This is a genomic window from Chitinophaga ginsengisoli, assembly GCF_003014595.1.
In the GTDB taxonomy this organism is placed as follows: domain Bacteria; phylum Bacteroidota; class Bacteroidia; order Chitinophagales; family Chitinophagaceae; genus Chitinophaga; species Chitinophaga ginsengisoli.
This window is the reverse complement of record NZ_PYGK01000005.1, coordinates 1-57,671: the sequence shown is the minus strand read 5'-3', so window position 1 is coordinate 57,671 and position 57,671 is coordinate 1. Positions and strand designations below refer to the sequence as shown.

General features: G+C 46.8%; 33 protein-coding genes (1 of these 33 running past the window's edge). 5 read left to right on the top strand and 28 right to left on the bottom strand.

The annotated features are described in order from the left end of the window. The 15 genes from CLV42_RS13900 to CLV42_RS13830 form a co-directional block, all read right to left on the bottom strand. Positions 1-3,775, bottom strand: the 5' portion of a protein-coding gene (locus CLV42_RS13900) for an Ig-like domain-containing protein (RefSeq protein WP_106602530.1). It extends 5,159 nt beyond the left edge of the window; the window shows 3,775 of its 8,934 coding nt (coding positions 1-3,775); its start codon is at positions 3,773-3,775; its stop codon lies off the left edge, out of view. 51 nt (positions 3,776-3,826) lie between these two features. Then, positions 3,827-5,107 carry a DUF4302 domain-containing protein gene (locus CLV42_RS13895; protein WP_106602529.1) on the bottom strand — a complete coding sequence of 427 codons (1,281 nt, stop codon included), beginning with the start codon at positions 5,105-5,107 and terminating at the stop codon, positions 3,827-3,829. Positions 5,108-5,140: 33 nt separating this feature from the next. Then, entirely contained in the window at positions 5,141-6,052 is a 912-nt protein-coding gene (locus CLV42_RS13890; RefSeq protein WP_106602528.1) for a zinc-binding metallopeptidase, read from the bottom strand. A gap of 30 nt (positions 6,053-6,082) precedes the next feature. Then, positions 6,083-7,537, bottom strand: coding sequence for a RagB/SusD family nutrient uptake outer membrane protein (locus CLV42_RS13885; protein ID WP_106602527.1), 1,455 nt, complete (start codon positions 7,535-7,537; stop codon positions 6,083-6,085). A gap of 12 nt (positions 7,538-7,549) precedes the next feature. Further along, entirely contained in the window at positions 7,550-11,206 is a 3,657-nt protein-coding gene (locus tag CLV42_RS13880) for a SusC/RagA family TonB-linked outer membrane protein (RefSeq protein WP_106602526.1), read from the bottom strand. A gap of 291 nt (positions 11,207-11,497) precedes the next feature. Continuing rightward, the gene (locus CLV42_RS13875; RefSeq protein ID WP_106602525.1) at positions 11,498-12,511 is read right to left on the bottom strand and encodes a FecR family protein; all 1,014 of its coding nucleotides are present in this window, start codon (positions 12,509-12,511) and stop codon (positions 11,498-11,500) included. 203 nt (positions 12,512-12,714) lie between these two features. Continuing rightward, positions 12,715-13,299, bottom strand: a complete 585-nt coding sequence (locus CLV42_RS13870; protein WP_106602524.1) for an RNA polymerase sigma factor — start codon at positions 13,297-13,299, stop codon at positions 12,715-12,717. A gap of 292 nt (positions 13,300-13,591) precedes the next feature. Next, positions 13,592-15,670, bottom strand: coding sequence for a T9SS type A sorting domain-containing protein (locus tag CLV42_RS13865; protein ID WP_106602523.1), 2,079 nt, complete (start codon positions 15,668-15,670; stop codon positions 13,592-13,594). A 41-nt stretch (positions 15,671-15,711) separates the two neighbouring features. After that, a complete protein-coding gene (locus tag CLV42_RS13860) occupies positions 15,712-16,881 on the bottom strand; it encodes a carbohydrate-binding protein (RefSeq protein ID WP_106602522.1) in 1,170 nt (389 codons plus the stop codon). A gap of 78 nt (positions 16,882-16,959) precedes the next feature. Beyond that, on the bottom strand, positions 16,960-18,576 hold the full coding sequence (locus CLV42_RS13855; protein WP_106602521.1) for a glycosyl hydrolase family 18 protein: 1,617 nt from the start codon (positions 18,574-18,576) through the stop codon (positions 16,960-16,962). Between the two features lie 161 nt (positions 18,577-18,737). Next, positions 18,738-20,192, bottom strand: coding sequence for a T9SS type A sorting domain-containing protein (locus CLV42_RS13850; RefSeq protein ID WP_245901648.1), 1,455 nt, complete (start codon positions 20,190-20,192; stop codon positions 18,738-18,740). A 260-nt stretch (positions 20,193-20,452) separates the two neighbouring features. Next, on the bottom strand, positions 20,453-24,550 hold the full coding sequence (locus tag CLV42_RS13845) for a glycosyl hydrolase family 18 protein (protein WP_106602520.1): 4,098 nt from the start codon (positions 24,548-24,550) through the stop codon (positions 20,453-20,455). A gap of 319 nt (positions 24,551-24,869) precedes the next feature. Continuing rightward, the gene (locus CLV42_RS13840) at positions 24,870-27,182 is read right to left on the bottom strand and encodes an OmpA family protein (protein WP_106602519.1); all 2,313 of its coding nucleotides are present in this window, start codon (positions 27,180-27,182) and stop codon (positions 24,870-24,872) included. 26 nt (positions 27,183-27,208) lie between these two features. Next, positions 27,209-28,216, bottom strand: coding sequence for a PorP/SprF family type IX secretion system membrane protein (locus tag CLV42_RS13835; RefSeq protein ID WP_170117506.1), 1,008 nt, complete (start codon positions 28,214-28,216; stop codon positions 27,209-27,211). 26 nt (positions 28,217-28,242) lie between these two features. Beyond that, positions 28,243-29,976 (bottom strand): T9SS type B sorting domain-containing protein, encoded by a 1,734-nt coding sequence (locus CLV42_RS13830; protein ID WP_170117505.1) that lies wholly within the window; start codon positions 29,974-29,976, stop codon positions 28,243-28,245. A gap of 1,232 nt (positions 29,977-31,208) precedes the next feature. On the opposite strand from CLV42_RS13830, the gene CLV42_RS13825 reads away from it, so the two are divergent. Together CLV42_RS13825 and CLV42_RS13820 are read left to right on the top strand one after the other, a co-directional pair. Then, entirely contained in the window at positions 31,209-31,874 is a 666-nt protein-coding gene (locus CLV42_RS13825; protein WP_106602516.1) for a response regulator transcription factor, read from the top strand. Positions 31,875-32,037: 163 nt separating this feature from the next. Continuing rightward, positions 32,038-34,128, top strand: a complete 2,091-nt coding sequence (locus tag CLV42_RS13820; RefSeq protein WP_106602515.1) for a S9 family peptidase — start codon at positions 32,038-32,040, stop codon at positions 34,126-34,128. 2 nt (positions 34,129-34,130) lie between these two features. Here the strand turns inward: CLV42_RS13820 and CLV42_RS13815 are convergent, their stop codons facing one another. The 6 genes from CLV42_RS13815 to CLV42_RS33915 form a co-directional block, all read right to left on the bottom strand. Continuing rightward, the gene (locus tag CLV42_RS13815) at positions 34,131-34,487 is read right to left on the bottom strand and encodes a DUF4260 domain-containing protein (protein WP_106602514.1); all 357 of its coding nucleotides are present in this window, start codon (positions 34,485-34,487) and stop codon (positions 34,131-34,133) included. 231 nt (positions 34,488-34,718) lie between these two features. After that, positions 34,719-35,153, bottom strand: coding sequence for a carboxymuconolactone decarboxylase family protein (locus CLV42_RS13810; RefSeq protein WP_106602513.1), 435 nt, complete (start codon positions 35,151-35,153; stop codon positions 34,719-34,721). Between the two features lie 76 nt (positions 35,154-35,229). After that, positions 35,230-35,799: a Crp/Fnr family transcriptional regulator gene (locus tag CLV42_RS13805; RefSeq protein WP_106602512.1), complete on the bottom strand. Its 570-nt coding sequence runs from the start codon at positions 35,797-35,799 to the stop codon at positions 35,230-35,232. A 50-nt stretch (positions 35,800-35,849) separates the two neighbouring features. Continuing rightward, entirely contained in the window at positions 35,850-37,361 is a 1,512-nt protein-coding gene (locus CLV42_RS13800; protein ID WP_106602511.1) for a S10 family peptidase, read from the bottom strand. Positions 37,362-37,488: 127 nt separating this feature from the next. Continuing rightward, positions 37,489-38,973 carry an alpha-amylase gene (locus CLV42_RS13795; RefSeq protein WP_245901647.1) on the bottom strand — a complete coding sequence of 495 codons (1,485 nt, stop codon included), beginning with the start codon at positions 38,971-38,973 and terminating at the stop codon, positions 37,489-37,491. 9 nt (positions 38,974-38,982) lie between these two features. Beyond that, entirely contained in the window at positions 38,983-39,126 is a 144-nt protein-coding gene (locus tag CLV42_RS33915; RefSeq protein ID WP_170117503.1) for a hypothetical protein, read from the bottom strand. Between the two features lie 368 nt (positions 39,127-39,494). Between CLV42_RS33915 and CLV42_RS13790 the strand changes: the two genes are divergently transcribed. Further along, complete coding sequence (locus CLV42_RS13790; RefSeq protein WP_106602510.1) at positions 39,495-40,814, top strand: glycosyltransferase; 1,320 nt, start codon at positions 39,495-39,497, stop codon at positions 40,812-40,814. Positions 40,815-40,825: 11 nt separating this feature from the next. Here CLV42_RS13790 and recB read toward each other — a convergent pair whose 3' ends face one another. The 6 genes from recB to CLV42_RS13755 all read right to left on the bottom strand — a co-directional run bounded on the left by recB (position 40,826) and on the right by CLV42_RS13755 (position 53,602). After that, entirely contained in the window at positions 40,826-44,290 is a 3,465-nt protein-coding gene (gene recB, locus CLV42_RS13785) for an exodeoxyribonuclease V subunit beta (RefSeq protein WP_106602509.1), read from the bottom strand. Positions 44,291-44,304: 14 nt separating this feature from the next. Next, entirely contained in the window at positions 44,305-47,496 is a 3,192-nt protein-coding gene (recC, locus tag CLV42_RS13780; RefSeq protein ID WP_106602508.1) for an exodeoxyribonuclease V subunit gamma, read from the bottom strand. 16 nt (positions 47,497-47,512) lie between these two features. Then, positions 47,513-49,318, bottom strand: coding sequence for an exodeoxyribonuclease V subunit alpha (gene recD, locus CLV42_RS13775; RefSeq protein ID WP_106602507.1), 1,806 nt, complete (start codon positions 49,316-49,318; stop codon positions 47,513-47,515). A 481-nt stretch (positions 49,319-49,799) separates the two neighbouring features. Then, positions 49,800-51,968 carry a xanthine dehydrogenase family protein molybdopterin-binding subunit gene (locus CLV42_RS13765; protein ID WP_106602505.1) on the bottom strand — a complete coding sequence of 723 codons (2,169 nt, stop codon included), beginning with the start codon at positions 51,966-51,968 and terminating at the stop codon, positions 49,800-49,802. Between the two features lie 27 nt (positions 51,969-51,995). Continuing rightward, positions 51,996-52,979 (bottom strand): FAD binding domain-containing protein, encoded by a 984-nt coding sequence (locus tag CLV42_RS13760; protein WP_106602504.1) that lies wholly within the window; start codon positions 52,977-52,979, stop codon positions 51,996-51,998. Continuing rightward, positions 52,976-53,602: a (2Fe-2S)-binding protein gene (locus CLV42_RS13755; RefSeq protein WP_106602503.1), complete on the bottom strand. Its 627-nt coding sequence runs from the start codon at positions 53,600-53,602 to the stop codon at positions 52,976-52,978. The genes CLV42_RS13760 and CLV42_RS13755 overlap by 4 nt, the downstream gene beginning before the upstream one ends. 391 nt (positions 53,603-53,993) lie before the next feature. Between CLV42_RS13755 and CLV42_RS13750 the strand changes: the two genes are divergently transcribed. Both CLV42_RS13750 and CLV42_RS13745 read left to right on the top strand, forming a co-directional pair. Further along, positions 53,994-55,463: a sensor histidine kinase gene (locus CLV42_RS13750; protein ID WP_170117504.1), complete on the top strand. Its 1,470-nt coding sequence runs from the start codon at positions 53,994-53,996 to the stop codon at positions 55,461-55,463. 2 nt (positions 55,464-55,465) lie between these two features. Then, positions 55,466-55,888, top strand: coding sequence for a response regulator (locus CLV42_RS13745; protein WP_106602501.1), 423 nt, complete (start codon positions 55,466-55,468; stop codon positions 55,886-55,888). An 11-nt stretch (positions 55,889-55,899) separates the two neighbouring features. Here CLV42_RS13745 and CLV42_RS13740 read toward each other — a convergent pair whose 3' ends face one another. Next, entirely contained in the window at positions 55,900-57,456 is a 1,557-nt protein-coding gene (locus tag CLV42_RS13740) for a UvrD-helicase domain-containing protein (protein ID WP_106602500.1), read from the bottom strand. Positions 57,457-57,671 lie beyond the last annotated feature (215 nt).

Here is a 57,671-nt window from a genome sequence, read left to right as displayed (position 1 = left end):
CGCTGGCTTTCACGAAGTAGTTATTATTCTGATGGGAAACAGTTCCACCATTGATCTCTATTGCGTGTTTTGGGGCTGTTCCTGTACTGGTTACAGTGATATTATTGTTGGTGAATTTCACATTATCGCTAAAGTTGATATAGGCGCCTTTGGACTCCTCCCATGTCAGATCACTTCCTGCACGGTCTACAGATACCGTATTGTGAGTAATAACTATATTGGCAGTCCATGCCACATAAATACCGTAACGGCTACTAGTGCTGTTCAGGTTGTAGATGATGTTGTTCACAACGGTATCCGGCTTCATATCGTCGATGGATAGATTATCCAGTGAAATACCATAGTAAGTATAATCATTTGCCTGTGGCGTAGCATTGGCGATCTTATTACGGGCAATGGTAGCTGCGTCAGCACGTCCACCCAGCGAGATACCATATACGCTCCAGTCGTTATCCTGACGGGTCGGACGGTCGATGGTATTCTCCACTATCTGGTTGCCGGTGCTATATCTTAGTCTGATACCGGCGCTGTAGTAGTCCAGTACCTTATTGCCGGCAACTATATTGTTCTTTGTTATACCGTTGTTGATGCCTGCCAGCGCGATACCATAATATCCACCGGAAATTTTATTCTTACTGAATACGTTGGCGTCACACCAGTTGTTACCTGTTGAGTTATCTGCATCCTGATCAGAAGAACTAACGACGATACCATTGTATTGCGCATTTGTCGCATCCGCTTTTACAATGATCTCACACCTTGTAATGGTATTGCTGTCGGCATGGTTGAACAGCTGTACGCCATAACCATAAGCACCTGTACCTGTCGCATCTATCCGCAGACTGTCGAAGGTGATATGATCTGCCTTACGCAGTTTGATCACGGCTCTTTCAGCTGTATTGTCACCACTGAAATGAATGGTGTTGCCATTACCTCTGAAAGTGATCGTATTGATAGCGGAAGTACCCGGTATAGAATCCAGTACCAGCTGTTCTTCATAAGTGGAACGCCCTGCAACGACCTCAAAGATCACCGGACCGGATATACCACAAAGCATGGCCTCTTTGGCCGCATTAAAGCTCACGAAGTTGGTAGGGCTGGCCGGGGTATTTTTGTCGATCGTATAAGTATTGCCTGGCAATGCGTTATTCACTGTCAGCAACACCGGTGCCGAATAACTGGTGCTGACCCCGCAGGTCAGTGCAGCCCTGTAGTATAGCGTGCTTGTTGCCGTGATTGTACTATCCGCATATTCTGATGGCGAGCCCATGTTTGTATATGGACCAGCCGCAGTAGTAGAATATTGCCACTGGTAGGTTTGCGACATACCCATTGTGTTGCCTGACAGACTCAATATCACCTGGTTACCGGCACACACTACCGGCCTGCTCACCTGTGCGTTACCTCCCGTAGGTGGCGTTACGCACGGAGGAGGCGTGAACTCATAGGCTCCCAGGTCAGGAGCACTTACATTGCGGGATGCATTATTGATATCAATAGCTACATTCACTACCGCACCCCTGTTATTCAACATGGCGCTGGTAGCGGAATAGTTAGCACCCGGTATATCCTGGTAGAAAGGATTAACCGCAAAAGAGCTGGCGTCCTGCAGACTGCTTGCCTGCCAGTCACTGAGAGTAGGCAGGTTCTTTTCATAGTAGCCGGTATACTTGTTGGCCGCCAGCGGATTGATAAAGATGTTGTTCTTATCAGAAATGACATCACTTGTAGGATAGGCATTATCAAAGTAGATACCATACTGAGAAATATTCGAAGTACCTGTCAGTGTGATGATATTGTTGATAAACTCCACTCCTGCTGCTGAAGAACTCTGGTTATAACCTGCAATTCTTGAGGAGCTGTTGTTGGTAGTAGAAGTACCATCCATCGAGAGGGTATTGTGATAGATCCTTACATTGCTGGAGCCGTTATTGTAAATAGCGTAACGGGTACCATTACCGTTCAGACCGTAGACCAGGTTGTTGATCACCTCATTTTCCAGACCGGTTATTGCATCCACATTTTCCAGCAGTATACCATAGAAAGCAGATGTGTTGGTCAGTGCAGCCCCAAACGGGTTGCTGATACGGTTCCCATCTATGATCACTTTTGTACTCAGGTCTGAGAGGCCGATCGCTGTGAAAGTGGTTACACTGGAACGCGTTGCCCTGCTAAAGATGTTGTTCTTTATAATGGCATTAAATGCGCCGTGTACATACACTCCTCTGTTATAAAACTCACTGATCTTATTATTCAGTACCTTATTACGCTGATTGGCCACTGTGGAGCTACCTACCAGGGTAATACCGTAATATCCGCCTGTGATGGTGTTATAACTGAAAGTATTGTCATCACAACTGGCAGTTCCCCTTCCCACCGGATCGGTGTCAGAAGCGCTGACCACGATACCGGCATAAGAAGTGGAGGTAAGGGTTTGCTGTATAGGAATAATACAACTATCAATTGTATTAAAGTCTGCATCATTGATCAACTGTACACCGAAGCCCCATTGGGAAGAGGTTGTTCCTTTGGGTACTATCTTCAGGTTATTGAAACTAAAATAATCCGCACCATTCAGTTTGATCACAGCAGATTCTGACTGTTTGGTAGGAAGGTAGGTAATGGTCTGCCCCGCACCATTGAAGGTAATGGTGTTGGTAGCGGAAGCACCACTTACGGGTGTGATGATCAGTTGTTCATCATATATACCGCTGCCTGGCGCCACGTTAAATACTACAGGGCCGTCTATACCACATTTGATATAGTCATAAGCGGCATTGAATGAGGTAAAGTTACCGCCACCGGCAGGAGAATTTTTATCGATGGTAAACCAACCGTGGACGAGGGCCGGACTTACTACCTGCACAGCAGTAGAGTTATCACTGCTACTGCTACCCGTACAGGTTACCACACAACGGTAGTAAGTACTTGAAGTTTGTGTTCTGTTCAGGAAAGCAGTATTAGCACCAGGAATATCTGTCCATGTTGTATTATTTGGAGAAGATTGCCACTGATAGGTTAACCCTGTAGCAGCTGTATTTCCTGTGAGGCTCAGTGCAAAACTGTTCCCTCCGCATACAGTAGTTGCTGATGTAACAGTCGTACCTGCTTCAGGCACACCGGTACATGCAGCAGCGGGTGTATAGTTCAGTATAATGTCAGGCCGGGTAGTCATCGTGCCGGAGTTACCGGTGTTGCCGGTACCACAGAGGTTACCCAAACCATCAGACCTGAATGTATGAGAGCCATTAAAACTCAGACCTGTTGTCCATCTTATACTCGGATTCGATGTAAATCCAGAGCCACCGTTACATACTTCCACCAGCAGATTGTCTGTACCATTCCAGAAGAAGGTCGGCAATACGGCAAAACTATTTACGCCGGTAACCGGCTGGTAGTTCACCGGACCGAATACAGCGTTACCTGAAGGCTCCCATACATTGGCGTCCAGAGACGCCTTTGCTGTAGTAGCGATCTTAATGGTATATCCGTCTATAGCGCCGGTGTTGTTCACATTATTTACAGTAAACTTCACTGCGTTGATGAACCCGGGTTGCATACCTGCAGCTATCATTTCACTGGCTCGGTACAGGTATTGTGCCCTGGAACCTTCATAATAATCCTGTAATGGGCAGGGATATGACGAACTACCATTGGCCCCGCTATTGGACCCGATCGTGATATCTACCTGCGCAGAAAGCCGCAGTACAGATAACAGCAGTATGACCAGGTATAATGAAGCCTTGTATAATACAGAAACAGGCTGATTTTTCATGGCTGTTTGTTTTTAATATTTCTTTCTTGGATGAATGATAGGGTGATGATATTATTGCTGCCAGCTGATCCAGCTGCGGGCATCTTTTACATTCACCATATCATAGGAACTATTGCCTGTCTGCACAAAGTAGAATCCTTCACTTTCCTGGTATTTGGTAACGATAAGACTCATGGTAGCAGCGGCGGCATCGGGAATTTCACCCCAACCTCCGTCGGGATAAGTAAAAGTGGTAGTGCCATTGGATCTGAATGTGGGCTTAAAGGCCGGACCATAGGCATAACCCTCCGGTACAATACCGGCAAAGTCATATCCTTCACCATAATTGGGGTAATAGAACATAAAGCGGAAACCTGCAATACCAGCCACATTATAGGCATCATCTATACCATTAATGTGGAATCCTGTTGTAGAGACCCAGTAAGAACCAGTTGATGCAGCCTGGTTGTACCAGCGCTGCCCGGCAGTTACATCCACCACCATTGGCTTAATCACACCAGTAATGACAGCAGTATTCTCACCCGCTTTCACTGTCATCTTCTGTGCGGATGCATCCCACCTGATATCTGTAAATGAAGAAAAGGTAAGGGCGCCATCACGGAAGGGAGTTTCGAATGCAATACCATTACCGTCGAAAATATAATTGACTGTAATGGTCCTTACTTCATTACCATCAGGGCGTACGAAATTGATCTGGCGATACAGCTTGTCAACATACACATCGTATTTGTTGTTACCCACGGCCATCTGTTTGAAATAAGTAAGGAACCGGGAAATATTGTTGAACTCCCAGTTCCGTTTTTTATCGTAATAATCCTGTGCCTCCTTGGAGGTAGCTTTAACGAGAATGGCCTTACTGCCATTCAGACGTCCTGTAAGTTTTATGGTGTCGCCATAGATACCATCTATAGAAAATTCAAAGTCAGAGAACAATCCTTTTCCATAGTAGCCTTGATTCTTGCTGGCATCGGGATCACATAACACATGGATATAAGAATAAGTGTCAAACAACAGGCAGGGCTGCTGTAGTGATTTCAGGCGGAAACTGCTCTGTCTCACTGTAACGGAAGACAAAGAGTCGAAGTCTGAGAACATATCCACCCTGTTGGTGGTATCAAATTTGAAGTAGAATCCGAATGCCGTGTTAGGCAGGCCGGAAGGATATACAAGCGCCTTCCAGCCATAGGGAGCACCTGTCAACGCATCATTATATGCTGCCAGCGTTTCATTGATCCTGGTGTCCGGAGATTTATCAAAAACATCGTCGTACTTCCGGCAGGAAGCAATTGTAACGATCATCAGTAGAAAATATAATGATAGATTTTTTCTCATAAGGAGTTCGAAATTGATCTGGTTGATAAAGCCTTAGTACAGCAGTTGTACAATAGATTTTCTGGTGTTGTTCTGCAGGCTGTAGAAATCAATGTTGTAAGACGCTTTGAAATAGTTCACCACCATCGCTTCCTTCTGCCTCAGCCTGTCTTTGGCCTGGGCCTGGGAAGAGCCATTTGCACTGTAACCCTCCGGAATGCTGTTCACGATCCTGTCAAAACCTGCCTTTCCTTCTATCAGCATCATAGCGATCATTTCAACAAAGTCTTCACTTTCATTGGACAGGGCATAAGCGGTTACGAAGCCGTCTCTCCGGGCCTCCGCATCAGCGATGTTATTCCAGTTACCGGTGTAATACCCCGCACAGATCTTCTTAAACTCTGGAGGGTACATCTTTGTCTGGTGAAGGATGTGGCCGAATTCATGTTCGATCACATGGAAGATCTGTTTCACATTCCCAGTATCTCTTTTTGTATAGCCGGGCATCTCCTTTGTACGGAAATCATTCAGCAGGTACATCACCACTTTACGGCCGCCTTCTGCAGTACCGAGTGTGATGGTACCATTGTCATTCCAGCTGGCGCTGCCTGACAGGATAAAGAATTTAGGGCTATATTTCTTGAAGAAAACTTCACCTGCTGCATTGATGTAATTATCAATCCATACTTTTTTGATAGCCCTGATAGCAGGCACTACCACTTCTTCTCTGGGCGGCACCAGTGTCTTGGTCACATCAAACTCAAACTGGTCCCATTTGTATTTCACTTCAATATTGTAGGGAACAGTCATGGTATCGTGTAACCAGGCATCTAAAGATCCCGGAACCCAGGTATCGCCACCCAGGCCCGGGATGTCTTGCACACCACTGAGATCATCATCTTCTTTTGTGCAGGCGGCTAATACCACCATTGCAAACAGGAAGAAGAATATTTTTATGTGTTTCATATGTATGCGTTCTTTTTGTAAGGGTTGAGATTATCTGGGATTCAGGGCTATACCGGACGTAGTGGCCGATAAAGGGATCTGCAATACGCGGCGTTTGTCGTTTGCTTCCAGTACCATTCTTTCGCCTTTATCCGTAAAATGGGTGATAGGCGCTTTATAGCGCTGAATGTCAAACCAGCGGTGTCCTTCCTGCACGTACTCAGCCCGTTTGAAGTCGAGGACAGTCTGCAGCAAACCGTTCTTTACATCCTGGATGCCATAGTAATTCCTGATCTTCGTCGTGGTGATACGGTGAGTAGAAACATTATAGTTGGTGATCCGTTTGCTGGCAAAGAGATTCAGATCCGCCAGTGCTTCTGTGTTGTTGCCCAGGTAAGCATTGGCCTCTGCCCTGTTGAACAATACTTCTTCTGTTGTGAACAGCGGCACCATTACATAAGGATCTCCGATGGTCGCATTCACAGATGCCTTTACGAAGTATTCGGTCAGTTTAGGTATTAAGTAATCCCTGGTGCCATAGTAGTACAATGGGTATGCAAAATCACCACCTGTTACATTGCTGCCCAGTATCTGTTGCTCTATGTTGTAGGTCAGACCGTATCTATATATGGCTACATACCGGCCATACGATGATTGTGTTTCCACCAGCAGCAGGTTGGCTTTCTCAGAAGCTTTGGCATAAGTATCCCTGATCACTGCCGGCGTCATTGTTTTATAGGTCGTATTCCATGGGCGCATATTGCTGGCCAGGTCATTATTAGGGAAGGTCTTGTTAGCATATTCCACTACCTTCTGATAATCCTTCTTGAAGAGATAGAACCGGGTAGCGAAAGCATATGCGGCAGACTTATTGAAGTGATAGCGCGGTATAGCATAGTTATCATCACGGATCAGTGGTATACCTGCCAGCAGATCTTTTTCTATCATATCATAAGTGTAAGCCACCGTCTTACGATCATACTGTTTCATCACTACTTTCTCGGGTTCCGTTACATAAGGGATGCCCGGATCATTGGAAGCAGTTTCTGCATCGTAGAACTTAGCGAAGAAGGTCACCAGCATAAAGTGAGCATAAGCCCTGGCCACCAGCGCCTCTCCTTTCTGTGCGGAGTAACGGCTTGTATCGGCAGCAGCCTCACATGCTTTCAATGCATTATTGGCGGCGGCGATAGCGGTATAACATGCCTGCCAGTAGTACTCAGGAGAATCCTGTTCTGTGGCGGATACATCATTGAAGAAATAAGGATCGAGGTTCGTTCTGTCGATCACACCAGCGCCTTTGTCTTCCACATTATCACTCATGGCTTCTGCAAAGACGATATAGTTGGCCTGGGGATACGCTGTACCCAGCAGCTGTGCTACCTTGGTAGGCGTATCCAGTTCGGTCCAGCTGCTATCCGGAGATTTGTCGAGGTATTTGTTACATCCGGCTATGGTTATCAGACAGCCTCCAATGACTGCTACCCTTGTGAAAAATTTCGTCATAACCATCTTTATTTAGAGACCTACTTTTAGTGATAGAGTAAATTGTTTTTGTATAGGCTGCGCTACACCACCTGTGTTGAAGAACTCAGGGTCCTGACCTCTCAGTTTCTTGTCTGAATAGATCAGCCATGGGTTAATGGCGGCTCCTGTCAGTGTGATGTTGTTGAAGGCAGTTCTTTTCAACAGTGTAGCGGGCATCTGCCAGGTGAGGGATACTGTTTTCAGACGTATCATGTCACCTCTTGCCACCCTGGCGGTAGAATAGTTGTAGTTGTTGTAAGGATACGCGCCTCCCAGCATTACCTGTTCCAATCCGTCGAGAATAGATGGCGTCTGTGTTTCCTTTTCATCTCCCGGCATGATCCAGCGGTCATAGAACTCTTTCGGCATAGCGTCCAGATCAGAATAAGCTGTCTTGAAAGCTGGATACAGGCGAATCTTATTGCCCCACTGGTAGGTCACAAATACGTTCATCGAGAGACCTTTGTAGCGGAAGGTGTTAGAGATACCACCTGTTGCCGGCGGATCAACTGGGCCCTGGTATACCAGGTGAGATGTGTTCAGGTCCTGCAGGAATACATCTTTACTTACATCACCATGCTGGTTCACAAACTGCGGAGCACCTGTGTGAGGGTCAAGCCCTTTATATTCGAGAGAGAAAAGACCTCTTACGGGATAACCTTCCTTGTTACCACCTTCTGCCACCACCAGGTCGAAGATCCTCGGGATGTTCTTGGCATTGGTGATCTTGTTGGTATTGTAACCGAAGGTGACGTTAGCTTTCCAGCCCCAATCCTTTTTCTTGATCACGTCGCCGCCTACCATTACTTCCATCCCTTTTGAATCCATATCTGCATAGTTGGCAGCCTTAAAAGTTTCACCACCGATACCGGAAGTTTTGATGATGCTGATCAGGTCAAAACTCTTACGGCTGTAAACATCGATACTGAAATTCAGACGTCTGTTGAACAGCGTACCATCCAGACCTATATTGGTCGTGTACAGCTTTTCCCAGGTCAGGTCATCGTTCTGCAAATGCGCTATTTTGATCACTGATTCTACTTCATCGAGATGGGTCCTTTTGGTGTTGATGGTCTGGAATACGATGTTGGAATTGGTAGCAGGGCCCATGCTCGCAGTCAGACCGTAACTGGCCCTGAGCGTCAGGTAGTCCACCCACCCCAGGTTCTGAATAAAGTCTTCCTTGTCAGCATTCCAGGAACCAGATATACTCCAGGTGGGGAGCCAGCGGGCGGTGCTGGACCTTCCCAACCTGTTGGAACCATCATAACGGGTAGTACCTGTCAGGTTATATTTGTTGTTGTAGGCATACGTAGCAGTGGCGTAGAAAGCCGCAAAGCGGTCATAATCTTTGCTCATACCATAATAGGGAAAACTGCTCTCGATAGTTTGCTTCAGAATACGATAGTCGGTGAAAGGCACACCACCATTATTATACTGGTATCCGTAACCGGTGTTAGATGAATTCTGGCGGTCTGCATATTTTACCTGCTGTCCTATCATGGCCGTCAGGCTGTGACGATCGCCGATAGTAGCATTATAGTTTAAGCTGTTGCGGAAGTCGAAGTTGATCAGCTGATCTTCTGTACGGTTGTAGAAACCACCATAGGGCAGCACGATCACCGGCAATGCGTCCGGGTTAGCAGGATCGTGGTAGAGGAACTTGTTGTTCTCTGCGATGGTAGCATTGTCGGCAGCACGGTAGGCGTTGGCCATATTACTGTTCTCCGTGATCTGGTGTTCACGGGAGGACTTTACATAACGCAGGGCGCCTACAAATTCATAACGCAGGTTCTTAGCCACTTTCCAGGAGAAGTCGCCCTGAAGACGAAGGTCCATCATACTCAGGTTCAGGTAATTGTTGGCCGATTCATTAATGATGTTAAACGGCGCATAATTCCTTCTGAAATATTCCAGGTTTCCATGCTCGTCGTAAGCTGTTAAAGTACGGCTGGTATTCAGGGCATAGCTGAATGGGTTGATGTCAAAATCACGGTCGTATTGCCCTTCTACAGGGTTGCTGGTACGGCTCAATGCGCCGGGTGCTCTTTGCTGACGTGCAGATCCCAGTACGGAAAAGCCTGTGCTTACCCTGTCGGAGAGTTTGTAGTTGTTACGGAAATTAAGTGTGTAACGGCTTACTTTATCTGCAACGGTCCAACCATTGTCGTGGTAAAAGCTGGTAGAGAAATAGGACTGGCTTTTATCTGTACCGGAAGAAATACTGAGGGAATGTTCCTGGATAAAGCTGGTCTTGAAGAGAATGTCAAACCAGTCTGTATTGGCGGAAGCATATCTCAGCAGGAACTGACGTTTGGCAGCGGGTGTATTCTCCAGCGGGAAATTTCCCTTATCATCCGCATTCAGCCTTTCATACATCTTACCATATACACCAATGTCGCCGCGGGAAAGAATATCGGAAGTGAGCATGCCCTTCCGCTCCAGCTCTGCCAATACTGACATCTGCTGGGCGGAGTTCATGATATTATAATTGCTATAGTTAGGCTTCAACTGTGTACTGTAGTTGCCGCTGTAGGTAACAACCGGTTTAGCGCCGGCACGTCCTTTCTTGGTAGTGATCACCACTACCCCATTCATAGCGCGTGCACCATACAGGGCGGTAGCTGCCGCATCCTTGAGGATGTCGAAGCTTTCAATATCGTTCGGGTTCAGGCCTGCCACCGCAGAACCAAGCAGTGTGGTAGGGTCGCCACTCGTCAGCTGATCGTTGGAGATGTTCACCACATCTTCCAGCACCACGTTATCTACCACCCATAGCGGTTTGTTATCACCATTGATAGAAGTAGCACCACGTACACGGATCTTCGGAGCCGTACCAAATGTGCTGGACACGTTCTGGATAGCCACACCGGCCACACGTCCTTCCAGCATACGGCTTACATCCGGCATACCATCTATTTTGGCTTCATCCATTTTAATGCGGGCGGAGGAACCGGTGAATTTGCTTTTATCAATGTCCTGGAAACCGGTGACCACTACTTCCTGCAGTTTGGTTGTTTTCTCCTGCAGCTGTATGTTAATGACGCCACTCTTATAAGCCGCCACACTTACTTCCAGTTGCTGGTAACCGGTGAAACTAAATACCAGTATAGCATCGGCGGGAACGTTCTTCAGTTCGAAGGCGCCTTTTTCATTTGTAGTGGTGCCCCTGGTAGAGCCTTTGATAACAACGGCTACGCCTGGCAAGGCTTCATTCCTGTGAGACATCACTATCCCTTTTACGTCCTGCGTGCGTTGTGCTACCTGCCGGTCGTTTTCCGGAACGGTGAGGTTGTCGATTTTTTTTTCAACGGGCCGTATTACAATACGGTCGTAAAGAACCGTATAGGAAAGAGACAAAGGATTCAGTAATTTCTTCAGCAGATCACCCACTTTTTCATTGTGTGCGCTGACATCTACTTTGTTGGCCACTATCATCTTGCTGCCAGCATAGATGAAAGATACTTCTGCGAGATTTCCGATTTTGTCCAGTGCTTCTTTTAATAACACATTCTTCAACTCCAGTGATATCTTTTTGTCGAGGGCATCCTGTATTCCTGAAGCCGCTGCCGGCACTGTGATGGCTTGTAACAACACAAGCAATGCAAGCATCATCAGGTGGAGGGATAGGGTCGCCTTTTTGAGCATCGTTATGATTTGATTTTGGTTCAATTCGGGAAATAGCATTCCCATTACCGATCCTTGAGGGACCAGGGCAATAGGGCACCTGCTGCGGTGCAGTGCATGTTTAGTTTACTGAGTTAACTTTATAGGATATAGTTAACCTGATGGCGTTCGTTCCTGGGTCGTCATAATGCGATTTAGTTTGGTTGTGTGCAATATTTATAAAACAAGCTGGCTAGCATACTTTGGGTATGCTCAGTACATTTATACTAATTAAGGCATCAGGTAGGTTAACTGCTAATTGTGTCTTTTTGTCTAATGACAGTTACCTCCGGCAATTATATAGCCGTTTCCATTTTTATCCTTATTGATTTTGGCGTTCAGTGACACTGCGATCAGATCGAGTGCCTTTTCCAGGTCATCCACAATGTTTACATCTCCGTAAAATGCACAGTGTTGTATCCTTCCATCTACTTTAATATCTATATTATAATACCTCTGCAGGTCGCTTACTACTTTTATTATTTCTTCTCCATCATAAATAAACCGTCCCTGCTGCTTTTGCGAATAAAACCTTGCATCGTCGGTGGCGTCAGACATTTCCAGCAAATGCGTGTTACTGTGATATACCGCTCCTTTGTTGGCTGTGAGGATCACCTCTTTATCCTCCTGATTCTTCTCTCCTTTTGCTTCAACCTGAACCATGCCTGTCAGTACTACTACTTTTGCCTCTGTTATTTTCCTCGCTTCCATATTAAAGGAAGTGCCCAGTACTTTAGTGCTTATCAGCGATGAAGCAACGATAAAAGGGTGCTTATCATCTTTTTGTACGTTGAACAGTGCTTCTCCTGCAAGCGTTACAGTACGGTCTTTCCTGCCATAGTTGCCGGTGTACTTTAAAGTAGTGCCCGGCTCCAGGTAGGCAACCGAACCATCAGGCAGCGTAACTGTTTTCCTTTGCATCCCGGATGTAACTGAAAGTTGCCTGACGGGTTTTCTGAGCAGGCCCAGGATCCCTGCTCCTGCAATCAGGATGATGATAGCAGCAGCAGCTACTTTCCAGTGACTGAAGCCGATCCTTCTCACAACAGGTTCCGGTTCCCTGCGGGCGCTGATGCGCTGATGGATCTTTTCCAGTATACGCGCTGAATGTTCTCTTTCGAGTACAGGTTCTGCGCTGAGCAGGTCTGCGTCGTAGGCTTCTGCCGCAACTTCCCGCAGGTCTGTAAGATCGTTTTCATTCAAATACTGCAGCAGCCAATCCCGGTCTTCCTGTTTCCACTCCTTTTGATGCAACAGTTGCTTGAGGTATTCCTTCCTGTTCTGCACTATTTTGATGATTGTTTATCCTAAATACGGCGACCCTAAGGATGTGGGTGGGTGCGTTTACGAGAAATGTTACATATTCTTATTCATAATATGTCTAGCTGAGCATGGTTGGTCTTTTCATACTTTTAATTATATAAAGGCACCGCCATTAGTTTCATGGCACTTGCATTCTCTGTCTATAATGGTCCATTACGGTTTACGAACTAATTTTTCATTAATAAGAGGAGCAACAGCACATATTTGTGTTCCTTATTCTTTTGTATGTACTCATTGATCCGGCTCATCGCTATAGATAAATGTTCCTTAACGGTGTTTCTCGAAATTTTTAATTCTTCTGCTACTTCATCGTATGTTTTGCCTTCCAGTTTACATAAAGTGACAATCTTCTGCTTTTTGGGAGAAAGCTGGGAAAGGGCGTCCTCCAGTAAGCGGTATTGTTCTTCATAAGCACCTGGATTGTCCTCCCAGTTGCTGGTTTCGATGCTCAGATTATATAATTCCTTATGAAAAGTATGTTCCCGCAGTTTCTTCCGGGTATAATCCACCGAAAGGTTAAAACTGATCACAAACAACCATCCGGCAACTGATTGACCGGCATTAATGTCCTTTCTTTTCTCCCACAGGCGGGCAAAGACCTCCTGCAAAATATCTTCTGTTGCAATGGGTTCCTTAATAAATTTGAAAATATTTCGATAGACTGCCTGGTGATATTTCCAGTACAGGGCATCAAAGGCGCTTACGTCATCTGCTACTAATTTTACTACTAACTCGGCATCTTGTGTATTCATATCACGTCGTTTATATAATTCGTACTTCCCAATACAAATTATACGGCAGTTTTAATGGCTCCGGGTTTTCATTACAAGGTTAAATCTCCATCTTTTCGACATATAAAATAGTAACAATTCTTTTTATTATGTACTATTTTATCATAAAAAATTAAATTAAAAGTATTTGGAATGTATTTGCTACTGTAGAAAAGGGGAAAAGGTAAAAAGCAAAAAACAGGAGTTACCCCTTTTAGTAGGTGGTAATCCTGTTTTTTGCTTTTTTACACAATCCCTGCAAGCAGGTTACTTATTATTGCTTAACGATCTTCCTTATTTCAGTATCCTTACCGTTGAAGATCCTGATCAGGTATACACCTTTGGCTACGCCTGACAGGTCAATCTTCTCACCATTCACAATACGTTTGGCAGGCAGTACTGTTTTACCATCCAGTGCAAATACGCTTACGTAGAGGAATCCTTCCTTGCTGGTTGCAGTAGTTCTCACTACCACATCATTTACAAACGGATTCGGCAGTACGTTCAGCGTAGTACCCAGTTTGTTTTCAGTAGATGCTGAATTGATCTTTTCTATATACTGCAATGCACTTGTAGTACGTGCGGCTGTTTTAGCGGTCGAAGGCTGGATCACAATAGAAGAGGTCCAATCGTTCAGGTTCAGCGGCGCACCATTCAGTGACAGGTCTACCAGGCAGGAGAAGTCTCCTCTGAACAGGTATGCATCACCGCTGAAGTTATCGTCTTTATAAAGGATCGCTTCATAACCACTCGCTACTTTCAGGGAAGAGATATCATCATTTACGACACCTCTGGCCTGCAGCTGTGACAAGGTATAGCTACCAACTGTTAATCCAACAGCATATCCACCATAGTTACAATCTTTGTAAACTGTAGCTGCAGTAGTTGCAGAAACGGAACCGGTAATAGCATAGCTACCCAGGGAACCATAGTTGGAATAACCGGTACTAGCCGCATTCAGATAACCTGTACCGGTTACAGATACGTAATATGTACCTGCACCCAGTGTAGCGCTGATGGAGGCAGACAGTCCTGTAGGATTGCTGCTGGCCACCACACCACCACTGCTGTTATACAGTGTAGCCAGGATGTCCAGGTTTGGCTGACGGGTAGTTGTTGCAAAGTTCAGCGACACAGGACCACCGCTGGTAGTAAAGCTGTAGAAATCCACATCACCGGTACGCTCTATCACACCATTAGTATTTACGGAACCACCAGCGATCACGTTCAGGGCGGCTGCTGCGCCGGTAGTACCGCCTGCATCATCATTCCTATAACCGATACCGTTAGCGCTGCTGGCAATTTTTGCCAGATCATCTTCCAGCTGGCTGGCATTGGTATACTCACCTTTGCTCCATTGTACCACTGGTACATAGTAACCTACACCCATAATAGGTGCCCAGTTGCCCTGACCTGCATAGTACTCTTCAACAGGGTTGGTACGACCATCATGAGAAAGACCGAAAGTATGACCTACTTCATGAGAAGCTGCATCACCAGCGCCTTTCACGCCGCCATTGAATACCCAGCAAGGTGTTTCATTTCCCCAGGTGAAAGAACCAAGGTATGCAACGCCACCAGCTCCCGGAGCTGCGGTATTGGTCGGTGTGAAGATGCAACGCATTCTCCTGTTGGCAGGATAGGTGTTATATACTGCTTCGCTGTTGGTCACATTCAGTTTGAAGGGGCGGAAATCTTCACTTACCAGTTCCCACACTTCCTGCTGTTGCGCATCTGTAAGCGTAGACGCCGCTGCGTTGATGGGATTACCGTTGTTCCATAATGTACCTGATACATACTGACCATCAAAGTCCAGTAATACTACACCATTGGCGCCCGGAAGACTTTGCAGTTCAGGCAGGGCCTGTACGCTGGCATTAGCAGACGCTGCCCTTCCAGCTGTTCCCTGATCCGGTGCCTGTTTATAATCAATACATAAGAGTTCATCCAATGGTACTTCTTTCACATAGGCGGTACCGCTTTTATCTGTATAATATTTATAACCTTTTTTACTGTTGCGCAGGACGATGTTTCCTGTCACTTCTCCGTCTTTTACCTGCAGGTAGAAGGATGAACCAGGTGTGTTCTCAATTTCACCTATCACGGCTTCCATATTCTTACCATCTGAATGACGGATGTTCACTTTACCTGTCAGGACAGTGCCTGCGCCTATTTTGAGTTCTGTAGCGCTTACCAGTCTTGCATGTGGTTTTATAGCCTGAGAGCGGATATCCTGCAGAAGGCCTGCAGGAGTGCCCAGACGATAAGGCTCCTTTTGTTGTGCATATGTAACAACGGAAGCCGCCAGCAATGCCAGAGACGTTCCTGCGATATATTTTAACATTTTGCTCATAGGGAAAACTGTTTAACGTTTTTTTGAATAATAGATCTGGTTTACAATTTGGTGATGCGGAACCAGTTGATGTTCCATCCACCTGACTGGGCGAAGATGCCAAAGTTGTAAGTACCGGCGTTGATAGTAACGTTGTGCGAAATGGTTGTCCAGTTCTGCCATCCTCCTGTAGAAGGAATATCCAGGTAACCAAGCACGTTTGCACCCGCATTTACATCCAGTGACAAACGGCCGCCGCCATTCAGGCTGGCTACACGGTATTCTACCTTGTAGGTACCGGTAGTAGGAATAGTAACAGCAGGATAAGCCATCCAGTCGCCGGTTTCAATATAACCTACATTTGAACCGCCACCTGCATCAGTGGTAGCTTCTACCTGTACGCCGGACATTGCGCTATAGTTCTCAGCCTGGATAGTGGTAGAGAAGCCCGGATTAGTACCGCCGCCGTTCTGATATACTCTTACATAGTCCACATACATCTTGGCAGGCAGCGCGCCATTGTTCACAGTAAAGCCAGGCCAGTTACCGCCGATTGCAAAGTTGAGCAGGATGAAGAAATCTCTCTGGAACTCTTCGGTGCTGCCTACATTGTTGGCAATGTTGATCACATTGTACTGTGCACCGTCTACAAACCATTTAATGGCATTGGCGTCCCATTCAATGCTGTAGACATGATACCCGGTTACAGCTACCGGCGTAGTACCTCCATAGGAAGCATGGTTGCCATCGGTGCCTGTCCAGTGTACAGTTCCATTTATTTCTGCATTTGTGTTCACATGTTCCAGGATATCTATTTCTCCGCAGGATGGCCATCCAACCTGACCGATGTTGCTACCCAGCATCCAGAATGCAGGCCAGGAGCCCTGGAAAGAGGGTATGGCGATACGGGCTTCTATCTTACCGTATGTCCATGATTTTCTGCCCTGGGTTTTCATACGGGCAGAAGTGTAGTTCATACCACCAAAGCTCTCTTGTTTGGCAGTGATCACCAGCTGACCATTCTCGATGGTCGCATTTTCCGGGCGATAGTACTCTAATTCATTGTTGCCCCATCCACCGGAACCGGTACCGGTTTCGAATACCCAATCGGGGCCTATACTGTTCGTAAACTCGTCCTGCCAGACCAGCTGCCAGTTCTGGGCAGATGCAGCGCTTCCTGCAAGCGCCAGACCAGCGGTTAACATGAGGGACAATTTTAGTGATCTCATCATAAAAGGGTTTTGTTTAAATGGTTAATAAAAGGGACTGTGTAAAAAGGGAAACACGCTTCGCCGGAGGCCAGGGTCATATTATTCCTTCACGAATTTCTGGGTAACTTTCTTATCACCTTTTGTATATATCAGCAGGTAGGTACCGGCAGGAAGACCATCTACCTTAATGTTGCTAACGCCACCTTTGGCATTCAACACCTGTTTACCGGTCAGGTCATAAATAGTAATGATGCCACCCGGCTGATTGAAATCACCTTTCAGGTTCAGTGAGGTTGCTACAGGGTTTGGATATAATACAGGTGCTTTTTCAGCTACTTTGTTTTCAAACGCCAGCGCATTCTGACTTGTTGCAGCTACAGTAGCAGCGGCAGCAGCAGATACTTTTGTAATACGGATCCAGTTGATATTCCAGCCACCTGACTGTGCATAGATACCCAGTGCATAGGTACCCGCCGTAACGTTCACGTTATGTGATACCGTGGTCCAGGTCTGCCATCCGCCGGTAACAGGGATGTTCGCGTAACCCAGTACAGTAGCACCCGCATTGAGGTCAAGTGATAACTGACCACCAGTGCTCTGGCTAGCTACCCTGTACTCCACCTTGTAAGTACCGGAAGTTGGGAAGTTAATGTTAGCATATGCCATCCAGTCGCCGGTCTCGATGTAGCCTACGTTAGATCCGCCACCTTCATCTGTACAGGTTTCTGTCTGTACACCTGACATAGAAGTATAGCTTTCCGCCTGGATCAGTGTACCACCGGTAGGAGGAGGATTCGTTCCACTACGGTCAAGCTTTACCTGGTAGATAGCGCTCAGCAGGGAGTTAGCGTTATTAACATCCTGAGACAACTCCCACATCATAATACCACCACCCTGATCGAATGCCAGGTTGGTTTTGGATTTGATGGTAGGAATACCGTTGTAGTAGTCGCTGCCGAAATAATCAGAATTCGGACTGGCTCCCTGTGACAGCAATGTAGCATAGCTATTCCAGGAAGGGCGGGCATAGAAAGGCACACCTAATATGGCTTTCGCCTTAGGCAGGCCTCTGCCAACCCAGTATGACAGTGACTGAGATGCGTAATTGTAAGTAGAGTGTTCGTAATTATTATAGTCATAAGCCATGAGGTTTAAGTAATCAACTACATTGAATACTCCGTTGAGGATGCTGGCACCACCGGTACCAACAACAGCTGCTGTGAGCAGTTTTCCCTGGTTATGCAATGCAGTGGATAACTGCTGCATCAGTGCCAGGTAGTTGTTTGCAGAAGCTCCGTTATCAGGATATTCCCAGTCGATGTCCACACCATCCAGTCCGTACTGATTAACGAAACTGATCATGGTATTAACGAAATTGGTACGATAAGATGCATTTGCAGCTAATGATTCAAATGCACCATCATCACCATTGTTCCAACCACCCACTGCTATCAGCACTTTCACACCATTGGCATGACCGCTGCTAACGAGGCTGGATAATTTGGAAGGATTTTCGATGGCCTGCAGGCCACCTGTAGAAGTTGGTAATGCGAAGGCGTAGTTAATGTGCGTCAGTTTACTGTACTGGATCGCACTTACACTGCCAGACCAGGAAGGCATATAGCCTACTACCTTGAACTGGGCAAATGTCTGTACGGACATAAACGCACCTGCTGCCAGCAGCAGACACGCCTTGATCCATTTTGTTGTTTTCATGCTCTATTATGTTTTGAGGGATAAAAAATAAGCCGGTCATGAACCGTGCATGCCATATTACAAGTTCCACCATTGCCTCCGGACAAAGACGTGTTTCCCTTTATACGCTCATGTACAAGAAGTGTAAAGCAGAACTTGTAACAAGGATATATTTCAAATGGTTATTGCTTTATGAACTGGCGGGTTACTTTACTGCCATTCCTGTTAAATACCAGGGTATATACGCCCGGCCGCAGCCTGGACAGGTCCAGCCTGTTAATAGTGTTCCTGAACGACATGACCGACCTGCCTGTCATGTCAAATACCTGCATAAATACGCCTGTTAAATTTTCATCGGCGGCCAGTATCAATTCACTGTTTGCGGGGTTAGGATAAAGGATAAATCCTTTTACTAACGGAGCCGAAGAAAAACTGGTCTGCCGCCCTGCTTCTTCAGCAGTTCTCGCGCCCGTACCTGCGCGTATGATCAGGGAGCTTGCCAGATCGTTCCAGCCCTCATCCACAAGACAGTCGTTGCTGGCGGTAAGCGCCAGGGAATTGCCGCCAAAGTTATCGTCTACGTATAAGCGTGTACTATAGCCGCTGTTTACTGTTACAGATGAAATATCGTCGTTCCTGATACCAAAGGAACGCAGCCTGGTAAGGTTGTAATCACCTGCCGGCAAACTGATACCCAGTCCGCCGTAATTACAGTCCCTGTAAAATGTTGCCGCAGCGGTGCTGAGCGTACCACCGCCAAATACATTCCTGATGGCAGTAGCATAAGCGGCCGTTTGTGCACTGTTGTCAATATCATCATACAGCCACATAAAACCACCTTTGATACGCGCACTGCAACTACTCTTCCAGGTATTCAGCTGGCTTTGCACCTGTGACGTTGACTTCTCTGCATCCCACAGGCCGGCATATACTGGTATAGTGCCGAAGTTCCAGTTACAGGGAGAATTACTTTTGCCACCGGAATAACACTGTAAATCTATTCTGTCAATCGTGCCGGCACGCTGGTTATTGGTGCTGGTAGCTACGCTTGTCCAGAAACCGGAATTGGTATAAGGCACCAGGCTGACCTTAAAACCCAGGTTGCCCAGCATTACCGCCAATGCAGTAGCTGAACTAACGTCATATGTACTTTCATCATCAAAGCCGATGGCATCCACCATCGGGAAGGTATTCCGCAATGCCTGGAAGTTACGGTACAGGATACTGCTGCTGCCCGTACCCTGTGAAGCAATGAGATTCTTTATGTTTGCAAAGGTAGAAGATCCCCAGCCGCTGAGACAGAACTCCAGCCTGTTGATAGTAGTGGGCGCAGACTTCAGCCGCGCCATGTCATCTGCAAAATTGGGATAGGAACTGCCCCCTACATACGTGCCATTCTGCACCAGGGGAAATTCCGCATTGAAATTAAAATTACCGCTGGCATCAATGTGAATGGTCCATACCACTACATAAGTATATCCTGAATTTCTCAGCTCATTGATGGCGTAGCTGCGGTTCTTGTAAATGGGGCCTCCTCCATAAATACCTGATTGCGCCAGCACCGTGAGGTGGCCGGCTGCAATCAGGACAGGAATAATAAAGCGCTTAATACATAACTGTGTAAAATTTTTAATCATACGATGGAATTTTAGCGTCAACAAATAAAATGACTATTCGATTATTTCGAGGGAGGTGAAGGGCACTTATGGCCTGATTCACAGAAAGAGCACGTTAACCAGTGTATTGACAATAGGTCTAAAAAGCAGCATAAGACTCTCGTTGATATGGTTGACAGGTTGATGGTTGACAGATAATCAGGAAAAACAGCGATCAGAAACCAGGAATCAGGAACCAGGCCGAAGCCTTAGTTCCTGATTTCCGATTCCTAAGTTACGGCTTACAGGCGTACTACTTTCGCAGTACCTTTATGCCCGTTCTTCAGGTGACTTGTTTTCAGGATCCAGGAACCTGCTGGTACCTGAGATACATCCAGATCAACTGTTTGCTGGCCTTTAGAACCTGCGATATATTGTTTACGGATCACGGCGCTACCGCCGCCGGTGCTCCACAATTCGATCAGTACTTTCTCACCTGCTGCAGCATTGAACTGTACTTTCAGTGTAGTACCTGTCAGCGGGTTAGGGAATACCAGTACTTTCTCATTTACTACGTTATCAGGTACCGGAGATACTGCTGCTACGGTTGCAGCACTTGCTCCACATGCACCCAATGGTTTCCACCAATAGTCAGCTGTACCTGGCGTTACATTGTACAATCCGTTAGACAGGCTTTGATACAGGTTACCGTTGTATACCACTTTATCGCCCAGGTTGTACACCGCAGGGTAAGGCTGGTATGTTGGTACACCTGCACAGTTACCGGTGTTACCACCGCCACCAACTGTGATAGTTACCGCACCGCTGGTAGTTGAAGCGTTACCGTTGTCGGTAGCTTTAGCAGTGATGCTGTAAGAACCAGCTGCAACATTGCTCCATGTGTAAGAGTAAGGGCTTGCAGTTGCTTCACCCAGTTTGGTGCTGCCATTGAAGAATTCAACTTTAGCAACAGTACCATCAGCATCAGATGCACTAGCCTGGATGGTTACAGTAGCAGGAGCTGTGAATGTAGCACCGCTGGCAGGAGAAGTGATGCTTACGGACGGCGCCTGGTTACCAGGATTAGTTCCACCACCGCAATCGCGTACATATGCCCAAACCTGACCGTCGCCGGTGTGGGTATCAGGCTGCTCGTTCTGTGTCCACCATTTTGCGTTGTAGATCTTACCGTTGTAAACAACCTGCATGTTAGCGGTATAAACACCGCTAGCTGTCCAGGCAGCAATACCGTCGCAGGTATTATTACCTGTACCGTTTACAGTTACTGATACTACAGATGATGTAGCAACAGCACCGCCGTTATCAGTAGCAACAGCTGTCAGGCTGTAAGTGCCTGCTGCTACGTTAGTCCAAGAATAGGTATAGGGAGCAGAAGTGGCCTGACCTAATTTGGTCGCACCATTATAGAATTCAACTTTAGAAACAGTACCATCAGCATCAGATGCACTTGCAGTGATAGTGATGGAAGCAGGAGCAGTGAAAGAAGCACCTGCAGAAGGAGATGTGATGCTCACTACCGGAGCCTGGTTGCCCGGAGTAGAACCGAAGAAGTAAGGATAGTAGTTGGCAGCGAACTCGTTGTTGTTCACTTTGTCCCAGTTGATGGACCATGTCATGATACCACGCAGACCAGGATAACCAGCTGCTTTACGCAGAGTGTAGCCACCGCCGTAAGATTGACCTTTAGTCAGATAGTTCAGCGCTTTCTTTACTTCAGCAGGAGCAGTATAACCGCTACCAGCAGCACCAGGAGCAGCAGGCAGACCGAATGCTACCTGATCTTCACGCAGTGCAGGGAAAGTCTGGCTGGTACCTGATACAGGGAAGCCCTGTAACAGCATCTCAGTCATTGATACGATGAAGTCAGCAGTAGCTGAGTTGTATACTTTGTTGTCCAGACCCATTACAGAACCGGTGTTATACAGCTGTGGCTGTATCCAGGACAGTTCGTTACGCAGACCATAGATGATAGGCAGATAAGCACCTACCAGCGGAGAATAGGTAGCGCCATAAGCTGTCTGTACATAGTATGTTTCTGGCGCCATTGTCAGCAGACAGTTTTTACCCTGTGCCTGACGGTAAGCTACGATCTCTTTCACAGCTGCGATCAGGTTCACTACTTTAGGCGTAGTTGGCGCCATAAAGTTGTTATCACCGTTATTCAGCTGCAAGGAAGTACCACCTTCAATATCGATATCAAAACCATCGAAGTTATATGAGTCCAGCAGGTTCTTCATACTGGTAACAAATGACTGCTTGTTAGCAGCTGTAGCCAGCATGAGCGTACCGGTTTCACCACCCAGTGACAGTAATACTTTTCTACCCTGTGATTGCAGTGTAGCGATATCAGCTTTGAAATCGGCTACAGTAGCACCATCCGGAGTAAAGCTTACAGTAGAGTAGTCGCTGCCGGTAGTACCGAAAGCTACTTCAATCACATTATAACGGCTGTCCACATCGCGTAAGCGTACATATGGAGCAGATGCCAGGTTCCAGTTGTGCCAGTAACCTACCACTACTTTACCGGTAGCAGGAGGAGGATCAACTGTACCGTTTTTAACGGTAACAGATACTGCAGATGAAGTAGTAGTACCACCTGCATTGTCAGTAGCTACAGCAGTAATGCTGTAAGTACCTGCAGCTACATTGTTCCAGGAAATACTGTACGGAGCAGCAGTAGCAGTACCCAGGCTGGTAGCGCCATTGAAAAACTGTACTTTTGCAATGCTGCCATCGCTGTCTGTAGCGTTCGCACTTACAGTGATGTTTGCAGGTGCGGTGAATGTTGCATTTGCGGTTGGTGCAGTCAGGTTCACTGACGGAAGCTGGTTTGTTGGCGTGCTGCCATCAGCGAATACAGCGTTGATCTTGTTTACAAGCGGAGAAGTAGTGTTAGGACAATAGATAAGCTTGCCCTTAGCAACGGTGCTGCTGGTCATGTTCAACATGTCACCGAATACCTGCCAGATAATTACACCTGCCAGTCCATTGTCCTTGATATATTTAGCTTTCTCTCCTACTGAACGCTCGTTATCATAGCTAAGGAAATAATTGCCTTTTGTTTTATAAGGTACTTTTGCTACATCATCCCATCCTTCAGTCCATCCGGAGCCTGTCTGCTGCAGGATGTAGCTGTAGTTAGGCGTACCATCCCACAAGTCTTTCTGCCAGTTGGTATAGTCAGCACAAGTCTGGATAGGACCATCCGGCTGTACTGTCTCTGCACGTTTTGTAGTAGCTGCATTCAGTGCAGCAGTACCAGTGGTTACAACACCACGGCCATAGAAAGGAGCACCGATGTTCACTTTAGACATGTTCACCCCCAGGGCTTTCAGCGCTTTCACAGTAGCGTCTACAGAGAAGTTGCTGTATTCGGCACCAGGATAGTCGTACAGTGGCGCGTTGTGACCGGCTTTATTAGACCATCCGCCATTGTAATCGTAGGTCATCATGTTGTAATAATTCATTGAATTATTCAGACGTGACCAGTTAAAACCCTGCAGTTTAGCAGGAGCAGCAGCGAATGCAGCTGTGATCAGTTTATTAGGACCGATAGCCGCTCTTACTGCTTCTACCAGTGTTGCGAAGTTGTTGAAATCAGCAGTGCTGTATTTTTCGATGTTCATACCCGCATCATTAGGATATTCCCAGTCGAAGTCGATACCATCAAAGCCCATGTTCATCAGATCTACGCAATTGGCTACGAACTTAGCGCGTTTAGTTGCGTCAGCAGCCATTTCAGGGTAGTGTTTACACATACTCCAGCCACCGATGGAAGCCATTACTTTTACACCTTTAGCGTGTGCCAGGTCAATTAAACCCTGTGCACCACCCTGTTTAGGAACAGATAAAGGGAATGCACCGGTTTGTCCTGTATTTACGTTTTTCCAGCCGCTACCTTCATTACGGTATCCCAGGGTGTAAGCATAGCTACCATCTGAAATATAATATAAAGGAGCATCCAGTTCACCTTTTAACAGAAACAGGTCCCAGCTGCTGTAAATGTCCTCATTTAGCAGGGCAGCAGGTTCCTGTACGGCGCCTACCTGATAGATATTCTTGTTACGGAAGTCCCCACTGTGCAGGGAACCGTCTTTCGCTACACCAAAGAAGGAGAAGTTCAGGATGGTGTACTGCGAATAATCCACGTTCAGCTGGTTATAACCTCCTTTGGGCACAATTCCAGACACCTCTTTCCAGGCATCCCATTGGGTGATATATCCTATCACCTGTTTGTTGTGGTTCTTTGTCGTTGCGGGCACTTGCGGGGTCACCTGCGCCCTGAGGGGGGATAAACCCAGCATGAGCAGCAAGAGCAGCAATGCATGTCTTACGCGATGGTATGACAATGCGCTACGAAAGGTAAAGTTTACTTTCATTTATGATGGTTTTTTGAGAACGATATGGACCTTTTGGTTTATTACTGCTTACATCCAGGCCACAGGTTGTTATTACGTCAGGTTGCTCTCTAAATAAGTATGTGCAGCATAAGACCGGTCTTCACAGGCAAATGGTATTATTTTAAGGCGTATGGTTAATATAAAATGTCTCTTGAATCGCTCTTTTCCAGACTCTCTATAAAGGTGTCGTACCTAAGGTGTTAAGGTACCATCCCAAAAATAATTTTTTTTGTTATATGCAAAACGCCCTCCCGGCATTATACCGGGAGGGCGTTTTTTATTTTTCTACTATAGAATGCTATTTGTGAATGATTTTCAGCATGGTACGTCTTGCGCGCATGTACTGTTCATCCGTACAAGGTACACCTTTACCGCATGGATCATTAGGATCTTTACCGATGTTCTCGTAGTAAAGTTTGCTTGAAACTACACCTTTCCTTACCAGGTATTCAATTACTGCGTAACAACGTAAAGCGGAGAGATCCTTATTGTAAGCATCAGAACCACGGCTGTCGGTATAAGAACGTATCTGCAGTTTCCAGTCAGGATACTGGTTCAGTACCACAGCTACCCTATCCAGCAGGTTTCTTGATTTAGTGGTCAGTACCGCACTGTTATAGTCGTAGTAGAACTCCATGTTTTCCATTTTACTCTGGATAGCATGGTCCATTTCTGACATTTCAACGTCTTGTCTGGTTTGTTGCGGCTGCGCTACAGCTACCGTTTCGATCTTCTCAGCCGGTTTTTCAGCAACTGGCTCTGGTTCGTACTCGGATTTTGTCTCTGTTGCAGGCGGTGTTACTACAGGAGCGGCTACTACCACAGGCGTCTTCACCGGTTTCTTGGTTCCTGTTTTAGCAGGAGGTGTGCGTTTGCCTGGTGTTGTTTTTACCGGTTCACTTACTGGTTCTTTTACCGGCTCGCTCACTGGCTCATTTTTCGCTACCAGCGGTTCTGAAGCCTGATGCTGCGTAGTACTAACTGTAGTTGGAATATCTATCGGAGCACTTACCTGCTGTTTCGGAGAGTGTACTACTGGTTCCTCAGCAGGTTTTGCAGGCGTTGGTGTCGATGAAGCAACGGTTCCTGGTAAACTGATCGGCGCAGTTACTGTCTGTCTCGGAGAAACCACTGTCGGTTCATCCGGTTTTGGAGTAGTTGTTTCTGCTGGTTTCTCAGCAGGCTTGTTCTGTGCCAGTATTACCGGGTTTGGATTTGATCCTGGTTCCGGATCTTTATATGGCTGGATACCTTCGTCGTTATTAAATCTCTCTGTGAAGTGTGTATCCATGAAGCGGTAGATATCGTCGCTACCACCACCACCCGGGCGGTTGGAAGAGAAGTACCCTTCATACATATTCGCCTTCATGATGAAGCCCAGATCATCGCCACCGGAGTTGAACGGATAACGCAGGTTCTGCAGGCGATGCCATTCAGTACCCTTACCCGCTACACGGAAGATGTCGAAACCTCCCATACCAGGGTGACCTTTACTGGAGAAGTATAACATATCTTCTTCATTATAGGTAGGGAATGCTTCGTCAAAAGGAGTGTTGATAACCGGACCGCAGTTTTTAGGTTTACCCCATCTGCCATTCTTCTGTTTTTCGCTATACCAGATGTCCATCCTACCCTGACCGCCTTTTCTGTTGGAAGCAAAGTACATGGTCTTACCATCACGGCTGAGGGCAACGTGACCAGTAGAATAACCGGTTGAGTTGATCTCTTTCAGTGGTTCCAGCGGTCTCCATTCATCACCTGATTTCACAGACCAGAACACCATCATTGTACGTTCACCATTTACAGGACCGCGTTTCTTACGGTTGGCGATATCCTGCTGCCAGGAGTTCAGTGTTACATAGATGGTATCTTCCCTGGCGTTGAAACATACAGGTCCGACGTGGTATGGCACCAGGGCTAATAACTGTGGTACTACTTCTTCAACGAAAGTATTAGCCACACCCTGTGAATATTGTTTAAAGATATATGCCTTGTAATAAGGCTGATTGGTACGTGTATCAATCTTCGGATTCTTCTCAGGCAGGAGGTTCATTGTCATCTTACGATAACCGTTGGATACCAGCAGGAGACCTTGTCTTGTTACACCGCTTACATAATCAGAACCGGAGGAGCTCAGCTCCTTGATATTTTCCATCGCCATGTCCAGACGGTTCGTCTTCCAGGCGATAGCGCTATCACAGCCAGCCATCATAGCATTCGCTAAACGGACGCTATCCGGCTTTGAACTTTTAAATTTGGCTATTTGTTGTTTTGCTTCAACATATTTACCCGCGCTCTTTAATATTTCCCCGTATTGCAGGTGTGCCACTGGCGGACAATCAGGACGTTCATCCATTTTCTCATACCAGAAGGCAGCATCGTCATACTGGCCAATTTCACGGTTACAGGCAGCTATACGTTCCAGGAGATCAATAGAAGTTTTGGTTTTCTTCTTTGAAATGATCCTGCCATACAGGGATCCTGCAACTGCATATTCCTGTCTTTCAAAAGCCTCATCAGCCCTTACCCTCACGCTTTTCTGCTCCTGGCCAAACAGCATCACCGGAACCGTCAGAGTGGTGCACAATAGTATCGCGTAACAACGTAGCATATGGAGATTTGATGATCTTTTAAATATTAAAAATAGCGGGGATTGGATGTGCTGAAAAGCTTTGAATTAAATAACAGACCAATTGAAAGTTCATGCGAACCACCCTGTATACCTGCCAGTTTGTTCATGCTGTAGTCATAGGAATAACCTACACGGAACTTCGGAGAGATATAGTATTCGAGGATAGCACTGGCCGCATTGGCTTTATCAAGTGATGTATTGATAACTGATTTCTTGTTGAATACAGAGAGGTTTGTTCTGTAGGAACCGCCTATCCATAAAAGTTCATCTATGTGCATCATCAATGTTGCGTCCAGACCTGCAGGACCTGCGAAGTCAGTTTTAAACAGCACTGATGGTTTGAGGTAAATTTTATCATTCACCGGGAACATGTAACCTGCAGTTAAGTAGACATGCTGTTTTCTTTTGATGCTTTCATATGTATATCCTCTCCATTTATAACCGGAGCTGGTGTACTTGGAAAAGAGATCCAGTGCAGACACACCGATATAGAGGGAAGGAGTATAGTAATAGATACCTACACGTGCATCAGGAGCAGTGGATTTGGCAGAACCATCAGGAATGATACGGTCGCCATTATCCAGGTAAATGAGGTCTTTACCGCTCAGGCCATACTGAGTAGCACCCACACCGATACCGAGGCAAAGGCGGCGGGTATCTTCTTCATCGAGGCGTATACGATAGGAATAGGAAGCGTAAAGGGACACAGCGCTCTGAGGCCCCAGGTTATCCATCATAGCCTGTACGCCCAGACCAACGTTTGCGTCTTTGGTACCTCTGTTCAGAGGGCCATCCAGTGATACACTGGCTGTACGTGGAGCACCCTCAAGACCAGTCCATTGCTGGCGGTAGGCGGCGTTGAGATGTAGTACATCCTTATAACCTGCATATGCAGGATTGATGCTCAATCCGTTGAAGATATACTGGCTGAACTGGACACTTTGCTGTGCACGGGAACCTGCTGCCAGGCAAAGTAATAATACTACAGTAAACCATTTTTTTGTCATGTACATAATTGCACTTTTAGGATCGCAGTTCATTATCTAATAATCATTACCCAACCTTTGAAAACTTTCACCCCTTCGGTAGGGCTGTTCAGTTCAAGGCGATAGTAATAGGTACCTTCGCTTAATCCCGTCGCATCCCAGCTGTTCTGATAGTTCTTGTCCTGGTATACAACACCTCCCCAACGGTTGAATATGTTTAATGTACTGTTAGGGTATTTATCAATTCCTCTTACTATAAAGTAGTCGTTCTTTCCGTCAGAGTTTGGCGTTACTACGTTGGAAATCACCATACCAGCAGCTTTACCGGCTGTCTTGATACTTGTTACGGTTCCCTTGTCGCAGCCTGCTTCTTTAGGATCGCAATGATATGTTGCTTTGGAAGTGGAGTCGGAGTTACCACCGATCTGGATCCTTGCTGTGTTATCAATGCTCTTTATACCATCGGGTAAAGGATCAACTTTTACTTTAAAGTGGAGTGTGGCAATCGCACCGGCGGCCAGGTTATTTACTGCCCACATTACTGTGTTGGAACCTACCAGGTGGATACCACCATCTGTAGCGGATACAAAACTTGTCAGCGCCGGAACCGGATCACTTACCTGAAGGGTAGAGATGGTAGTGTTACCTGTGTTACGTACATATATAATATATGACAGCTCTTCACCGGAGGTTACACTTGCTTCACCGCTGGAGTTCAGTACTATTTTCCATCCTTCAAAAGAAACTACGCTTACAATAGGAATTGAAGTCGATGGTTTACCTGCACCATTTGGATCTGGCTGGTTAGGATCTGTAGCCAGGGAAGGCAGTGTTGCAATGAATCCTTTACCGTTTCCGTTATTTACATAGGCTGTATTCTCAATGGCTTTCGCGCCTGTCAGGTCTGTTGCCACCCTTACACGGAAAGAACGAACGGCAGACTGTCCCGGATCCAGCAAAGGAATGGTCCATGTGAGCAGGTTATTAGCGTCAGGAGCTGCGTCCTGAGAGTCGTAGAAGTTAGTATATACCGGAACGTAGTCAGTAACGATTACATTCGACAGTTGCTGTGTACCGGTATTCTGTACGTGTATTACATAAGTAACGAGGTCGCCTGACTGGATGGTGTTGTTAGGACCTGTAGCAATGTAGCTTACGCTCTTCCAGCTGATGGAGTTCATTCCATTATCAACCGGAGTTCTTGTAGCAGGCCAGCCTTTGTCAGCGCCTAGGGCTGCGTTTATATTGTTATCGACTGCCGGACCGAAGGTGTGCTGTAGTCCGTTTCCATCGCCTATATCTACATATCCTGTATTATTAATGTAGTCTACACCTGCTAAGGTGCCATCCACATTCACAGAAACGGTAACAAAAGTCTGGGCTCCGGGGGCGAGTGCGATGTTGTTCCATGTCAGCACATCATTATTAAGGGTACCTCCAGGAGAGGCGCCATAAAAAATGGTGTGTACTGGCAGTGTGTCTACTACGCGCACTGTCAGAGCTTCATCACCGGTATTTTTAATAAAGATCTTATAGTCGATCTGATCTGGCACTTTCACAGCACCGTTGGTACCTGAACCGTTATATGAATATGCCATCCATATGTCAACGGATTTGGTATAGGGTTTACCATTTACGGTAACACCAGTAGCTGCTTTTTTTACCGCTGTCGGAATATTTGCCTTCGCTGGCAACCATGTCATACCTACTATAAAAAGTAGCATGAACAGGCATCGATCAGACATTTTTTTAATGTCGGTAAAGACCAGGCCAACTCGCTGCTGCATCGATGTTAGCAGATTTAAGCGAGAATTATAATTTATGCGCATAGGCTTAGGATTACTGCAAATAGTATATTTTGAATGCTGTTGTACCAATGTATTGCTCTCATTAGAAACGCCGTCCACCAACTGTTGTCTTATTATTATATATATAGATCCGGGCAAGCCGGGGCTGGTGATCAGGCATATGGAATATAGCTCTCAGAGCAGTCCACAATTCGTATAAGGCAGCGTTCTTCATTGGTTATAGGATTATGATTTATAAATATCCGACAGTCAAGGATATAGTAAATTCGAATATAAAAATATCTATATTTATTGATAAAACAATATCTTTTTAAAAATTAATGAGCATTACCCCCTCCTACTTCTCAGTTATAAATCAGAACATTACAGATGAAATAAGGGCATATAACATGCATTTTGGCATATAAAAATGGCCATTTTCCGGGATCAATCACATGACATTTTCTCAACATATGAACCCTTGTATTACCTTGCTGACGTAGGCTTCCGGGCGTTCAAATATATATTTTGTTTTATACAATAAACATACAGTGAGTCAACGTTATAACTACCTTTACCGCCTCTACGAAGAGAGGGGTTATCCACATTTTTTAGAAGGAAAACGGCCCTAAATGTGGATAACTTTTTATGTGGTGCTTGTACGCATATTTTCAAAAGGCCATTTTTTATAATATTATTTTACCCCTATTCCATGAGATTATCGCTAACCCATGATTTACACTATGAAACTTCTATATGTAAACAAATCGCTATATTTACTAATATAAATGTAGTCACCTAGATTACTTTACCAGGCCCGGCGAGAATAAGCAGTAAGTATATGCTCACCTTTTTTTGAGTACTAGCGCTTATTTTATATATGACGAAGATCATTAGTTGAAATCGCACCCGTTATTCTATTCATATTTACGCCACTGGAAAGACCAATTCCCATATCTTCTACCTGAAAGACCATGTTACTAAACAGCTGATGGAGGCTGCACGCGAGACGGAAAATTAACTATGCCATACGTGTGTCTGCATCTACCGCTTAACTACTTAATATTAACCAATTAAAAATGCACACGACCATTCCATTCTGTTTTTATGAGAGTAATTCTGGCCAGCGGAGACCGGAGCCATTAAGCATGCCCGACAAGTATCCCCCATATATATGGGTATTGTAATCGGTTACATTCATACCTGTATGTCAACCTGCAAACACTTTTCTGATGAATACTGCAGTCTATAAAATTTTACTTGTAGATGAGGATCAGGTATTTGTAAGACAGACCCGGCAGTTATTGATTACCCAATCTTATGATATTCATACAGCGTCCTCAGAAGAAGAAGGAATCATCATCTGCCAGCAACAGCAACCCGATCTTATCATTTGCGGTGCACACCTGCGTGGAACAGGCGGGCATCATTTTATTATGGCTTTAAGGAACGATCCTGGTTTTGATCATATTCCGCTGATCTTTATCAGTGTAAAAGACAACAAACAGGAAATGCGCATGGCCATGAACCTTGGAGCAGATGACTACCTGGCAAGGCCGTTCAGAAAACGTGACCTGCTGCTCAGCATCCGCTCCCGGCTGGGCCGCTTCGCTAAGTTCAATCATGTGCATACGCCTGACGAAACCAGGAGTGTATCACTTGCTAACTCATCAACCGCACAACAGGCGCTGTATCACCGGCTTGGTAAAGCTGAAAACCGCATCATAAAAATGATCGCAGAAGGCAAAAGTACCAAGCAGATGGCTGATGAACTGAATGTCAGCATCCGTACCATCGAAAATCACCGGTACAGGATAGCCGGCAAACTGGGTATTGCCGGACGCAATGCGCTGACTGAATTTGTGATCCGGAATATTATACAGCAGCAAAAACAGTAGCCTACAGGAACCGGTTAAGGATCGGGGATCAGAAACTCAATACAGCGGCGACTTTACAAAGCCGCCGCTTGCGATGAACTGACTAAAGTATCAGAATGTCGATTTGTATTCGTATTTTCTCATTCCTGATTCTTAATTCCGGATCTTTAATTTCCTGTAGCCCATGATCAGATCTGTACTCCTCATTACAACCATTTTCCTGCACATCTACTGCGCAAGCGCACAGCGGTTTACCATGGAAGCGGTGACTGCCTATCCGTTCCCCTCCGCACTTACCAGCGCATCTACCGGTAGTAGTATTGCCTGGGCACTGAATGAACAAGGGAAAAGGAATGTATATGTTGCAGCAGGTCCTGATTTTACTCCACGAAAACTTACTGACTATACGCTTGACGACGGACAGGAGATCAGTAGTCTGTCTATCTCGTCTGACGGCAAATGGATAGTGTATACCCGTGGTGGTGATCATGGTGGAAAAGAGAGTAGTAATCCTGTGAATGCGGCCCATCTGCCCATATCTCCCAAAACGGAGATATGGTCTGTTCCCTTTGCCGGCGGTACGCCCAAAGTATTGTCAGAAGGTGATTATCCGGCTATTTCTCCCCACGGGGACAGTATTGCGTTTATCAGGAACGGACAGATATGGATCGTTGCTATAGACGGCGCTACGCCTGCCAGGAATATGGTCAGTGTCAAAGGTTCCTGTCACAGTATTGCGTGGGGACCCGATAACGCCGGACTGGCTTTTGTCAATAACCGTAATGACCATGCCTACATTGGTGTATACCGCAATACGGCTACCCCATTACAATGGATAGCTCCTGCCTTTTCAAAAGACTTTTCTCCCCGCTGGTCGCCCGACGGGAAGCAGATCGCCTTTATCCGTATGCCCGGTACCGGTGGTGCGCCTGATTCTCTGCTGGTCCAAAAACACCAGCCCTGGGCTATCTGGACGGCAGATGTTACCAGTGGAGAAGGCAGACTGTTATGGAAAGCCCCTGCTACACTGCCCGGCTCCATCCCTACCACGGACGGCGGTACGAATCTCAACTGGCCGGTTGCCGGCAGGATCACCTTCCTCTCCTACCACGACGGATGGCCACATCTCTATTCCATCGCTTCTGGAGGAGGCACACCGCTGTTACTGACACCCGGCAACTTCATGGTGGAACATATTGAGCCCACGCCTGATGGCAAGTGGCTTGTGTTTAGTGCTAATACCGGGGCCGCACCTGATGATATAGATCGTAGGCATCTCGCCCGTGTACCCGTGGATAAAGCAGCCATGGAAATACTCAGCTCCGGAGAAGGTATTGAAGCCTATCCCGTGGTAACAGGCGATGGCCATACCATTGCCGTATTGACCGCTACTGCACAGCAACCCTTATTGCCGGCAGTGATGCCTTTTCAGAAGGGTACTCCCAGGGTAATAGGCAAAACACTGTTACCTGCCAGCTTTCCGGAGGCACAAATGGTCACCCCAAAAGCGGTTAGCTTCAAAGCACCTGATGGCACCCTGGTGCATGCACAACTATTTGAACCGAAAAACAAGGCAGCAAAACATCCTGCTATTGTATACATCCATGGTGGTCCACAGCGCCAGATGTTGCTGGGCTGGCATTATATGGATTACTATGCCAATGGCTATGCAGTGAACCAGTACCTGGCCAGCCAGGGATTTATAGTCCTGTCGGTGAATTACCGTTTAGGTATCGGTTATGGCTATGCATTCCACAAGCCCCCACATGCAGGTATCATTGGCGTAGCAGAATACCAGGATATTAAAGCAGCCGGCGAATGGCTGGCGACACAAGCGCAGGTAGACGCCACAAAGATCGGTGTATATGGCGGCTCCTACGGTGGCTTTCTGACAGCACATGCCCTGGGCAGGGACTCAAAACTATTCGCCGCAGGCGTAGATATACACGGCGTACATAACCGCTCCCCTTTTTTACCTCCTCCTACTGCTACCCCGGCTCCCGATGTTGATACCGCCCTAAAAGTGTCCTGGTTGTCTTCTCCGGTGGCCCATGTGAACACCTGGACATCTCCCGTACTGCTTATTCATGCGGATGATGACCGCAATGTGGAGTTTAACCAGACCATAGACCTTTACCGCCGGCTGGAAGACAAAGGCGTACCGTTTGAGTATCTCGCTATCCCAGACGATACCCATCACTGGATGAAATACAGTAATGCTCTTACGGTAGACAAAGCAACGGCGGCATTTCTGATCAAATACCTGAAACAGTAAGCTTATTGTTTCCCGATCTTACCCAGGTGCGTGTCTTTAAAGCCGGTCTCATACTTTAATCCGTAACCAAACATCCTGTCCATCACCGAATGGGCAAACAGAATAATGCCGGTAAAAACGGCCCAGTCCAGGTGGCAATACAGGCCAACCAGGTAAACGATCAGTGCAACAGCTTTGTGATGCACCAGGTTGTAAACAAAAGCGCCGGTACGGTTGCCGGCCAGATAACCCAGCATAGACAGATCGGGTAACAGGATACATGCGGGAAACAGCCACCAGGCATAGGGCGACTGCAGGTGAAAGGCAAGGATGGCAAGCAGGAAAAGCGCCAGATCTTCCAGGATAAGAATGGTTTTCATTAATACGGGCAGGTTTAGGCAGGCCCGCCATAAAGATAATTACTTATATGAATTGAGCGGCTTCGAACCCGATCCGGTAGATATCCGGTGGAGGCTATATCCTATAGGCCCATTACTATAGCATTACAGGCACTTTGTATAGCGATCGCTATAGAATAGTGCCTGTAATGTAGGACCAGAGAGCCTATAGGTAGGAGACTGCCCTATATCGTTATACCTGACGTACTATATTCATGCAGGCATCATCCTGGTAGCGATCCCTATCCTGTTCCAGGAGTTGATAGCCACAGCGGCCATCATGACCTGGGCAGTCAGCTTTTCTCCCAGTACCTGTATAGCCTCGTTATAGGTAGCATCACTCACATGATTACTGATCAGGGTTACCTCTTCTGTCAGGGCCAGGATGGTTCTTTCCTCCACGGAAAAGAAAGGTGTTTCCCTCCAGGCATTCAATGCGTAGATACGCTGTTCTGTTTCTCCCAGTTTACGGGCATCTTTAGTATGCATATTGATACAGTAAGCACAGCCATTGATCTGGGAGGCCCTGATCTTAATCAGTTCTTTATGCAGAGGGGCGATCTCTGTTGTATGAAGGTATTTTTCCATCGCCAGCATTGCTTTGTAAGCTTCTGGTTCCACCTTTGACATATCGAGACGTGTTTCCATGATTTTGTGTTTTTGTTGACACAAAGTTGCAACACTGCCTGCTGCCAAAACTTAATCGAGTTCAAGAAAAGACTGTTCAGATTTTCTTAGCCCTGATCTTACTGAGGAATTCGGGGGTAAAACCCAGGTAGGATGCCACCATGTATTGAGGGATACGCTGCAGGAATTCGGGATACAGGTTGCTGAAATGATAATAACGTTCTTCCCCGCTAAAATCATAGATGTACCGGATGCGCTGCATGGAAGCGGCATATGCCCTTTGCAGGATTAGCCTGAAATAGCGCTCAAGAGCCGGTATTTTGGCAAATAGCTCCTCCTGAACCCTCCAATCCAACACCGCCACTTCAGCGCCTTCTACAGCCTGTATGAAGTATTGCGAGGGTATTCTTCTCTCCAGGCTATCATAGTCTGTGATCCACCAGTTATCAATACCGAAATGAATGATCTGTTCAGATCCTTTTTCGTCAATGTAATACTTACGGAAAACGCCTTTCAGAATGAAATAATTAGCGTTACAGACAGCGTCCTGCCGGAGGAGGTATTCTTTCTTTTTTACCTCCTGATATTGCATAAGCGACAATATGATTTCCTTGTCTTCCTCCGTTAGGTCTACGAATTTGCTGATATGTGCTATAAGCCTTTGCATACACAATATTACGTCAAAGAAAGAAGGCTCCTGTACGGAGCCTCCCTGTTTTAATATTTTGCTGCCTGACCTTTCGCCGGAATGGATTCCTGGATAAACTTCCTCAGGTTCTCATTCGCTGCTGCCAGATCATCCTTTCTCAGGTACATCATATGCCCGCTACGATAGCCTTCCCATTTCAGGCGGTCTTTCAGTTTACCACCCGGGTCCATCTGCCACATGCTGTATTTGGCGTTGAAGTAATCGCAGGCGCCATCGTAATAACCCGATTGCACCAGCAGGTGCAGGAAGGGATTCTGGGCGATGGCCTGACGCAGGTTCTCACCTGTCTTATCGTCGTTCCTATCCCAGGGATATACATCGCCAAACATGTTATACTTCAGATCTGTTTTATAGTTCAGTTCTTCCCGCAGATAGATGTGGATAGCCGGCGTAAATGCCTGTAACCAGGCAGTCAGCTCAGCATTATAGTCAGGGCTGGTGCCGCCTGTCTGGCGGTCAATACCCCTGTAACGGGAATCCAGTCTGCCAACAGTATACCCCTGATCACGTAGTAGTTCTTTCCAGAAAAGGTTGGTAGACACATCCAGGTTATTTTCCTGTACTACCTGTTCTTTCAATCCGCTGTAACGCGCAATACGGGCAATGATACTTTTACGTTGAGCCTCATCCAGCGAGCCTCCCCTTGACAAGGCCGGGATCAGCTCATTGATTGTGAAGTTCTCCACTTCAGGCAATACCTCGTTCAGATCTTTCTGTTGCAGGTCGGCAGGCAGCTTTTTGTGGTACCAGGCAGTAGCCGTGAAATAAGGCAGTTTCAGGGCTGCGTCCAGTGGTCCGTTACGTTGTATGCCCAACTCGGTCGGAGACACCAGGATAACACCATTCAGGTACATCCACTGTGCATTCTGAAGCTCCAGTGCCAGTCCGGATACCCGGGTCGTTCCGTAGCTTTCTCCTATCAGGAATTTAGGAGAGGCCCAGCGTCCCTTGCGGGTCACGAAAGTATTGATCCAGTCTGCCAGGTATTTGATGTCGGCATTCACTCCGTAGAATTTGCTGCCCGGAACATCTTTGCTTACGGGGCGGGAATAACCGGTATTCACAGGGTCTATGTACACGATATCAGCAATGTCCAGGATGGACTGCGGATTATCCCGCATACCATAGGGCTGTACCGGGTAACCTTCGTCGTCTATATTCAGCATCCGCGGACCGGTATACCCGATCTCCATCCATACAGAAGGCGTACCAGGACCTCCATTGAAGGAAATCACCAACGGGCGGGCAGATTTATCTTTTACATCATCTCTTTCATAATAAGTGTAAAACACGCCTGCAATAGGTTTGCCTTCTTCATCCCATACCGGAATAGTACCTGCGGTTGCGGTATAGGGCACCCGTTGTCCCTTGATGGTCACTTCATGTTTTGTTACTACGGAGGAGTCAACATTCAATACTCTGGAAGGCGAGGGTTTCATCTGCGCCTGTGCCGGTAATACAGCCACCTGTGCAATGACTGCTCCTGCAAATGCCAGGGGCAATAAGATTTTGTTGATCATAATTTGATTGATAAATAGTTTCGGGGTAAATATAATAGAAGCAATCGGCTATACAGCGAATTTTGGGATAAAAGGAAAAATCCCCGCTGTGTGCGACCGCCCAACAAACAATAGGTAAACTCCCCTGTTATTCAACCGGCGCCCATACGGATACTGATCCCGCTGCGCACCGGAAATTCCCCCATCCCTCTTTATCTATCACCACCTCCTCTTCACGTTTGCCTGATATATCTTTAAACCGCTTACCGGCATAACGTTCTCCTATCTCCATATGCTTTTCCTCTTCGTCTGAGTTGGAGAGTACAACAGCACAACCACTATGCTCCTCATCACCCTCACGTGTCCAGCCAATACAATTCGGATGGTCAAAGTAATCCCGCTGATGGCCATAGGCGTATTGATCCCTGGCAGCGAGCAGTTTGTCCAACCCTTCTACAGGCTTCAGTTCTATAGTGGTATCTTCCCCGTTCTCATTCTTATCCGTGTAGGCAGCCCCATAGAGGTCCGGATGAAAAACGCAGGGATAACCATGTTCCCGCAGTAAGATCAGGGCATAGGCTATTGGCTTAAACCAGTCTTCAACGGGCGCATCCAGCGCCTGTAAAGGCTGTGTATCATGGTTTCCGACCAGGGTCACGGCAAGGGCAGGGTTCTCCAGTACCAGTGAACCATTAAAGATGTTGGTAAGGTCATAGTCCTTTCCAGCCCTGGATGCATCAAAAAAGTTGTGATGCAAAGAGGCATCAAACAAAGACATTCTGCCTTCAATGGCTCCTAGGTATTTCTTTGCCAGTTCTACGTCATCTGCAGCCCAATATTCTCCCACAGCGAAAAGCCCTTTACCGGTAATTTCCCGCATGTGGTCCAGCCATTCCCTAAAGAAATCAGGCGTAATATGTTTCACTGCATCCAGTCGAAGCCCGTCAAACTCTACTGTATTGTAATACCATTCGCCCCACCGTTTGAGTTCTTCCCGTACTGCAGGATTACGGAATTCAATATCTGCTCCCATCAGGAAATCAAAGTTGCCTTTTTCCTCATCCACTACGTCTTCCCACAGCTCCCCATATTCGTTCTGGATGCTGTAGATGGCTTCTTCTTCGCCCATACCGGTGATGTGATCTATTCCTGTAAAGCACTGATGGTCCCATATAAATGCAGAGTAAGTACCTTTTCGGCCGGGAAAAGTAAATCTGGTATATGCCTCCGCCTCTATAGGACCTGAGATGAATTTATTCCTGTCTTCAGGGTCAACTTTCCTGACAGTTATCTTTTCGGTTTCATCTCCTCCCATCAGGTGGTTAACTACTATATCAACATACACCTGCATACCTGCATCATGTATGGATTTGATGGCATCTATATATTCCTGGCGGGTACCATAGCGCGTGCGCACCGCCCCTTTCTGATCAAACTCGCCAAGATCATACAGATCATATACATCATAGCCACGACTGTCGGCGCCACCTGCCCCTTTAAAGGCGGGAGGCAACCAAACAGCGTTAATGCCCATACCCGCAAGCCGGGGCGCTTCCTGCTTTACTGTATTCCACCAACTTCCATCTCCAGGGGTATACCAATGGAAGTATTGTATCATTGTACCGTTTTTCATTCGTTGTATTTAATTGAGGAAAAATGTGAATGGCGGTACAAACCACATGCCACCATAGTTTACATGATGATCGGGGGCTGTCGCCTCTTTCGTAAATCCCAGGCGGGCGGCAAAGATGTTATATTGTCTCCATCCTACATGACTGCGGCACATTACCGCATGTGGATCATATTCCCAGGTGTTGCGGCAATATCCAGGTCAGGCTTACCCACTCTGTAGATGCCTATCCTCCTCCACAAGGCATAGCATCTGCAGCGCTTCTACGCTGCGACAATTAATAACTTATCGTAAAAGGGGAATAATATTGTTTTTTTCGACAGACAGGTGATTTTTATCATCAGAAATCCCTTAGATTTGTATCACTATAGTAAACACACGCAACATCCACTTACACGCCGAACCTGCAATTCCTCTACAACGTTTCCTGCTAACATACGACATAGCCATTCACGTTAATGCTTTAATCCGTCAGGTAACTCAATTTATTACAAGCATTATCACATACGCTTTTAATATTTATTATGACAAGTAGTATTGAACAACTTGCCGGTAAGAAAGTATTATTTGCTACTATCTCAATTGATGCCCATATAAATCCGCTGACAGGTTTAGCGAAGTATTTACAGGATTTGGGTTGCGATGTAAGATGGTATGCATCTAAGTACTATACCGCAAAATTCCACCAGTTATATATTTATCATTATACACCCAAACAACATAAGGATGTAAATGGTGAAAATGTAAATGAAATACATCCTGAAAGGGCCAGGATCAAAGACAGGGTTGCAAAGCTGAACTACGATATGACCAATATCCTTGCAAAACCAGCTGTTAACCACTTTGAGGATATCCGCCACATCTATGAAGCATTCCCGTTTGATATCATGATAGTGGACAGCATGTTCACTGCCGCCCCTATCGTTCGTAAGATACTGGGCGTACCGGTGATCGCTATCGGTGTTATACCACTCGCGGAAGCATCCAGATACCTTCCTCCTTATGGCCTTGGTATGACACCTTCCCAGCATCCATTCGGGCGCTTGAAGCAGTCAGTATTACGTTTTCTCACAGATCAGATACTATTCAAACAATCTTACAAAGCATATGAGCAAGTCTTTCGCCACTACGGCATCCGGAACAAAGTTGTCAACATGCTGGACAGCATCGTAAAGCATGCCGACCTGGTGTTGCAGATAGGCACGCCCGGGTTGGAATATCAGCGTAGGGATATGGGTAGTAACATCCGTTATATAGGCGCGCTGCTGCCCTATCCGGCAAGTAAAAATGGAGTGCCCTGGTTTGATGACAGGCTGCATCAATACAGGAAAGTTGTGCTGGTTACACAGGGCAGAACAGAAAAAGATAGCAGTAAGATCATCCTACCTGCACTGGAGGCTTTCCGCGATACGAATGTGCTTACCATCATCACGACTGGCGGATCAAAGACAGCTGAACTACGTGCTATGTATCCTTACCGGAATGTGATCATTGAAGATTATATTCCTTTTAACGAGGTAATGCCTTATGCGGATGTATTTATTACCAACGGAGGTTATGGGGGTGTGCTACTGAGCCTGCAGAACAGGCTTCCCATCATTGCGGCCGGTGCAGATGAATGTAAGAACGAGACCTGTGCCAGGATAGGATACATGAAATATGGCATCAACCTGCATACGGCAAGTCCCAGTGCGGACCAGATCAGTGAAGCGTTTGAGAATATATTGGATACCCCTCTATATAAAACGAATATATCCAGGCTGATGGAAGAATTCAACCAATACGACCCGATGCCGCTTAGTGCAGCATATGTGGCAGACCTGCTGACAAAGCAGCCCGCGTGAAACAATTTGATTTAATAGATGTCAAACAGCTTCTGCTGTGGTGGCTGTTTTTTATTGAGATTGGGTGACAGACTATTCTCCAGCTGCAGTATTTTCGTCAAGGGCGGTTTACTGGTGAAGATACCGGTAGATTGCCCTTTTCTGATGCCTCTCACAAAACAATAGATCACGCCACCGAATTGCTTTTCATAGTTAAATGCATGCAGTCGGCTTTCCAGGTATTTCTTGGCTGCTAATGTATAGATGAGGTATTGCAGATGATAATTGCTTTCATTCATCGCAACAGATAAAGCAGCGGGTGAGTAAGCTTCCGGCGAATCGCCCAGGTAATTGGATTTCCAGTCCAGGATATAATATTTCCCTTCATGCTCGAAGAAGAGGTCCATCTTACCATTCATGATGCCTTCCAGCTCATGACTGCCATGTTCATGGAAACGGCGCACGATCACGCTGGTCCTTTCGTCGGAAAGGCCATTCAGCATATCAGGAAAGAATGCTGCTACAGGGAAATCAAATTCAAACTCAGGGATGCGTTTATGCCAGATAACGGCCGACAATGGGAAGGTTTGTCCTCCTACTGTAATGTCGGTATGTAACACATGCTCCAGCAACTGGCGCAGCATAGGGGTATATACTTCCTGCTGGCCAGGTACGAAACGACGAATGGTTTCTGTCAGCCATTTCCCCCAGCGACTGTCATCAGAGAAGTTGATGTTCTCAAACAGGAAGTGCAGCAAGTTACCGGTTTTCGCCCCTCTCTTTAAGGTATGAAAGATGAATGTTTCATAAGGATCTTCCTGTTGCAGCGGGCGTCCTTTCAGGCTTTGTTCTGCCTTTGCAGCCAGCATGGTATAACTCATCTTCCGCCAGTTCTGTTCTTTCAATACAAACCTGACAGGTGTGTCTGTACCAGTATTTACTACCGCTGCGGTATTATGATCAGCATGTTGTTCCGGCGCTACCGGCAGGTCCTGCTCAAACTTAATGATATCGGGAGCTGGCGCTGCCGCTATCAATGCCTGCAGGAAGGTCAATAAGGTAGAATTGCTATAATACTTGCTGTTATTACGGAACACAAAACATTTATATACGCCACGCGTGATCGCTACATACAATAAACGCCTGTTCTCCTGCTCTGCCTGACGGGCGTAGGAACTGCGCTGTTCCTCTGTCATACGCTTCTTTTCCACACCCACATAATCACCTGTAACAGGATCACGGAAGCTGAAGAATTCTGCATGCTTATTCTCCACAAAATCAAGGAAGGGCGCCATCACGATCTTATATTCCAGTCCCTTACTTTTATGGATGGTCACGATGTTCACTGCTTCTTCATCACTCTCCACGCGCTGTTCGTATTCATCTCCTTCTGTGGCCATCCCATCTATACCACGTTTCAGCCACGATACCAGTTCGGTCATGGACAGATTCTTACGGCTCTGGATCTGGTGTACCAGTTCTGTCAGCTGAAACAGGTTGGAGATCACACGCTCGCCACTTTCTGTATGTGCGTGCAGTAAGATGTTGCGCACATTAAAGTCTGTAATGAAATCCATCATGGCAGTATAGATACCATCCTGCTGCCAGCGGTTCTTATAATTGCCGAAATAGGCCAGGGTGACCTCGTCGTCCAGTAAGAGTACATCTTCCAGTTTCAGGTTGGTAAAAGGGGATAACAATGCCCGGTTGATGGAAGAGCGGTTAGGCTCCAGCATTGCTTCCAGCAGGTATAACAGGTAGGTTGCCTCCTCTGACTGTAATACCCTGGCATCATCCACTGTTACAGCCGGTACACCCAATTTAGCCAGCTGCATCTTCACTTCCCTGCCCTGTCTGCCGGTACGCACCAGTATCCCAATATCGGAGGGTTTAACAGGGCGTATTGTCTCTTCATTGCCGATAGTATATTCTCCGCTTCTCAATAACAAAGCTACCTGCGCCGCCACACTTTCTGTCAGTTCATTACTATTGGAAGCGTTAAAGACAGTAATAGGTACATCAGCTGCGGCTCCCTTGTATAAAAGCCCTTTTGTATTCCTTTCGGGGCTTTCCACCTTAATGTAGTTGATCGCATTTCCCTCTCCGTTGAAATAGAAGGTATCGAAATCATCCACCGGCAGGAAGAAGGTATTCATGGCTTCTATAAATGGCTCAGACGAACGGAAGTTATGGTTCATGCCATACACATGCTGTACGCTGGCCCTGGCCTTAAAATACGTGAAGATATCCGCCTTACGCCATGCATAGATACTCTGCTTGGGGTCGCCGATATAAAACAGGATCGTATCACTGCCGAATGCTTTTTCGAAGATCTCATATTGCATTCTATCAGTGTCCTGGAACTCATCCACAAATACTGCTTTATATTTTTCCTGCAGGACCTTTACCAGTGTGGGGTTGTTCTTTTCCACCAGTGACCGGTGCAGGTTCGTGATCATATCATCATAACTCAGCAGGTTGTTACGTTTCTTATAGCCTTTCACACCGGCCGCAATTTCTTCTATCGCAAAACAATACAAACGACTGATCACCTGTTGTACAATGCCTTTACGCTCTTCATCCAGCGTAGCCACTTTATCCATGCGCTCCAACAGATCGGGGAATAGTTTAGCAATGTAACCGGCGGAACTGCGTTTCTCTTTTATAACCCCAATGAACTGTACCGGGTCATCTATACAGGGTAACAGCGCTTTCTTTGCATACTGATTTCCTTCACACAAGGCTTTCAGCTTCTCCGTATTCTCCTTTACAAAACCCATTACATCCTTTTCAGCCGCCTCTTTCTTCTCATCTATGGCATCCAGCTGCTGTAACCATGCCTCCTGTTCCTTTGCTTTAATTGCATAGCGTTTACCCGGTTCATAAGCGAAGTAACGCTTACCTCCCATGTGCTCATTGAGGGCAGTATTGATGCCAGGCATCATACCGGGGTCCCAGATCTTTTCCAGCAGGCGGATATGCAGGGTAGTGACATGCTTACGCCAGAATTTCTGTACTTCTTCCTCTATCAGGGTGCGGGTATCCTGTATCATCTCTGCACCAAACAGCTGATCCGTTTCAAAGGCAAATTCATTCAGTGTTTTCTGACAGAAACTGTGTATTGTCAGTACAGCTGTTTCGTCGAGGAACAATACTGCATCTTTCAACTGTTGCTGCACCTGTTCCAGACCATTCCGTTCAACCGCTTCTTCTACCAACCGCAGGATGTTTTCATCTTTTATTTCCATTCCCTGGCTGGCTTTATAGGCGTTCCGCACAAACAGGCGGATACGTTCTTCCAGTTCTGCCACGGCGGCCTTTGTAAAGGTCACCATCAGGATCTCTTTTACAGAAAGCGCATTTTCCAACACCAATCTCAATACGAGAATGGCGATAGAATATGTCTTTCCTGTACCGGCACTGGCCTCTATCAGGTTACTATCCTGTAGTGGCACGGTGCCTGCGTCAAAATCCTGGTAGTTGATATGTTCAGTCATTGTTCTTGTCTGTATTAATTGTAATAACCCGGTATCACCTCTGCCAGTGGCAGCAGCACATGCGTGCAGACTGTCTTGTATGTCTCCAGCGTGGTTTCGTCATCGAAGAAACCATTTTCATACTCACGGAAAATGTAAGGATCTACTGTGCTATCGTCTCCTTTATCCAGCGCCTTGTCCACCTTCTTCACAAACTTGCTGAAATCCAGTTCTATCACCTCTGCTGGTTTAATATCAAAGTCGGGATAGAATGGTGTAATACGTTCAAATCCTTCCCTGAATATATCCATCAACGCGGTTAATCTCCGTAAAGCTTCTTCCTGTTCCAGTGGCACTGCCATGAAAGCCTCCTGTTTACTGGCACCTGAAATGAAACACATGCCTGTCAGCACACCTGCTGCCCTGCCAGCCAGGTAGCGGATATATGCCTCTATCAGGTATTTGTCTTCACGTTTCGACCATGACACCTGCACCAGCTTCCCATCAAACACGCTATGAATAGTGCCTTTCAGCAGTGTGCCTTCTATATCCAGGTTCACCTGTAGGGATTGTTCTTCTGCGCCATTGATACAGGTCTTGTATTTATCGCGTACCGGCTGTACTTCCGACTCTATCTGCTGCAAAGCCACGTAGGCCATGTTCTTTAATGGCAGGCGCCCGGTCTTCACCAGGCGGATCTTCATATTGGCGATGGCATTGGCGTCCATCTGTAACAGCTCATTCTTCAGGTTCCATCGCTGCAGGCTGTCCAGTTGAAAGATCTCTGTTTCATTCAGCAATACCTGTTCATCGTTATAGTAGATGCCTAATACTTTGTTATAGTATGCTTTGAAAGGATTTTTGAAGAAGCGGACCAGTTCATCCAGGTCTACCTCTTCGAGCACAAGCGGTTCCATTACCTTACCGGCTCTTGTAATAGGACGTTCAGGCACCGTAGTGTTCAGGTAACTGTACAGGCGCTCATCTCCCGTCATATACTTTCTGCTGAAGCCTTGTAAAGGTTGCCTGGTCACCAGTTTGTTTCTCACCAGGTCTGGTTCATCCGTACCGGATTCTATGTAGTCAAGCAGTTCATCCACCAATGCGGAAGGCGGCATACGGCTGTTGTCCTTGGCGCTCTGCCCCACGTAACTGATGTATAAATACTGGCGGGCCGACAGGACTGTTTCCAGGAAAAGGTGTTTATCGTTATCCTTCACATTACGGTCGCCTCTCTGTTTGTTCTTTTCCATCAGGTTAAAGCCGATAGGCTGCTCACGGCGGGGGAACTTATCGTAGTCCAGCCCCAGCATGGCTACCACCCTGAAAGGAATACTACGCATGGGGATCAGCGAGCAGAAGGTGATACCGCCATTCACAAACAGGCCTGTCCGGGTAGTGCCGGTTAATGTTTGCAGGAAGCTGTGACTGAATACGTCAAATGTCACCGTATCGCTCATATATTCATTCAGCAGGTTGTAGTCTGCCAGCTGCTGCATCAGCGTATTATAATCTTCATCCACTTCTTCATCAGGCTCGTACACCATATTGTGCAGCAGCGTTTCTATATACTCTACCCAACCGCTGATGCTACGTTCCTGCTTACGCTCTTCCACAGCTGTGATCAACACTTCTGCAAAGTGACAGAAGCGTATTACCTCCAGACTATCGCTGCCTTCCAGGATATCCAGCGGGAAAAAGCTATCATCACCTTTACCATATTCTTCCCCTCCACTCATACAAATGCCAAACATGATACGCCTGATACCATACTTCCAGCTCACCAGGAAGGTCTCATCTTCCTTCGCACCATGGATCCCAAAGCGGATATTCGCCTGATCTACCACAGAACGAACAAGCGGCACATTATTGATACCAAAACGTTTCCTGATATAGGATGAATCCAGCAACTGCAATATTTCTTCCGCCTTAAAGTTGTCTTCATTTATCCTGAGGATGGCGTGCAGCGCATTGAAGAGATTATCACTATCTGCATAACTTTCATCAGCAATCGTATAACGGAACTTATAAGGTGCGTTATTGAAGATCGCTTTGATGTAGGGCGCATATGCATCAATATCTCTCACCATGACCACGATATCACGGGGCGATAACGTTTCCTTTTTTCTATCTATGAGATGCACCAGGTAATTGTACAACACTTCCACTTCACGGGCAACGGTATAACAGTTATTGATGGTAATAGAACCATCTTCGATATCTTCTATGAAGATGGGATTCCTGGTCTCATTGGCATTGTTGAAAATGTCATGCTGCACCTTATTCAGCAAGGTATCCGGCTCGGGTATTACTATTCCTTCACTGTCGTAGGCATTGGCAAACGCATCATACTGGAAGAACAATCCGAAGGTATCCTGTACTACACGGCCCCAACCCATCAGCAATGGATTACCTGCTACGTCTGATTCCAGCAGCGGACGGCCCTTTAATCGCCAGCGTGCCTGCTGTTTCTCACTCTTATCCTCAAACCAGTAGAGTTCCGGCGATGGGTTGATAATATGGAAATGTACATCGATGAAAGCCGACAATTCATGCAGTATCTGCACGTGATATGCTGTGATGATGGAGAGGCCGAACAGGTGTACGGTATTCATACGGTCTGCCAGCAGGGCCTGTTGATCGGGGTTCTTCAGCATATCGAGGATATGCTGTCCGACGATCGTTTTATCCGGCAGCATATTACCAGATACTTTCTTGGCTTTGCCCCAGAGGTATTGTTGCCAGTCCATCTTTGCCAGCGGATCTTCCGCTTGCTCATTCCATTCGCGGATCATCTCCGGGCGATAGATCTGGTACTGGTCAAAAAGGTCAGCTGTTCTTTCTGCCAGCGCCATTCGTTTCAGGTCACTATCCGGTTCAGTATTGTGATAATAAGTAGCTACGGCGGGATAGGTTTCGCGGAAGGCATCTTCTCCCAGCAGTTTATACAGCAGCCAGGTAAGGTTCCTCCCGGAAAGCATTTCAGTATAGTGGCCATCCATCAGGAAATAGATCTGATGGATGAGATCATTCGGTTTCAGGAAGCGGCAATTGGCAGCAATACCGAGGTATTCTGCCATCTGCAGTTTCAGCCAGTTGTTCATCCCCTCCGTTTGCGTAACGATGAGATGTTGTTCAAACACCCGGCTGTGTGAAGCTTTAAGTTCCTGTGCCAGTCCCATGGACAGTATCTCCAGGGAATTGGACACTTTCAGATATAGTGCCATACGTGTTATTCAATTGTCAGGAATGGTCGTCGGTAAAGCGCTGACCGATACCCGAGGCTCTTTCCACAAAACGTGCCGCTGTCTGCATCAGTATTGCTGCTGATGCCTGCACATACACTTTCTGTTTTGCCCTGGTCACACCAGTATATAATAATTCCCTTGTAAGAATAGGTACATCCTTTGCCTTTGGCAGGATCACCATCACTTCTTTAAATTCTGATCCCTGGCTTTTATGGATGGTCATGGCAAATACGGTTTCTGCCTCTGTGAGGTAGCCAGGTAAAACGGCCTTCAGCTCCCCGTTACTGTCTTCAAACCATGCCATGAGTATTCCCTGTTCATCCGGACGGATAATGCCTGTATCCCCGTTAAAAAGGCCATGTTCATAATAGTTCCTTGTCAGGATGATGGGGCGGTTCTCATAAAAGTCCGCATTCACCCGGATCAGTCTTTTATCGTGCAGGATCTTTTCAATAGTCTTGTTAATGGCATAGAGCCCTTCCTCTCCTTCCCTGATCGCACACAATACCCTAAGGTCATTCAGCAGTTTTAAAGCCGTACGGATATCATTCTCCACAATAAACGCGCTGTAACCTGATACAAAATCCCTGAACAGTTCTTTCGAATATTCCTGATCTATCTGCACCTGTTCATCTGCATGTTGAGGCAGGAAACTTTGTATGGCGGTCTGGTTATTGGCAATGATGGCTTTACTGAACTTACCGATCCCTTTTTCTCCGCTGAAGCGGTGACTACGACGCAGCTCCACCAGGTGCTGAAAAAGCGGATGGGAGTCCTGCTCTTTTACCTGTGTGAGTGGTAGTTTCCTTTGTTCATCGGGAATGAAGGAATTGATTAACGCCAGCCTGTCGGCGGTAAAGAGATTCAGTGTATCCTGCGCCTGACAAAGGTCGCCAAACAAGCTGCCTGCTTCTACAGAAGCCAGCTGGTCTTTGTCGCCCAGCAGTATCAGCCTGGTGCCTGCACCAATAGCATCGAGTAGTTTAGCAAATAAGGCGACGTCGATCATCGAACATTCATCCACGATCACCACATCGAAGTTCAGCGGATTATCTGCGTTATGTACAAAGTAGGGACTATCTTTTTTAGCGCGCAGTAAGCGGTGAATGGTACTGGGTGTCAGACTCTGGAACTGGGCGGTGATCGTTTCATCTACCGGCAGCTGTGTATTCCGCAGACTTTCTGCCATACGCGCCGCTGCCTTCCCTGTAGGTGCGGCTAATGCCACTTTCAGGGATGGGTCGAGATTGTAGAGTATTGCTAAGATCTTCGCAACGGTTGTGGTTTTACCGGTACCGGGGCCGCCGGTAATAATAGTAAAGTTATTTAGCACTCCTGTTACCGCCGCACTAAGTTGCCAGTCTGCCGGGTCACCACCGTCTGCTTTGAATGCAGGACCTGTGGCAAACAGTATGCTGATGAATGCGCGGTTTATTTCCAGCATTTCCAATCGCTCCTGCAATACCGTCTTTTCTGTAGCCAGGAACTGATGAATACGACGAAGGAAGGTTGTTTCATACCGGAAGTACCGTTGCAGGTACAGCCGTTCCTGGTACAACACAAAGGGCTGTGTATCATTGCCATTCTTTGCTACCAGCGGTATATGTTGTAACTGCTTACTGCCTACGGGCAGGTTGTCACAGAATGCGGGGAGCTCTCCACCATTTTCAATACGTTTATCCAGGTGCAGACAGATATGGCCTTCGCTCAGCTTTCGGGAAAGCAGGTAAGCGTACGGCTTTAGCGCCGGTATCTGGAAGTATTCTGCAAATTGCTGGTGGACGTCGTTGATTGTATGCATATCTCGTTTCGCTGCCCGGGCCTCGCGGCTGAGGCAATCTGTGAAATTACGATTTTTATCGTTGTTGTTTCATAGGGGGATTTTCCGGTTTTGTGAGTCACGGCGGGGTGGTTTCAGGCGATTGACAGAAGGGATTGTCTGGGATTGCTGGCATGGGTCAAAACCAGGTAGCGTTGACATGCTTTATACACGCTTTATACATGCTTTATACATGCCTTTGAGGTGGACTTGTAACATCTTAAGGCTGGGATGGCTTGAGGTGGTAAAGCGGGAAGTTATCCCCATTTATGCAGAACATATGCACAATGGGCGATTTTGGGATGCTGATTTTAAGTGTTTCGACTTTAGGTGCTTCGGTGCCTTAGTGCTTCCGGCTTCAGGTGGGACCCTGGCTGAGTTCTTTGAAGCCGCAGCCGAAGGCAAAGAAATATGGTGAGGAAACAAGAAAAAGGCCCCCAAACCGGAGGCCTTCTACAAATATTTACGCAGACAATATCTTATCGGGTGTGATAGGCAACTCTCTGATACGCTTACCAGTGGCGTGGTAAACAGCATTCGCAACGGCGGCAGAGAAACCGATCAGGGCAATCTCTCCCATCCCTTTGGAGCCCATCGGATTGGTGATAGGATCGGGTTTGTCGATGAAGATCGTCTCAATATGCGGTACATCAGCACTTACAGGTACATGGTAATCTGCCAGGTTGTTGTTCACAAAACGGCCGAAGCGGTGATCAATGATACCTTCTTCTGTCAGGGCCATACCAATACCGCCGGTTACACCGCCGATCATCTGGCTGGCTGCAGTTTTAGGACTTACAATTCTGCCGGAATCAGCGACTGTCACTACTCTTTTCACTCTTACGACACCGGTAGCAGGATGCACCCGTACTTCTGCAAAATGAATGGAGAAAGAATACAGGGAATATTTCTCCAGCTCTGCACCTCCTTTGGAGGATCTTGTTACTTCGAAGAACGTTTTGTTTTGTTTGGACAGTACATCCTGTAAACTGTCGGATTTACCTTGAGCGGATTTTACCGTGCCATTGTCGAATGTCAAGCCGGCTTCTGTCAGCATGCCTTTTAGTGCAGTACAAACATCAAATACAGCAGATCCTACAGAAGATACGGTAGAAGAACCTCCCTGGCTGCCGGAAGGCGGGAAGGCCGCATTACCCAGCTCAAAATGGATCTTTCCTATGGACAGGCCAGTCACTTCATGTGCGATCTGCACCATGGCAGTGCTGGTACCAGGACCAATATCGCTGGTAGCACTTTGTAGTAGTAAAGTACCATCAGCGTTTAACTGTGCACGGCAGGTAGACTCTCCACGATGGGCACCAAATACGCCGGTACTCATACCATAACCTACCAGCCAATCGCCTTCTTTCATGGAGGCAGGAGCCGGATTACGTTTGGCCCAGCCGATCTTCTCACTGCCAAGCTCGTACGCCTCTTTCAGGTTGTTGCTGGAAAAGGGCTTGTTCTTTTCAGGATCAGTTTCCGCAAAGTTCTTCAACCTGAATTGCAGCGGGTCCATATTCACTTTGTAAGCCATTTCATCGATGGCTGATTCCAGTGCGAATGCACCGGTAGCTTCTCCCGGGCCACGCATCCAGATAGGAACGCCTCTGTCCAATGGTACGATGCGGTATTTCGTGGTTACGTTGGGACAGGCATACATAAAGCGGGTCATGCCAACGGTACCTTCTGTGAAGTCGTCGTAGCTGGCCGTTTCGCCGGTAGCCTCATGGTAAATACCCAACAGCTGACCATCCTGTGTAGCACCCATGCTGATATGCTGGATGGTGTAAGGACGATGCCCTACCAGTGTGAACATCTGATCGCGGGTCAGTACTAGCTTCACCGGCTTTTTCAATGCACGGGCAGCTGCGGCCACTGCTACTTCCTGTGGCCAGGTACGTAGTCCCATACCAAAGCCTCCGCCAACAAATTCAGAATATACCTGTATGTTCTTTTCGTCGATCTTAAAGGCACCTGCCAGTGTTCGCTGTGTTGATTTAACACCCTGTGTTTTGGCATATACGGTGAGCTTGTCATCTCCTTCCCAGAATGCAAGGATACCTGCTAGCTCCATCGGATTATGCACTTCAATGGGAATAGTATAATCGGCCTTCATCACCACCGGAGCAGTATTGTGGGCATTTGTGTCACTTCCGCGGGTATAGTCGCCCATGCGGGGAGGCATAGCCGCCTTTTCCTTATTCTTCAGGAGATCGGTATGGTGCTCGGATTTATTGTAAGAAGCTGTAACGAGAGACGCTGCATGTTGTGCACGTTCCAGTGTATCTGCAATAACCAGCGCAATAGGCTGACCATTGAAAAGTATTTTATTGCTGCCTAACATGCGGTATCGTTCACCGCCGGAGGGAAGTTTGCTGTTACTGCCCTGTTCTGCCCAACCTGGGATGGCAGGCATATTTAGGTGGGTGAATACTGCCAGCACACCGGGTGCGCGTTCGGCCGTTTTAGTATTGATGGTCGTAATAGTGCCGCGGGCAATTGTGCTGGTCACCATCACACAGTAAGTCACTCCCGGCACTTCAAATTCTGCAAAGTATTTCGCCTTACCTGTCACTTTGGCCCTGCCATCTACCCGGTTGATCGGCTCACTTTTTTTATCGGTTCCCATATGGTGGGTTTTTAACGTTAGAAGATGTTATGCCTGTGCGGCAGCTGTTTTCAGCGCTTCCACAATTGTGTTAGGCGCTAATGTGAGTTTGAATGCATTGCCTCCCTGCGACTTCGCATTGGCCATTGCCATACTTGCTGCCTTACGGAAGTTCTCTTCTGTGGCAGACTTCTCTTTCAGCCAGGCTTCTGCTTCCTTCAAACGCCAGGGTTTATGTGCTACGCCCCCCATGGCCAGTCTCACATCTGCGATGTTGCCACCTCTGATCTGCATAGCAGCACCCACTGATACCAGCGCAAATGCATAGGATGCACGGTCGCGTACTTTCAGATAATGCGTATGCGCTGCTAACTGGTTGAAAGGAATGTCCACTGCGATGATCAGTTCTCCCCGCTGCAGGTTGTTGTCCTGTTCAGGCGTATCGCCTGGCAGGCGGTGAAAATCGCCAAAGGGAATCTTCCTCTCACCTTTAGGACCAGTTACTGTAATCACTGCATCCAGAGCGGTGAGTGCTACACACATATCGCTGGGATGCACGGCAATACATTTATCACTGGCGCCAAAGATGGCATGCATCCTGGTGAAACCTCCTATTGCACCGCAACCGGAGCCAGGGCTGCGTTTATTACAGGGCAAGGCGCTGTCGTAGAAATAATGGCAACGGGTACGCTGCATCATATTGCCACCTACAGTGGCCATGTTCCTCAACTGCGGAGAAGCCCCTGCTTTCAGCGCCTGTGACAGGAGCGGGAAATGTTTGATGACCAACGCATTTTCCGCAACAGCTGTATTCTTTGCCAGTGCCCCGATACGGAGGCCGGTTTTTGTTTCTTCTATTGTTGCCAGTGGCACATTGTTGATATCTACCAGCCTTTCAGGACTTGTCACACCACTCTTCATCAGGTCCACCAGGTTGGTACCACCGGCCAGGAACATCGCGGCTTTATCTTTCGCCAAAGCCGCAATGGCAGATTCTTTAGAGGTGACCCTCATATAACTGAACTGGTTCATACTTTCTTCCCTCCCTGTTTTACGTCCATGATAGCATCTACGATATTGGAGTAAGCGCCGCAACGGCAGATGTTGCCACTCATATATTCACGTACCTCATCTGGCGTATTGGCATGACCTTCCCGGATGCAGCATACCGCAGACATGATCTGTCCCGGTGTGCAGTAACCGCACTGGAAGCCGTCATGCTCCAGGAAAGCTTCCTGCATAGGATGCAGATTATCGCCATCTGCCAGTCCTTCGATGGTGGTCACATTCCGGCCTTCTGTGGTCAGGGCCAATGTGAGGCAGGAGTTCACCCGCTGACCATCAACATGTACGGTACAGGCGCCACACTGTCCGTGGTCGCAGCCTTTTTTGGTGCCGGTGAGGTGCAGGCGTTCCCGCAACAGGTCCAGTAAGGTAACACGGGGTTCTATCCTGACACTTTGTTTCACACCGTTGATGGTGAGGCTCAGCGGCATCGTTTCAATAGCCGATGCGATCTGTTCATCAAGGCCTTTTTCCGCGGCTTTGATCACAGTATCGGGCGTTAACGCCAACGCGGTGATCAGAGAGGATTTCTTCAGGAAAGAGCGCCGGGAAGTACCGGTATGCTCCTCGTTTTTGAGTTGGTCATCCATAGTTTGCTTCTGTTTCAGTTTGACAGTATTGTGCAGTTTCTTCGTTTCCTATGTAAAGCTTCCGGCAATTTCAGGTTTTCTCTGTTACTTGATCGCTTCCTTCGTGCTTTGAATGGCGTTATTTTCGTCAACTTAATAAATTTACCTCACAACATGGCTTCCGAAATGACGAATGGCACGGGATAGATCTGCAAGGTATCCACTAAACCATCATCCCCGTCCCCAAGCCTTTACCAGTGCGCATTCATACATAGGCCCGTTGTTTACGTCCTCATACAGCGAAATTGATGTATGTACCGGTACAAACACAGCCAGGACAGCCGCCAAAACTGTACCGGATAATAGTGGTCGTTGGGTTTTATACTCATTTTTTATTAGACTTGCCGGTACGATGAAGATATCTCATTACATATTCCTTGGATTCGTATCCATTCTGATACTCTTTTCCATCACGACCTTCGTCAACTTCAGCCTGTCGAACGCAGTGATGGAAAATAATGATTACTTCACCCGGTCCACCAACCTGGTGCGTAACAGTAGCAGGTTTCAGCGGAATCTGCTGACGATGGTAAATGGGCTCAGGGGCTATCTGTTAACGGGAGAACACTCATTCGTAGAGGCATATGATACTGCCAATATAGAAAACACGCAGATCCTGAAAGAAATGGAAGGGCTTATCACTGACTCCGCACAGCGCAGGATGCTCAACCACATTAAAGAGTTGAATGATCAGTGGACGGAAGAATATACCGACCCGCTGAAACAGGCAAAGATGTCTGCCGACATCAGCCGTGAGCACCTGGATACATTTAACAGGGTGTACAAAGAAAAGTTTGCCTCCGGTCATGAAAGAAGTATACAGACGGCCCTGCAACAACAGTTTAAGGCATTTTCCTCCTCTGAATACACTATGCGCGATGTCCGGAAACAGGAGCTGGCAGCCTCTGTTACGCGAACGAACAGGTTATCTTTACTGTTGACATCCACATCTATTATCCTCGGATTATTCATTATCATTTTCGTTACCTTAAAGATATCCCGACGTATCAGGGTTATGACAGATATGGCCAACAATATTGCCAGCGGGCATTATGATGTAACAATCAGTGACCTGGGGAAGGATGAACTGAGCGCCCTTGGGAATGCGCTCAATCATATGGCCAGACAATTATCAGGAAATATTGCCCTGTTAAAACGGTCCAATGCAGAACTGGACCAGTTCGCACAGATCGTATCTCATGACCTGAAAGGACCTTTGAGAGGTATCAGTAATGTAGTGACCTGGATTGATGAGGACCACCAGGAAGAGCTCACACCCAAAATGACTGAATATATGGAACTTATCAAAGGGCGTGTACACAGGGCGGAAAACCTTATTGAGGGACTGCTTTCCTATGCCAAGGCCGACAAGGAGGAAATTGAAAAGGAAGAAGTATATCTCAATGCGCTTGTAAAAGAAGCGGTGGACAACCTGCCCGATACCGGCAATGTACAGGTTGAGATCGGCGATCTGCCTGTTGTTCATGCTGAAAGATTATGGCTCTTTCAGATCTTTTCCAACCTGATCAGCAATGCCATTAAGCATAATGATAAGCCATTTCCTACTGTAAAAGTCTATTGCAAAGAGCAGCCCGATCACTATGAATTTTTCATCGAAGACAATGGAAATGGCATTGAACAGCATTACCATAAGCGGATTTTTATTATTTTTCAGACTTTAAAAGACAGGGATAGCTTCGAAAGCACCGGCGTAGGATTGGCAATAGTCAAGAAGATCATCGATCTGAAGAAGCAACAGATCAATGTAAGTTCTTCACCAGGCAAGGGTTCTGTCTTTTCGTTCACCTGGTCAAAAGAGTAATAATGCACCCGATCAACATTTTATTGGTAGAAGACGATAAGCTGGATGTGATAGATATCAAACGTTCACTTGACAAATTGAATATCTTTTACAAACTAACCAATGCAAAAAATGGCGAGGAAGCAATCACGTTGTTGAGTGAGCAGATCAGTACTGGTAACGGACCGTTGCCCGATGTGATGCTGATCGACATCAACATGCCCAAAGTAAACGGGTTTGAAGTACTGGAATATATGCGCGACCGGGAAGAGTTCAGGCAGATCAAACGGTTTATACTCACCACTTCCGGCGACCGTACAGACAAAACCACTGCTGAGAAACTGGGCATATCTGGATATATCATCAAACCTTTAAAGCTGAACAGCCCTACTGCGATGGATGCCTTCAACCTGATGATAGACCTGCTGAATTTCAAGAAGAATTAGCCGACATAACATTACTTTCTTTCCCCCGCATACACATAGTTCTCCCCTTTTGTTTCTGCAGCAGAAGCTCTTCGCTTCTTCAGGGCCGGCGCTACTTTCTGTTGCCCTGTCAGGATCTCCTGGGGAATGTACAGATGACTTTTCGCCCTGGTAATAGCTACATACAACAGGTTGATCTCTTCTGATAGTTTTGAGATATTGACCCTGTCGATGTTCTCTGCCTGCTTCACTACTTTGTCGTGTGTGATGAAATCGTTCGTCAGCGTTACCTCATCATACTCCATCCCCTTGCAGCGATGTACGGTAGAGAAGATCATATCCGCTTTCTCTTTATCATCGTGCTCCAGATGGCAGTCTTTCAGTTTTTTAATATACCCGGGGATCTTCGTTCCATATTTCTTCACCATGTCCACCAGCATACCCATTTGCGCCTCTCCAGTCGTTTTAATATACTCTTCCAGGTCTTCCATACTATCCATACTGGCAATGGTCTTATCTCTGATACGACCAACATCGCCGGTGTAGAGATTTAAGATATCATATACAGAAGCACCTTCATTGGCGTAAGTATAATTTTCCAGCCTGCCCTCAAAATAAATGGTCCTGATCTCTTTCTTTTCAATCAGCAGTTCAATCGCTTTCACCAGCAACCCTGCATTGGTCCTGGCTACTACCGCACGGGTGCTGTTCTTCCTGGACCTTCCGAAGCCGATGATCTTTACCGTCAGAGGAGTACTGTACAGCTTCTTCCACTGTATGACGTAAGATGCCAGATCAGCAATGTCCTGGTCGAAACGGAAACTCGTACTGAGTGTGTATAACGGATAGTTCAGTTTATCGAGGGAGTTCACTGCATGCCGCCAGCCATAGATCTGCTGATGGCTATCACCTACCAGCACCTTAGCACCCTGTTGTGAACGGAAAACATCCAGCATGGCACCGGAAGCATCCTGTCCCTCGTCAAAAAGGATGATGTCATAATCCAGTACAGGACGGGCCAGCTGGAATTTCTTCAGGTAGAAATCGTGTGTGATGGGGATCTCCCCCTTATTCATTTTGTCAAGGAATAAGCGGGTCTGGTATTGAATATCCTTTTTGTATTTGGTAGCGAATTCGATGGCTTCTTTATCCGTCAGGATATCTTCATAGTCGAGGTCCTGCACTTTCGCAGGCGCACTGTTGCAGAAGTAAGCCAGGTAAGCGTTGATATGCGTAGCGAGGATAGATTCGGTGTGTTTCCCTTTCAGGCCCCGCAGATGCAGGATGTCGACGATCTCATTGACTTTATACCCCTCGCTTTTAAGCGTGTAACCAGAGCCTCTTACGATGTAGTAGAAAGCCAGTGAGTGCGCAGTTTCTACTCTCACGTGAGAGAGCTTCATAGCGGCGAATTTCTTCTCTGCCTCCAGTTTGACGGTTTTGTTGAATGCGAGATAGAGAATGCGTTTATCGGGCCTCGCTTTTGCATATTCGGCCAATGTGGTGGTTTTACCGGCGCCAGCTACGGCGATGATCCTGATGTCTCCTTTGCTTTTGATGATGGCGGTCTGCTCCTGGGTCAAATTCATGGCGTGAATTTACGTTAATTCCCGGGGTTGTCATTTACGTTCACCGGGGACATGCGTATACCCGGGGTTATCCCCCCGCGCTACAATCAATGAGGGTGTCTCAAAAGTAATTGAGGCACTCTCTTTATTTTTAGTAAAAAAAAGGACGAAAAAATATCTTGGAACCATGATTCTTAGTAAATTAAGTCATGGCAAGAGGTAAAACATTATCAGTA

Bases quoted from the DNA above. Each gene is read 5' to 3' on its own strand.
- CLV42_RS13820 (WP_106602515.1), top strand. From the start codon at position 32,038: ATGATCAGATCTGTACTCCTCATTACAACCATTTTCCTGCACATCTAC.
- recC (WP_106602508.1), bottom strand. From the start codon at position 47,496: ATGGCACTATATCTGAAAGTGTCCAATTCCCTGGAGATACTGTCCATG.
- CLV42_RS13745 (WP_106602501.1), top strand. From the start codon at position 55,466: ATGCACCCGATCAACATTTTATTGGTAGAAGACGATAAGCTGGATGTG.
- CLV42_RS13870 (WP_106602524.1), bottom strand. From the start codon at position 13,299: ATGAATACACAAGATGCCGAGTTAGTAGTAAAATTAGTAGCAGATGAC.
- CLV42_RS13800 (WP_106602511.1), bottom strand. From the start codon at position 37,361: ATGATCAACAAAATCTTATTGCCCCTGGCATTTGCAGGAGCAGTCATT.
- CLV42_RS13755 (WP_106602503.1), bottom strand. From the start codon at position 53,602: ATGGATGACCAACTCAAAAACGAGGAGCATACCGGTACTTCCCGGCGC.
- CLV42_RS13895 (WP_106602529.1), bottom strand. From the start codon at position 5,107: ATGAGAAAAAATCTATCATTATATTTTCTACTGATGATCGTTACAATT.
- recD (WP_106602507.1), bottom strand. From the start codon at position 49,318: ATGCATACAATCAACGACGTCCACCAGCAATTTGCAGAATACTTCCAG.
- CLV42_RS13740 (WP_106602500.1), bottom strand. From the start codon at position 57,456: ATGAATTTGACCCAGGAGCAGACCGCCATCATCAAAAGCAAAGGAGAC.
- CLV42_RS13805 (WP_106602512.1), bottom strand. From the start codon at position 35,799: ATGCAAAGGCTTATAGCACATATCAGCAAATTCGTAGACCTAACGGAG.
- CLV42_RS13865 (WP_106602523.1), bottom strand. From the start codon at position 15,670: ATGAGCAAAATGTTAAAATATATCGCAGGAACGTCTCTGGCATTGCTG.
- CLV42_RS13860 (WP_106602522.1), bottom strand. From the start codon at position 16,881: ATGATGAGATCACTAAAATTGTCCCTCATGTTAACCGCTGGTCTGGCG.
- CLV42_RS13760 (WP_106602504.1), bottom strand. From the start codon at position 52,979: ATGAACCAGTTCAGTTATATGAGGGTCACCTCTAAAGAATCTGCCATT.
- CLV42_RS33915 (WP_170117503.1), bottom strand. From the start codon at position 39,126: ATGTGCCGCAGTCATGTAGGATGGAGACAATATAACATCTTTGCCGCC.
- CLV42_RS13750 (WP_170117504.1), top strand. From the start codon at position 53,994: ATGAAGATATCTCATTACATATTCCTTGGATTCGTATCCATTCTGATA.
- CLV42_RS13880 (WP_106602526.1), bottom strand. From the start codon at position 11,206: ATGCTCAAAAAGGCGACCCTATCCCTCCACCTGATGATGCTTGCATTG.
- CLV42_RS13790 (WP_106602510.1), top strand. From the start codon at position 39,495: ATGACAAGTAGTATTGAACAACTTGCCGGTAAGAAAGTATTATTTGCT.
- CLV42_RS13835 (WP_170117506.1), bottom strand. From the start codon at position 28,216: ATGTACATGACAAAAAAATGGTTTACTGTAGTATTATTACTTTGCCTG.
- CLV42_RS13855 (WP_106602521.1), bottom strand. From the start codon at position 18,576: ATGAAAACAACAAAATGGATCAAGGCGTGTCTGCTGCTGGCAGCAGGT.
- CLV42_RS13830 (WP_170117505.1), bottom strand. From the start codon at position 29,976: ATGCAGCAGCGAGTTGGCCTGGTCTTTACCGACATTAAAAAAATGTCT.
- CLV42_RS13795 (WP_245901647.1), bottom strand. From the start codon at position 38,973: ATGAAAAACGGTACAATGATACAATACTTCCATTGGTATACCCCTGGA.
- CLV42_RS13840 (WP_106602519.1), bottom strand. From the start codon at position 27,182: ATGCTACGTTGTTACGCGATACTATTGTGCACCACTCTGACGGTTCCG.
- recB (WP_106602509.1), bottom strand. From the start codon at position 44,290: ATGACTGAACATATCAACTACCAGGATTTTGACGCAGGCACCGTGCCA.
- CLV42_RS13890 (WP_106602528.1), bottom strand. From the start codon at position 6,052: ATGAAACACATAAAAATATTCTTCTTCCTGTTTGCAATGGTGGTATTA.
- CLV42_RS13850 (WP_245901648.1), bottom strand. From the start codon at position 20,192: ATGATTAAAAATTTTACACAGTTATGTATTAAGCGCTTTATTATTCCT.
- CLV42_RS13815 (WP_106602514.1), bottom strand. From the start codon at position 34,487: ATGAAAACCATTCTTATCCTGGAAGATCTGGCGCTTTTCCTGCTTGCC.
- CLV42_RS13810 (WP_106602513.1), bottom strand. From the start codon at position 35,153: ATGGAAACACGTCTCGATATGTCAAAGGTGGAACCAGAAGCTTACAAA.
- CLV42_RS13825 (WP_106602516.1), top strand. From the start codon at position 31,209: ATGAATACTGCAGTCTATAAAATTTTACTTGTAGATGAGGATCAGGTA.
- CLV42_RS13885 (WP_106602527.1), bottom strand. From the start codon at position 7,537: ATGACGAAATTTTTCACAAGGGTAGCAGTCATTGGAGGCTGTCTGATA.
- CLV42_RS13765 (WP_106602505.1), bottom strand. From the start codon at position 51,968: ATGGGAACCGATAAAAAAAGTGAGCCGATCAACCGGGTAGATGGCAGG.
- CLV42_RS13845 (WP_106602520.1), bottom strand. From the start codon at position 24,550: ATGAAAGTAAACTTTACCTTTCGTAGCGCATTGTCATACCATCGCGTA.